The organism is Microbacterium sp. CFBP 8801 (assembly GCF_014839455.1).
Taxonomy (GTDB): domain Bacteria; phylum Actinomycetota; class Actinomycetes; order Actinomycetales; family Microbacteriaceae; genus Microbacterium.
In genome coordinates this window covers 247946-305083 of the sequence record NZ_JACYNU010000003.1, presented here as the reverse complement: position 1 = coordinate 305083, position 57138 = coordinate 247946, and the positions used below count along the sequence as shown (strand labels likewise).

The 57138-nt window shown below is 70.9% G+C and carries 49 protein-coding genes and 2 tRNA genes (1 of these 51 running past the window's edge); 16 read left to right on the top strand and 35 right to left on the bottom strand.

Going from position 1 to position 57138, the window contains the following annotated elements:
- The 8 genes in view from IFR11_RS06070 to IFR11_RS06035 are tightly spaced (at most 54 nt apart) and all read right to left on the bottom strand, a layout consistent with a single transcriptional unit that may run on beyond the window.
- On the bottom strand, window positions 1–1038 hold the 5' portion of the coding sequence (locus IFR11_RS06070) for a hydroxymethylglutaryl-CoA reductase, degradative (protein ID WP_191915564.1). 366 nt of this gene lie to the left of the window's left edge; the window shows 1038 of its 1404 coding nt (coding positions 1–1038); it begins with the start codon at window positions 1036–1038; the stop codon falls past the left edge of the window.
- The gene (locus IFR11_RS06065) at window positions 1031–2794 is read right to left on the bottom strand and encodes a helix-turn-helix domain-containing protein (RefSeq protein ID WP_055940611.1); all 1764 of its coding nucleotides are present in this window, start codon (window positions 2792–2794) and stop codon (window positions 1031–1033) included. The genes IFR11_RS06070 and IFR11_RS06065 overlap by 8 nt, the downstream gene beginning before the upstream one ends.
- An 8-nt stretch (window positions 2795–2802) precedes the next feature.
- Window positions 2803–3573 (bottom strand): ATP-binding cassette domain-containing protein, encoded by a 771-nt coding sequence (locus IFR11_RS06060; RefSeq protein WP_191915563.1) that lies wholly within the window; start codon window positions 3571–3573, stop codon window positions 2803–2805.
- Window positions 3570–5342: a dipeptide/oligopeptide/nickel ABC transporter permease/ATP-binding protein gene (locus IFR11_RS06055; RefSeq protein ID WP_191915562.1), complete on the bottom strand. Its 1773-nt coding sequence runs from the start codon at window positions 5340–5342 to the stop codon at window positions 3570–3572. The genes IFR11_RS06060 and IFR11_RS06055 overlap by 4 nt, the downstream gene beginning before the upstream one ends.
- Window positions 5343–5345: 3 nt before the next feature.
- On the bottom strand, window positions 5346–6389 hold the full coding sequence (locus IFR11_RS06050; RefSeq protein ID WP_191915561.1) for an ABC transporter permease: 1044 nt from the start codon (window positions 6387–6389) through the stop codon (window positions 5346–5348).
- A gap of 4 nt (window positions 6390–6393) precedes the next feature.
- The gene (locus IFR11_RS06045; RefSeq protein ID WP_191915560.1) at window positions 6394–7980 is read right to left on the bottom strand and encodes an ABC transporter substrate-binding protein; all 1587 of its coding nucleotides are present in this window, start codon (window positions 7978–7980) and stop codon (window positions 6394–6396) included.
- 54 nt (window positions 7981–8034) lie between these two features.
- Window positions 8035–9615 carry a hydantoinase/oxoprolinase family protein gene (locus tag IFR11_RS06040; RefSeq protein WP_055832998.1) on the bottom strand — a complete coding sequence of 527 codons (1581 nt, stop codon included), beginning with the start codon at window positions 9613–9615 and terminating at the stop codon, window positions 8035–8037.
- Complete coding sequence (locus IFR11_RS06035; RefSeq protein ID WP_055832995.1) at window positions 9612–10724, bottom strand: DUF917 domain-containing protein; 1113 nt, start codon at window positions 10722–10724, stop codon at window positions 9612–9614. The genes IFR11_RS06040 and IFR11_RS06035 overlap by 4 nt, the downstream gene beginning before the upstream one ends.
- A gap of 73 nt (window positions 10725–10797) precedes the next feature.
- Between IFR11_RS06035 and IFR11_RS16735 the strand changes: the two genes are divergently transcribed.
- The 3 genes from IFR11_RS16735 (at window position 10798) to IFR11_RS06020 (ending at window position 14008) form a co-directional block, all read left to right on the top strand.
- Window positions 10798–12282, top strand: a complete 1485-nt coding sequence (locus tag IFR11_RS16735) for a helix-turn-helix domain-containing protein (protein WP_191915559.1) — start codon at window positions 10798–10800, stop codon at window positions 12280–12282.
- A gap of 150 nt (window positions 12283–12432) precedes the next feature.
- Entirely contained in the window at window positions 12433–13059 is a 627-nt protein-coding gene (locus IFR11_RS06025; protein ID WP_156458899.1) for an MSMEG_1061 family FMN-dependent PPOX-type flavoprotein, read from the top strand.
- A gap of 22 nt (window positions 13060–13081) precedes the next feature.
- Entirely contained in the window at window positions 13082–14008 is a 927-nt protein-coding gene (locus IFR11_RS06020; RefSeq protein ID WP_191915558.1) for a PDR/VanB family oxidoreductase, read from the top strand.
- A gap of 140 nt (window positions 14009–14148) precedes the next feature.
- Here IFR11_RS06020 and IFR11_RS06015 read toward each other — a convergent pair whose 3' ends face one another.
- From IFR11_RS06015 to solA, 5 genes are read right to left on the bottom strand one after another with little or no spacing between them, the layout of a single operon-like run.
- Window positions 14149–15612, bottom strand: coding sequence for an amidohydrolase family protein (locus tag IFR11_RS06015; RefSeq protein ID WP_191915557.1), 1464 nt, complete (start codon window positions 15610–15612; stop codon window positions 14149–14151).
- Window positions 15609–16637 carry an ornithine cyclodeaminase gene (locus tag IFR11_RS06010; protein WP_070409230.1) on the bottom strand — a complete coding sequence of 343 codons (1029 nt, stop codon included), beginning with the start codon at window positions 16635–16637 and terminating at the stop codon, window positions 15609–15611. The genes IFR11_RS06015 and IFR11_RS06010 overlap by 4 nt, the downstream gene beginning before the upstream one ends.
- The gene (locus IFR11_RS06005) at window positions 16634–17278 is read right to left on the bottom strand and encodes an FMN-binding negative transcriptional regulator (protein ID WP_191915556.1); all 645 of its coding nucleotides are present in this window, start codon (window positions 17276–17278) and stop codon (window positions 16634–16636) included. Before IFR11_RS06005 ends, IFR11_RS06010 begins: the two co-directional genes overlap by 4 nt.
- On the bottom strand, window positions 17275–17724 hold the full coding sequence (locus tag IFR11_RS06000) for a cupin domain-containing protein (protein WP_191915555.1): 450 nt from the start codon (window positions 17722–17724) through the stop codon (window positions 17275–17277). The genes IFR11_RS06005 and IFR11_RS06000 overlap by 4 nt, the downstream gene beginning before the upstream one ends.
- Before the next feature lie 8 nt (window positions 17725–17732).
- Window positions 17733–18866 (bottom strand): N-methyl-L-tryptophan oxidase, encoded by a 1134-nt coding sequence (solA, locus tag IFR11_RS05995; protein WP_191915554.1) that lies wholly within the window; start codon window positions 18864–18866, stop codon window positions 17733–17735.
- Between the two features lie 138 nt (window positions 18867–19004).
- Here solA and IFR11_RS05990 point away from each other — a divergent pair, with 138 nt between their 5' ends.
- Together IFR11_RS05990 and IFR11_RS05985 are read left to right on the top strand one after the other, a co-directional pair.
- The gene (locus IFR11_RS05990; protein WP_191915553.1) at window positions 19005–20450 is read left to right on the top strand and encodes a helix-turn-helix domain-containing protein; all 1446 of its coding nucleotides are present in this window, start codon (window positions 19005–19007) and stop codon (window positions 20448–20450) included.
- A gap of 40 nt (window positions 20451–20490) precedes the next feature.
- Window positions 20491–21333 (top strand): alpha/beta fold hydrolase, encoded by an 843-nt coding sequence (locus IFR11_RS05985; protein ID WP_191915552.1) that lies wholly within the window; start codon window positions 20491–20493, stop codon window positions 21331–21333.
- Between the two features lie 59 nt (window positions 21334–21392).
- Here IFR11_RS05985 and IFR11_RS05980 read toward each other — a convergent pair whose 3' ends face one another.
- Complete coding sequence (locus tag IFR11_RS05980) at window positions 21393–22289, bottom strand: DUF808 domain-containing protein (protein ID WP_070409224.1); 897 nt, start codon at window positions 22287–22289, stop codon at window positions 21393–21395.
- A gap of 252 nt (window positions 22290–22541) precedes the next feature.
- Here IFR11_RS05980 and IFR11_RS05975 point away from each other — a divergent pair, with 252 nt between their 5' ends.
- Together IFR11_RS05975 and IFR11_RS05970 are read left to right on the top strand one after the other, a co-directional pair.
- On the top strand, window positions 22542–23132 hold the full coding sequence (locus IFR11_RS05975; RefSeq protein WP_191915551.1) for a molybdopterin-dependent oxidoreductase: 591 nt from the start codon (window positions 22542–22544) through the stop codon (window positions 23130–23132).
- Window positions 23129–23857 (top strand): FAD-binding oxidoreductase, encoded by a 729-nt coding sequence (locus IFR11_RS05970; protein ID WP_191915550.1) that lies wholly within the window; start codon window positions 23129–23131, stop codon window positions 23855–23857. The genes IFR11_RS05975 and IFR11_RS05970 overlap by 4 nt, the downstream gene beginning before the upstream one ends.
- A 63-nt stretch (window positions 23858–23920) precedes the next feature.
- On the opposite strand, the gene IFR11_RS05965 is transcribed toward IFR11_RS05970, so the two are convergent.
- The 4 genes from IFR11_RS05965 to IFR11_RS05950 form a co-directional block, all read right to left on the bottom strand.
- Window positions 23921–24009: transfer RNA gene (locus IFR11_RS05965), tRNA-Ser, on the bottom strand.
- A 95-nt stretch (window positions 24010–24104) separates the two neighbouring features.
- On the bottom strand, window positions 24105–25370 hold the full coding sequence (locus IFR11_RS05960) for an LCP family protein (RefSeq protein WP_055832953.1): 1266 nt from the start codon (window positions 25368–25370) through the stop codon (window positions 24105–24107).
- A 126-nt stretch (window positions 25371–25496) separates the two neighbouring features.
- The gene (locus IFR11_RS05955) at window positions 25497–25769 is read right to left on the bottom strand and encodes a type II toxin-antitoxin system RelE/ParE family toxin (RefSeq protein ID WP_191915549.1); all 273 of its coding nucleotides are present in this window, start codon (window positions 25767–25769) and stop codon (window positions 25497–25499) included.
- Entirely contained in the window at window positions 25766–26050 is a 285-nt protein-coding gene (locus tag IFR11_RS05950; RefSeq protein ID WP_082509747.1) for a type II toxin-antitoxin system Phd/YefM family antitoxin, read from the bottom strand. Before IFR11_RS05950 ends, IFR11_RS05955 begins: the two co-directional genes overlap by 4 nt.
- A 377-nt stretch (window positions 26051–26427) precedes the next feature.
- Between IFR11_RS05950 and IFR11_RS05945 the strand changes: the two genes are divergently transcribed.
- Complete coding sequence (locus IFR11_RS05945; protein WP_191915548.1) at window positions 26428–27540, top strand: hypothetical protein; 1113 nt, start codon at window positions 26428–26430, stop codon at window positions 27538–27540.
- Between the two features lie 126 nt (window positions 27541–27666).
- On the opposite strand, the gene IFR11_RS05940 is transcribed toward IFR11_RS05945, so the two are convergent.
- Entirely contained in the window at window positions 27667–28491 is an 825-nt protein-coding gene (locus IFR11_RS05940; protein ID WP_191915547.1) for a hypothetical protein, read from the bottom strand.
- 852 nt (window positions 28492–29343) lie between these two features.
- Between IFR11_RS05940 and IFR11_RS05935 the strand changes: the two genes are divergently transcribed.
- The gene (locus IFR11_RS05935) at window positions 29344–29682 is read left to right on the top strand and encodes a hypothetical protein (protein WP_191915546.1); all 339 of its coding nucleotides are present in this window, start codon (window positions 29344–29346) and stop codon (window positions 29680–29682) included.
- 1220 nt (window positions 29683–30902) lie between these two features.
- Here IFR11_RS05935 and IFR11_RS05930 read toward each other — a convergent pair.
- Window positions 30903–31235: a hypothetical protein gene (locus IFR11_RS05930; RefSeq protein ID WP_191915545.1), complete on the bottom strand. Its 333-nt coding sequence runs from the start codon at window positions 31233–31235 to the stop codon at window positions 30903–30905.
- 376 nt (window positions 31236–31611) lie between these two features.
- Window positions 31612–31699, bottom strand: a tRNA-Ser gene (locus tag IFR11_RS05925).
- Window positions 31700–31794: 95 nt separating this feature from the next.
- Here IFR11_RS05925 and IFR11_RS05920 point away from each other — a divergent pair.
- Window positions 31795–33045 carry a DUF2254 domain-containing protein gene (locus IFR11_RS05920; RefSeq protein WP_191915544.1) on the top strand — a complete coding sequence of 417 codons (1251 nt, stop codon included), beginning with the start codon at window positions 31795–31797 and terminating at the stop codon, window positions 33043–33045.
- A 59-nt stretch (window positions 33046–33104) separates the two neighbouring features.
- Here the strand turns inward: IFR11_RS05920 and IFR11_RS05915 are convergent, their stop codons facing one another.
- Window positions 33105–34004, bottom strand: coding sequence for an HAD-IIB family hydrolase (locus IFR11_RS05915; protein ID WP_191915543.1), 900 nt, complete (start codon window positions 34002–34004; stop codon window positions 33105–33107).
- Complete coding sequence (serS, locus tag IFR11_RS05910) at window positions 34001–35269, bottom strand: serine--tRNA ligase (protein ID WP_191915542.1); 1269 nt, start codon at window positions 35267–35269, stop codon at window positions 34001–34003. The genes IFR11_RS05915 and serS overlap by 4 nt, the downstream gene beginning before the upstream one ends.
- 177 nt (window positions 35270–35446) lie before the next feature.
- Between serS and IFR11_RS05905 the strand changes: the two genes are divergently transcribed.
- Complete coding sequence (locus IFR11_RS05905; protein WP_082516439.1) at window positions 35447–36736, top strand: diacylglycerol/lipid kinase family protein; 1290 nt, start codon at window positions 35447–35449, stop codon at window positions 36734–36736.
- Between the two features lie 212 nt (window positions 36737–36948).
- Complete coding sequence (locus IFR11_RS05900) at window positions 36949–38319, top strand: cryptochrome/photolyase family protein (RefSeq protein WP_191915541.1); 1371 nt, start codon at window positions 36949–36951, stop codon at window positions 38317–38319.
- 114 nt (window positions 38320–38433) lie between these two features.
- Here IFR11_RS05900 and IFR11_RS05895 read toward each other — a convergent pair whose 3' ends face one another.
- A complete protein-coding gene (locus IFR11_RS05895) occupies window positions 38434–38859 on the bottom strand; it encodes an Asp23/Gls24 family envelope stress response protein (protein ID WP_055832939.1) in 426 nt (141 codons plus the stop codon).
- Between the two features lie 112 nt (window positions 38860–38971).
- Complete coding sequence (locus IFR11_RS05890; RefSeq protein WP_244630600.1) at window positions 38972–39307, bottom strand: hypothetical protein; 336 nt, start codon at window positions 39305–39307, stop codon at window positions 38972–38974.
- Between the two features lie 95 nt (window positions 39308–39402).
- Between IFR11_RS05890 and IFR11_RS05885 the strand changes: the two genes are divergently transcribed.
- Window positions 39403–40461: an LLM class flavin-dependent oxidoreductase gene (locus IFR11_RS05885; protein ID WP_070409213.1), complete on the top strand. Its 1059-nt coding sequence runs from the start codon at window positions 39403–39405 to the stop codon at window positions 40459–40461.
- Window positions 40462–40536: 75 nt separating this feature from the next.
- Here the strand turns inward: IFR11_RS05885 and pheA are convergent, their stop codons facing one another.
- Complete coding sequence (gene pheA / locus IFR11_RS05880; protein WP_070409212.1) at window positions 40537–41490, bottom strand: prephenate dehydratase; 954 nt, start codon at window positions 41488–41490, stop codon at window positions 40537–40539.
- Between the two features lie 200 nt (window positions 41491–41690).
- Here pheA and IFR11_RS05875 point away from each other — a divergent pair, with 200 nt between their 5' ends.
- Window positions 41691–43919: a glycosyltransferase family 2 protein gene (locus IFR11_RS05875; RefSeq protein ID WP_191915540.1), complete on the top strand. Its 2229-nt coding sequence runs from the start codon at window positions 41691–41693 to the stop codon at window positions 43917–43919.
- On the top strand, window positions 43916–45475 hold the full coding sequence (locus IFR11_RS05870) for a carbohydrate-binding protein (protein ID WP_191915539.1): 1560 nt from the start codon (window positions 43916–43918) through the stop codon (window positions 45473–45475). Before IFR11_RS05875 ends, IFR11_RS05870 begins: the two co-directional genes overlap by 4 nt.
- Here IFR11_RS05870 and IFR11_RS05865 read toward each other — a convergent pair.
- The 3 genes from IFR11_RS05865 to IFR11_RS05855 form a co-directional block, all read right to left on the bottom strand.
- Complete coding sequence (locus IFR11_RS05865) at window positions 45447–47585, bottom strand: ATP-binding protein (protein WP_191915538.1); 2139 nt, start codon at window positions 47583–47585, stop codon at window positions 45447–45449. The genes IFR11_RS05870 and IFR11_RS05865 overlap by 29 nt on opposite strands.
- Window positions 47578–48231, bottom strand: coding sequence for a response regulator transcription factor (locus tag IFR11_RS05860; protein ID WP_191915537.1), 654 nt, complete (start codon window positions 48229–48231; stop codon window positions 47578–47580). Before IFR11_RS05860 ends, IFR11_RS05865 begins: the two co-directional genes overlap by 8 nt.
- Window positions 48232–48354: 123 nt before the next feature.
- Window positions 48355–49764, bottom strand: coding sequence for a lipocalin-like domain-containing protein (locus IFR11_RS05855; protein ID WP_191915536.1), 1410 nt, complete (start codon window positions 49762–49764; stop codon window positions 48355–48357).
- 196 nt (window positions 49765–49960) lie between these two features.
- Between IFR11_RS05855 and pgm the strand changes: the two genes are divergently transcribed.
- The gene (gene pgm, locus IFR11_RS05850; protein ID WP_191915535.1) at window positions 49961–51607 is read left to right on the top strand and encodes a phosphoglucomutase (alpha-D-glucose-1,6-bisphosphate-dependent); all 1647 of its coding nucleotides are present in this window, start codon (window positions 49961–49963) and stop codon (window positions 51605–51607) included.
- Between the two features lie 410 nt (window positions 51608–52017).
- Here pgm and IFR11_RS05845 read toward each other — a convergent pair whose 3' ends face one another.
- The 6 genes from IFR11_RS05845 to IFR11_RS05820 form a co-directional block, all read right to left on the bottom strand.
- Window positions 52018–53061, bottom strand: coding sequence for an NAD(P)-dependent alcohol dehydrogenase (locus tag IFR11_RS05845; protein WP_191915534.1), 1044 nt, complete (start codon window positions 53059–53061; stop codon window positions 52018–52020).
- A gap of 122 nt (window positions 53062–53183) precedes the next feature.
- The gene (locus IFR11_RS05840; protein ID WP_055940531.1) at window positions 53184–53807 is read right to left on the bottom strand and encodes a bifunctional 4-hydroxy-2-oxoglutarate aldolase/2-dehydro-3-deoxy-phosphogluconate aldolase; all 624 of its coding nucleotides are present in this window, start codon (window positions 53805–53807) and stop codon (window positions 53184–53186) included.
- A complete protein-coding gene (locus IFR11_RS05835) occupies window positions 53794–54732 on the bottom strand; it encodes a sugar kinase (RefSeq protein ID WP_191915533.1) in 939 nt (312 codons plus the stop codon). Before IFR11_RS05835 ends, IFR11_RS05840 begins: the two co-directional genes overlap by 14 nt.
- The gene (gene kduI, locus IFR11_RS05830) at window positions 54732–55577 is read right to left on the bottom strand and encodes a 5-dehydro-4-deoxy-D-glucuronate isomerase (RefSeq protein ID WP_191915532.1); all 846 of its coding nucleotides are present in this window, start codon (window positions 55575–55577) and stop codon (window positions 54732–54734) included. The genes IFR11_RS05835 and kduI overlap by 1 nt, the downstream gene beginning before the upstream one ends.
- 52 nt (window positions 55578–55629) lie before the next feature.
- Window positions 55630–56394 (bottom strand): 2-dehydro-3-deoxy-D-gluconate 5-dehydrogenase KduD, encoded by a 765-nt coding sequence (gene kduD / locus IFR11_RS05825; protein ID WP_055832921.1) that lies wholly within the window; start codon window positions 56392–56394, stop codon window positions 55630–55632.
- Window positions 56391–57138 (bottom strand): fumarylacetoacetate hydrolase family protein (locus tag IFR11_RS05820; RefSeq protein ID WP_191915531.1); only part of this gene is annotated, 748 nt, incomplete at its 5' end. The genes IFR11_RS05820 and kduD, both read right to left, overlap by 4 nt.

The following is a 57138-nucleotide window of genomic DNA, read 5'->3' as shown; positions in this document are numbered from 1 at the left end:
CTGCTCGAAGCTCGAGAGGGCGCGGTACGCGCCACTGCGAGCGGCGTGCGAATGGCATCCGGCCTCCACCGCCCGGGTGTCGTTGCCGGTGGCGAGCACGACCGCCGAGATGCCGTTCATGATGCCCTTGTTGTGCGTGGCGGCGCGGTACGCGTCGGCCTCGGCGAACGCGCTCGCCGCCACGATGTCGGCCACGACGCGCGGCCCGCCGAGCAGGTCGGCCGGGAAGACCGCGCGAGCGCGCGTGAGACGCAGCTCGGCCTTGTTGGTGAGGATGCGCAGCAGCGTGCGGGCTCCGGCGATCTCGGCGATCCGGGGGGCGAGGGCCTCGGCCATCGTGTTCACGGCGTTGGCGCCCATGGCGTCGCGCACGTCGACGTGCAGGTGCAGGATGACCTGCACCCCGGCGCGGGTGGCGAGGGTGCGCACCGACACGTCGACCGCTCCCCCGCCGAGCGAGACGAGCATGGGGTCCTGCGCGTCGGCCAGGGCGAGCAGCTCGTCGCGCGCCTCGAGCAGGCGCAGGCACGTCCCCTCGGGATCGACGGCGTCGAGCACCTGCACCTGGGCGATCATCACGTCGCCGGTGGACGAGGTGAAGAAACCGCCCGTCTCGCGGGCGATGCGCGCGGCGTTCGAGGCAGCCGCGACCACGGAGGGCTCTTCGGTGGCCATCGGCACGAGCCGGTCGACGCCGTCGACGCGGAAGTTCGTGGCGACTCCGACCGGGATGCCGATGAGCCCCACCACGTTCTCGACGAGGTGGTCGGCCTGCGACAACGACAGGCCGTCGCGGGGATCGAGGGCCGCGAGGTCGTCGGCCGACAGACCGGCGGCCTCGGCGACGCGCGCGCGTCGATCGAGCGGCTCGTGGTCGCGGAGGCCCGGGAGGCGGCTGTTCGTGGTCACGGGGGCTCCTTCGCGGGCGGGATGCCGCCGCGTCGACCGCGGCGTCCCTTCGACGCTAAATCGAGACCCGGTGGCGGCATATGGACCGCCGACACACCGGATGACTCCCCCACTGCGTCGATCACCCATCGCCGCGCGACCCCAGCCGCTCGCGCAGTTCGTCGAGGCGGACCGCCGTCGACAGGCGGAAGAAGCGCTCGTCGTCGCGCCACCCCTCGCCCAGCAGCGCGTCGAGCTTCTCGAGGCGCTGGAGGATCGTGTTCGTGTGGAAGGTGAGGGCCCGCGCCGTGCGCGTGGGGCTGGCGCCGTGGCGCACGAAGGCCCGCAGGGTCGCGAGCAGATCGCTGCCGCGGGACGCGTCGTGCCGCCGGACGGCGCCGAGCATCGTGTCGAGGAAGGCGTCGAGCACCCGCCGGTCGGCACCGATGGTCGCCGCGTACGGCAGCAGGTCGACGGCGGGGACCCGCGCGTCGTCGATACCCAGGGCCTGGGCGAGGGAGAGGGCGGAACGCACGTCGGCGGCCGCCCGCACGAGGGCTCCCGACTCGACGCGCACGGTCACGGCCAGCACCTCGGTGTCGACGAGGGAGCGCACCGCCTCGTACGAGGCGGGGTCGAGGGGATCGCCGTGGGCGGCCAGCACCAGGCCGTCGAGCTCACCGACGAGGGCGGCGGGCCCCAGCCGGCGGGCCACCACGCGGGCGATCTCGGGACGACGCTCCGCCGGCACGGCGAACGCCGTCACCGCCCCCACGGCCGTCTCGTCGATCCCCGCGCGCCGCGCGGCCGCCGCGACGTCGGCGCGACGCTGCGGCGAGGCCGTGACCAGATCGAGCAGCAGGTCGGAGCGCTGCCGGTGCCCGGCCTCGGCGACGGCCTCCTCCGACAGGGCGAGCAGCGCCGCCACCTGCCCCGCCCGCTCGACGGTGCGCAGGTCGACCTCGTCGAGCGATCGTGCCGGAGGGCCCACGACGATCGCCCCGAACACCCGACCGCCGGCGACGACGGCGCTGACGATCCCGGCATCCGGGAGCCGGATGGGTCTTCCCTCGGCGCGGCTGTCGTCGAGCGCGCGCTGCACCGCCGCCGTCGGGGTCGCCGCGTCGTCGGCCCCCGCGCGCACGCCCCCCGCGGCGTCGACGATCGTCACGGCCGCCTGCAACGCCGTCGACAGCGTGGCGGCCACGGGCGCCAGTCCGCCGCCGGCCAGCACCGCGTCGACGAGCTCGCGATGCACGCGGTTGGCGCGGTCGCGCGCGGCGACGTGCGCGGTCAGCTCGGCCACCGCCGCCTCGGCGCGCAGCGCCTGCGTGCGGGCATCGGCGAGCGCCGCCGCCGTCTGCAGCACCACCGACGCGTGGGCGGCGAGGGCGGCCAGCAGCGCGATGTCGTCGGGGGTGTAGGCGCGCTCGTGCCGTTCGGCGACGAAGAGCACCCCCAGCACGGCGGAGTCCGAGAGCAGGGGAACGCCCAGCAGCGACACGATCCCCTCGGCCTCGACCGCGGCGTCGATGCCCGAGGCGTGCCGCTCGGGGGCGACGGCGTCGTACCGCCGCACCGCCCGGGGCAGCCGGGTCTCGGCGATCGCGCTCACCAGGCCGCGCCCCGGAGGGACCTCGAGGTCGCGCAGTGCGCCCGTCACCGCCCCGCGGGTCGCGCGCACGCGCAGCGCCCCATCGACGCCGTCGAACTCCGACAGGTAGGCGACGTCGGCGGCGAGCAGCTCCTGCGCCCGCTCGACGAGACGCTCGAGAACGGCGTCGGCGTCGCGCATCGCGGCCAGCTCGCGCGCGCTGGCGTAGAGGGCCGCGAGCTCGCCGGCCCGGCGACGCAGTCCCTCGACCTCGCTGCCGACGGCGTCCGCGGACCGGTCGGGGTGGATCACGGGATCGCTCAGTCCGTCGTCATCCGCACGCCGAGCACCGGCACCGCGTCGAGCAGGTCGAGGGTGTACCTCTCGGTGGGCGCGGCCAGCAGCTGCTCGGTGGGGCCCGACTCGACGATGCGCCCGTGACGCATGACGGCGATCTCGTCGCTGACGTAGCGGACGACGGCCAGGTTGTGCGAGATGAAGAGCATCGACAGGCCGAAGCGCTCCTGCAGCTCGCGCAGCAGGTTGAGCACCGAGCCCTGCACCGACACGTCGAGGGCACTGGTCACCTCGTCGGCGATGAGCACGCTCGGCTCGCCCGCGAGAGCGCGGGCGATCGTGACGCGCTGCCGCTGGCCGCCCGAGAACGCGGCGGGCAGGTCGCCGGCGCGGTCGGGATCGAGGTGCACGAGCCCGAGCAGCTCCCGCACCCGCGCGACGCGGGCATCGCGCGAGAAGGACCTCCCGCTCGCGCGGAAGGCCTCGGCGATCGAATCGCCGATGCTCATGCGCGGATCCAGCGCCGAGAACGGGTCCTGGAACACGAGCTGCAGACGGCGACGCGCCTCGCGTGCGTCCATTCCCCGACCGGATGCCACGACCCCGCCGACGCGCACCTCTCCGGCGGCGGGCGGCACGAGGCCCACCGCGGCCGCGGCGATCGTGCTCTTGCCCGACCCCGATTCGCCCACGAGGCCCAGCGTCCGTCCCGCGGGGACGACGAGCGAGACGTCGTCGACGACAGTAACCCGGCCGTATCGGACGGACAGGCGGTCGATCTCGAGGGCGTTCACACCCCCACCTCCTCGGCGAGGGCAGCGGCGGCCAGTTCCGGCGGGATGACCGGAAGGGGGCGCGTGCGGTCGGACGTCATGTCGGGCAGGCACGCGATCAGCGCGCGCGAGTACGGGTGGGTGGCATCGTCGCGGATGCGCTGGGCGTCGAGCTCCTCGACGATCAGGCCGTCCTTCATGACGAGGACGCGATCGCAGAACGCCGAGACGAGCGCGATGTCGTGCGAGATGAAGACGATCGCCGCGCCCGTGTCGCGCTGTGCCCGGCGGAGCACGCCCATCACCTGTCGCTGGACGGTGACGTCGAGGGCGGTGGTGGGCTCATCGGCGATGATGAGCTTCGGTCGGCCGGTGAGGGCCTGACCGATCATCGCGCGCTGGCGCATCCCGCCGCTGAACTGGTGCGGGTACTGCGACAGGCGCCGCTTCGCGTCGGCGATCCCGACGGCCTCGAGCGCGGCGGCCGCGTGCGCGCGGGCATCGGCGCGCGACATCTTCAGGTGCACCTCGGGAACCTCGGTGAGCTGGCGGCCGATCGTCAGCGCGGGGTTCAACGAGGTGAGCGGGTCCTGGAACACCATGCCGAGCTCCACACCGAGCGTGGAACGATCGGCCGCGGTGAGCGGGCGCGTCATGTCGATGCCGTCGAAGGTGTGGGCGCTCGTCGTGATGCGCGCATCGGTGCCGAGCAGACCCGCGAGGGCCATGGCCGTGAGCGACTTGCCCGAGCCCGACTCGCCCACGATGCCCACGACCTCGCCCGGGAGGATGCGCAGCCCGACGCCGCGCACGCGCTCGACCTCGCCGCCGTCGGGGGTGGCGAACGCGATGCGCAGGTCGGCGATCTCGGCGACGGGTTCACCCGCCGTCGCCGCCGGTCGTGCGGGGGCGGCGCCGACCCCGGAGCGACGCAGCGGGGCCACCGCGCCGAGGGCACGTCGGGCCACGGCCGCTCGGCCCCCGCCGCGCGCGTCGCCGAGCGCCTCGCTGACGAAGGTGAACACCAGGCCCGCGAGCACCACGGCGATGCCGGGGCCGATGGCGGCGAGCGGGTTGACGTAGATGCGGGTGATGCCGTCCTGCAGCAGTCGCCCCCAGTCGTACTCGGGCGCCTGCACACCGAGACCCAGGAACGACAGCCCCGCGAACGACAGCAGCGTCACGCTGGCCGTGGCCGCGGCGTTGACGAACAGCGGGTTGGCGATGTTGGGCAGGATGTGGCGCACCAGAATGCCGAACGGCCCGACGCCGACGACGCGGGCGGCCCGCACGTAGTCGCGGCCCGAAACCGACGACGCCAGGTTGTAGACCAGACGCGCCATGAAGGGGATGCCCGAGATACCGATCGCGAGCATCGCCGTCACGGCGCTCGCGCCCCAGATGACGGTGAAGAACAGCACCATCAGCAGCCAGGGAAAGGCGAGGAGCACGTCGAGCAGGCCGGTGGCCAGTCGACGCGCGTGCCGCGGCAGGATCACGGCGATGAGGCCGTAGGCGATGCCGCCGACCGTGGAGACCACCGTGGCACCCAGGGTCAACAGCAGCGAGATGCGGGCGGCGACGAGCACGCGCGCGAAGATGTCGCGGCCGAGGTCGTCGGTGCCGAACGGGTGCGCGAGGCTCGGCGGCAGCAACCGCGCGGGGACGTTCGAGGTCTCGGCCGCGGCGAGGAAGAGCGTGGGTCCCGCGGTCGCGAGGAACAGGAACAGCAGCACGCCGACAAGAGCGGCGATGCCGGCCGGAGACAGCAGTCGTGAGCGCCAGGTCATGGGTCAGCCCTCCGTGATCGAGGACCGCGGGTCGACGGTCACCAGGATGAGATCGACGACGAGGTTCACGCCGAGGATGATGAGCGCGTAGACCACGACGAGCCCCTGCACGATCGGGTAGTCCTTCGCCCCGACCGCCGGGACCATGACCCCGCCCATCCCGGGGATCGCGAACACCGTCTCGATCAGCACGGTGCCGGCGATCATGCCGCTCAGCAGGAGCCCGCTCACCGTGAGCGAGGCGGTGATGATGTTCGGCAGCGCGTGGCGCAGGTAGACGAGCCGCCCCGGAAGACGCTTCGCCCGCGCGGTGGTCATGTAGGTCGCCCCCAGCACACCCGACATCTCGACCTGCACGATGCGGGCGAGGTAGGCGAGGGGCCCGAGGGCAAGCGCGAGCACCGGCAGCACGGCATCCTCGGGCTTCCCCCATCCGGCCGCGGGGAGCCATTTGAGCTGCACGGCGAAGAGGGCGATGAGCCCGACGGCGAGCAGGAAGCCGGGCACCGCGATGAGCATGCCCAACACGCCCGAGATGAGCGCGTCGGCGACCTTGCGACCCGGACGCTGCAGGGCGACGGCGGCGCCGATGCCGATCGGGACCGCGGCGACCAGGGCGAGCAGGAAGCTCAGCACCCCCAGGGTGACGGTCGCCGGGAAACGTTGACCGATGGTCTCGGAGACCGACCGGCCGGTGCGGATCGACTCCCCGAAGTCGCCGCGCAGCAGGTGCGCGACGTAGTCGAAGAACTGCTGCGGCAGCGGCTTGTCGAGACCGAGCTCGGCACGGGTGGCCGCGACCAGTTCGGGCGAGGCCTGGATGCCGAGGGCCGCCCGCACGGGATCGCCCGGCACGAGGTGGATGAGGAAGAACGACGCGACGACGACGACGACGAGCGAGACGAGCAGTCGCCCCAGTCGTCGCACGAGGAACGCCGCGCGAGGAGAGAGCCGCGGACCGCGGCCGCGCCCCTCCGCCCGCACCGCCAGGGCGGCGGTGGGGGCGCCGGCCAGGTCGGCGACGACGGGCGGAGGGGTGGCGGTCATGGGATCAGCCCTGCATCCGGATCGAGGTGGGGTTGAGGAAGTTCGGCTGCTCGAACGTCGCGCCGCTCATGTAATTCGGCAGGATGTTGTCGATCACCGGGAAGGTGTCGAAGCGCTCGATGAGCTCCTTCTCGGCCTGCTGCCACAGTCCGCACGCGGCGTCGGGGGTGGCGGTCTTGGCCTGGGTGGCCAGGGCGTTGTACTCGGGGTTGTCGACGAACATGAAGTTCAAGCCGCCCTGGTCGGGAGTCGCTCCGCCGAAGAAGAGGTCGAGCACGACGGGGCTTCCCGGCCCGATCTGCACCCACCCGGTGTCCCAGTCGAAGCTCGTGTAGAGCTGGTCGGACCAGGCCGCGGCGTCGTTGGCCGACAGCTCGGTGACCACGCCGAGCGAGTCCCACGTCTCTTTGACGAGTTCGGCGGCCGGAGCGTGCGAGGCGGTGGGGGCGTCGTAGATGAACTTCACGTTCAGCGGCTGTCCGTTCTTCTGACGGATGCCGTCGCTGCCGAGGGTCCAGCCGGCTTCGTCGAGCAGTTCGCCGGCGCGATCGAGGTCGGTGGCCGGCAGGCTCCAGCTGGGCGGGTCCTGCACGCACAGCAGCGGCGTCTTCATGACGAGCCCGCTGGAGGGCAGACCCGTGGCGCCGGCGATGACCGGGCCGACCTCGTCGCGATTGATCGCGGTCGAGAGGGCCTCGCGCACGAGCGGGTCGGAGAAGGGCCGGCCCTCGCGCTCGTTGAACAGGATCTGACCGACCGGGTTGCGCACGCCCGCGTAGGTGATGCCCGCTCCCTCGAGGCGGTCCTGGTCGGGGCCGGTGACCACGCCGGAGTTCAGCTCGCCCGAGAGCAGCAGGTTGGTCACGGTGCTCTGGTCGGACACGATGCGCGCCTCGATGGTCTCGGGCAGCCCCTCGGTCTCGTTCGTGACGCCGTACGGGCCCCACGTGTAGCCGTCGCGCTGGGTGAAGACGTACGCGTCGCCGGCGCGCGCCTCGCTCAGCTGGAACATGCCCGTGCCGTTCGTGGTGTCCGACAGCGAGGCGACGTCGGCCAGACCGGCGTCGCACACCATCATGATCGTGCCGAGGTTGACGGCCAGGAACGGGTCGTTGACCGTGCTGGTCACGGTGACGACGTTGCCCTCGGCCGTGGCCGACACGGCCTCGGTGATGACGGTGCCGTACGAGAAGGTCGCGTTGGCGGGATCGGCGTTGTAGTTGAGGTTGTCGGCGACGGTCTGCGCGGTGAATTCCGAGCCGTCGGCGCAGGTGATGCCGTCCTTCAGCGTGAACGTGGCCGAGGTGCCCTCGTCGGTCCAGCTCTCGGCGAGCCAGGGTTCGTACTCGCCGTCGGGGGTGACGTAGATGAGCGACTCGTAGGCGATGGTGACGACGTCGAAGGTGTCGGGCGAGACGGCCTTCATCGGGTCGAGGTCGCCCGGGTCGTCGCTGATCGCCTTGACGAACGTGCCGCCCGAGACGACCGAGCCCCCTCCCCCGGTGCTGTCGGAGGGCGCCGCGCACGACGCCAGTGTCAATGCGAGAAGGACGACCCCGGCCGCGGCCGGGGCGAGAGTGCTGCGTTTCATTGCCATGCTCCTTGATTCGGGGGAAGCGACGGTGGTGCAGGGGTGGTGCAGGTGTCAGCGCGCGGGGATGGGTGCGGCGAGATGGCTCAGGGGGCCGGCGGCTTTGACCGAGACCTTGAGGGTGGGGCGGGTCGTGTACGACAGCGACGTCTCGAGGACGTCGACGATCTCGACCGCGAGGGGATCGGCCCCCGCCTGGATGGCCTTCGCGATCGCCGCTTCCGAGGCGGCCGCGATCGCGGCATCCCGGTCTTCGGCGTCGGAGATCTGGTCGGCGCGGCCCCCGGCGAGCGAGATGGCCGCTCCGACGGCGTTGGCGACGTCGGCCCGGTCGGGGCGGAGCACGTCACCGGCCCCCGGCAGATCGTCGGGAACGAGTTGGGCGCCGCCGCCGACGACGATCAGCGGCAGGTCGACGCGGCCGAGCGACAGCCGTTCGACGGCCTCCTCGATGCGTTCGTGCGCGTGGGCGAGGGCGCGGGCCAGCATGTCGCGGTGACCCGCCGACAGCGGGGGGAGCGAACGACCCCGGATGCCGTGCCCCGCGGCCGCGGCGGCATCGGTGAGCGTCGGGGTGGAGCCGCCGAACAGCAGTCCCTCTTCGGCGATGCGGTACCCCACCGATCCCGGGCCGACGGCGCCGGTGCGGGGGTCGATGATCGTGCCCCCGCCGATGCCGAGGCTGAGGATGTCGGGCATGCGGAAGTTGGTGCGCACGCCGCCGATGTCGCGGGGCAGGGTCGATTCGCGGGGGAATCCGTCGACGAGCACGCCGAGGTCGCTCGTGGTGCCGCCGACGTCGACGACGATGGCGTTCTGGGCGCCCGAGAGGAAGGCGGCTCCGCGGAGGGAGTTCGCCGGCCCCGACCCGATGGTCAGCACCGGGTAGCGCACGGCGTAGTCGAGCGACATCAGGGTGCCGTCGTTCTGCGCGAAGAAGGTCGAGACGTCGAGACCCTCCTCGGCGACGACGTCGACGAGGGCGCGGGTCACCTCGCTCGCGACGCCGCGCAGGGCCGCGTTGAGCACCGTGGCGTTCTCGCGCTCGAGCAATCCGTCAGGACCGATGTCCTGGCTGAGGAACACCGGCACGTTCTCGCCGATGTGGTCGTGCACGAGCTGCTCGACGTCGCGCTCCTGCTCGGGAGAGGAGGGCGCGAAGATCCCGCACACCGCCACGCTGTCGAACCGCCCGTCGAGGCCGTCGAGGAACCGCCGGATACCGTCGCGATCGAGCGGCGAGATGGGCGTGCCGTCGACCATGTGCCCGCCGCCGAGCATGGCCGCCCCCGCCAGCACCTGGGTGCTGAGGTCGGTCGGCCAGCCCGTCAGCGGCGGCCACTCGGTGGCCGCGGGAGCCCCGAGCCGCACGAGCGCGACGCGGTCCAGGCCCCGACGGGCCACGATCGCGTTGGTCGCGTGGGTGGTGCCGAGCATGACGCGCGACACACGGTCGCGGTCCTCGGCGAGCTGCGCGAGCACGGCGGCGATACCGGCACGGATGCCGCCGATGACGTCGGCCGTGGTCGGCTGCTTCGTCCAGGCGATCACCGACCCCGTGGCATCCACGACGACCGCGTCGGTGTTGGTGCCGCCGACGTCGACGCCGATGGACAGGTCGCGAACGGCGATCATCGCGCGTCCTTCCGCTCGAAGGGGACGTAGGGCAGGTCGTAGCCGAAGGCGCGGGGGCCGGCGATCTCGAGGCCGCGCTCGGTGCGCCACAGGGGGTCGCACGCCCAGGCCAGCACCGACACGCGCTGGCCGTAACGCAGCATCTCGGTCGAGATGGCGTGACCGGTCTCGAGGTCGACGACGGTGATGAGGTCGGGCACGGTCGCCAGCACCTCGCCGTCTTCGAGCACCACGAGGTTCTCGTTGCGCAGCTCGACGCGCTGCAGGCGCCCGCGGTCGTCGCCGATCCCGGCGATCGTGATGGAGCCGCGCACGAACCCGCCCTCGGTGCGGCGCGAGACGTCGACGATCTTGCCCGAGATGAGCACGTCGGCATCGAGCTCGTCGGCGATGGCGGCCACCGGCTCGGCGGCCGAGAGCAGCGCGCGTCCGACGCGGATGGCCGTGCTGATCGTGCCCGGGATGACCGCTCCGCGGGCCGTCTCGGCGGTGAGCAGGTAGTGGGCGCCGAGGCAGATTCCCCCGGCGGCCACCGTGACGGCGCGGGCGTGCCGCTCGAGCCAGCCGAGGTCGACCGTGCGCAGGGTCACGACGTTGCCGACGACGTCGCTGAGCACCGCGAACTCGCACGGGACGCCGGCGACGTTGGTGGAGATCATGGTCGCCTCCGGGAACGCGCGGCCCATGCCGTCGGCATCCAGCAGGGCGACGCCCAGGCGAGCGGCCCATCCGGCGGGCGAGACGCCGTTGCTGCCCCCGATCTCGGCGGGCATGATCGCGGTGATCGTGCGCCCGGCGACGCGTTCGGCCTCGCGCAGCAGGGTCTCGACCTGCTGCACCGACGAGAGCATCTCGATGCCGACGGTCGGTGCGCCGATGCCGCTCATCATGATGACGGCGTCGTCGGGTCCGAGGTCGTCGAGGCTCAGCAGCCGCACCGGCCCGTGCTCGCGGATCGCGCGCTCGGTCGTCAGTTGCGAGGTGTAGACGGCGCCGCCGCCGCCCGTGCCGAAGATCGCCGCACCCGCGGCGAGCGCGGCGATGTCGTCGGCCGTGACGTGCTCGGGGGCGCGGGCCGCGGTCGGCGTGACGGGAGACGGAAGTGCCATGACACGACACTAAGCACCGTCCCCGCGGGCGACAATGTGGTGAGCCGACAGGGAATCGGCGTACATTGTGCTGGTGGCACAGCTCACCACTTCCGACCTTCTCGCTCAGACCGAACGCCTGGGCATCGCGCACGCCGCCGGCCCCGAGGGGGGAGCGACGATCGAACGCGTCGACGTGTCGACCCTCGCCGATCTGCCCGGCCTGACCGCGGGCACCTTGGCCGTCGTGGCCGGCGACGACCCGCCCGCGCCGTACCTCGTCGACGTGGCCCTGCGCCAGGCCAGCGCGCGCGGGCTGGCGGGCCTCGTCATGCCCGCGGGCTTCACGGCGACCGAGACCGCGACCGTGCTGGCGCTGCGCGGCGGCGTTCCCGTGCTCGTGTCGCTCGCGGCGCCCGCTCCCGACCTCGCCGTGGCGATCGACCGGGTGATCAGCGGGGGTGCGGCCGAGTCGATGACCCGCGCGGCCTTCGCGGTCGAGAAGGCGACGCAGGCCGCGGCTGCGGGCGAGGGAGACGCGGTGGCGGCGATCCTCGACGCCGCGGGCACCGCCCTGGGCGTGCGGGTGAGCCTGCGCGAAGACCTGGCGACCTCGTGGACCGACGCCGACGCCGTCTTCGCGGGCGAAGTGCCCATCGGCCGGCTGGTCGCCGAGACGTCGGATCCCGCCGCCACCGTCGCCCTGCCGGTCGTGGCCTCGCTCGTGTCGCGGGCCATGCAGCGGCACCTGCAGGACCGCTTCGCCCCGAACCAGTCGCGCGCCGACCTCATCGTCGAGTTGATCCTTGCCGAGGCCGGCCGCGTCGACGGGTTCGTCGCTCCGGCCGCACGCCTCGGTCTGCCCCTGCAGCTCTCGCACGCCGTGGCGTGGATGCGTCCGCAGCACCGCACCGACCCGGGGCTGCGCGCCCCGCGCTTCGTCGAGGCCGCGCTCGAGCTGTTCACCCTGCAGCTCATCGAGGACCGCCCCGAGCTGTGGCACATCGCCTTCCTGCAGGACGACGTCCTCGTCGTCAGCAGCGAGGACCACGGTGCGGGCGACCACCAGCGGCGCCTACGCGACGTCGTGTCGCGCGTGCAGGCCCAGGCACGCCGTCTCATCGGCGACGACTGGACGTACACGGTCGGTCTCGGCACCCCGCAGACCGGAGCCGCGGGTCTGCGTCAGTCGGCCGCCGAGGCGCGCGTCGCCGCCGACTCCGCCATCGCCGGCGGTCGACTGGATGCCATCGAGCTCACCGACGTGACCGGGCTCCGACGTCTGCTGCTCGACTTCTACGCCTCGCCGGTGAGCCGTAACCTGCTCGACGACATCCTCCACCCGCTCGACGTGCTGGGCCCCGAGAAGGCGACGACGGCCGTGCGCACGCTGCTGTCGTACCTCGGCCACCGTCATTCGCTCGCGCAGGCCGGGCGCGAGCTGAACCTGCACCCCAATGCGGTCGGCTATCGCATCCGACGCGCGCGCGAGCTGCTCGGGGTCGACCTCGACGACCCCGACACCCGCTTCGCGGTCGAGCTGGCGTGCCGCGTGCGCCTGCTGGGCTCGGGGCGCTGAGGAGGGCGTCGGGGCCTGATCGCGGCGCCGGCGTGGGGCGGTGGCCCTCCATCACCCCGGCGCCCGCTGTGCCGACGGCACACTTCGACCCGGTGATCCTGTGCCCGGGCGACGATGAGGTTCGGGGGACCCCGGGGTAGCGTCGGTGACATGCTCTCCACCGATTTCCGCGCGCTCGGGCTCGAGGACATCCGCGGCACGCTGGGCGAGCCGGAGGGCCCCTCGCTGCAGAAGATCACCGACCACCTCGATGAGAACTGCCTGCGCTTCCTGGCCCACTCGCCGTTCGCCACCCTCGCCACCGCCGATCGCGACGGAACGTGCGACTGCTCGCCGCGCGGCGACTACCCCGGTTTCGTGCGGGCGATCGACGACCGCACCGTCGTGCTTCCCGACCGCCTCGGCAACAAGATCGCCGACTCGATGCGCAACATCGTCGACAACGGCCACGCCGCCCTGCTGTGCTTCGTGCCGGGAATGAGCGAGACGCTGCGCATCAACGGCACCGCGTTCGTCACCGACGACCCCACCCTGCTGCGCTCCCTCGAGCAGGACCACACCGTGCCCGACCTCGCGATCGTGCTGCGCATCGAGCAGGTGTACCTGCACTGCGGGCGCGCTCTGCTGCGCGGCGGGATCTGGGACGCCGACATGCAGGACCTGGCCACGCAGGTGCCGACCTCGGGCCAGATCTGGGCGAGCACGTCGGGATGGGATGCCGCGGTCGGCGACGTCATCGACGAGGCGATGTCCGGCGCCTACCGGGCGTTGTACTGAGGTGCGCAGCCGCGAGGGACTGATGCCCCTGGTGGTCCGCCAGATCATCCGCCAGACGCCCGACATCGTGAGCATCCGCCTGCAGAACGTCGATGGATCCCCCCTCCCCGCCTGGAATCCCGGCGCCCATATCGACCTGCAGCTGATCACGCGCCACGAGCGGCAGTACTCGCTGTGCGGCGACCCCGCCGACACCGCGTCGTACCGCATCGCCGTGCGCCGCGAGGAACTGTCGCGCGGCGGCTCGCACTACATCCACGCGTTCCTGCGCGAGGGCAGCACCGTCTGGGTCCGCCCGCCCCGCAATCTGTTCGAGCTCGGCGAGACCCCCGCGTACCTGCTGCTGGCCGCCGGGATCGGTGTCACGCCGATCCTGTCGATGGCCCGTCACCTCGCCGCCCTCGACGCCGACTGGAGGATGATCGTCGTCGCCCGGGAGCGCGACGGCGTCGCCTTCGCCGACGAGATCGCCGCCCTCGGCGATCGCGCCACCGTCCACGTCAGCCGCGAGCGGGGGCGTCTCGACCTCGACGCGGTCGTCGGCGGGATCGCCCCCGGCACCGACGTCTACGCGTGCGGGCCGGCATCGTTCGTCGACGCGCTCTGGGCGCTGACCCCGATGCTGCCCGAGGGGTCCGGCATCCATCTCGAGCGTTTCGAGCCCCGGAAGCGGGAGTTCGGGCCGAACGAGGCCTTCACCGCCACCGCCGCCCGGTCCGGTGTGACCGTCGAGGTGCCCGCGACCCGGTCGCTGCTCGAGTCGCTCCAGGGCGCCGGGGTGCCGATGAACGGCTCCTGCCTGCGCGGGGTCTGCGGCTCGTGCGCCGTGCCCGTGCTGGATGGGGCGGTGGACCACCGCGATTCGCTGACGGTCGACGACGAGTCCCGCATCATCTACCCGTGCGTCTCGCGCGCTCGTGCGGGAGAGACGCTCGTCCTGAACGCCTGAACGCTCCGCGCGGGCGGGAACGCGTCGACCGGGCGCGGGGATCGCGCTCGCGCACGCGCCGGATCGTCGAGCGTCCGCACGCGACGGCCCCGGCGCGACGGCTGGCCCGCCGGGGCGGCCGGCCGCCCCCGACAGCCCGGTCACATCGCCCGGTGCGTGAACCGCCCGCCGAGAAGGGTCGCCGCCACGGTCATCTCGCGCAGGTCGTCGCGGTCGCACGCGAAGGGGTCGCGTTCGAGCACCACGAGGTCGGCCGGCTGCCCGACGGCGAGGGTGCTGCGGCTGCTCGCCGCCAGCGCGACGTCGAGCGGAAGGCGTTGTTCCGGATGCCAGGCCTCGCGGTCGCCGCGGCTGCGCGAGGTCGCCGACGCGATCGCGTGCCACGGGTCGAGCGGGGCGACGGGGGCGTCGGAGCCGAGGCGCAGGGCCGCGCCCGACCGATGCAGAGAGCCGAACGCGAAGGCCCGGTCGGTGCGTCCCGACCAGTGCAGGTCGGCGATGTCGCGGTCGTCCATCGCGTGCTCGGGCTGGACGCTGGCGATGAGGCCCGCCCGGCGGAATCGGGCGAAATCGCCGTCGCTCACGAGTTGCGCGTGCTCGATGATGCCGGGCATGCCGAGGGTCTCGAACACACCGATCACCTCGGCGTTCGCGCGGTCGCCGATGGCATGCACGGCGGGGAGGATGCCGCCCTGCTTCGCGCGTCGGAGCAGTCGGTGCAGCTCGTCGACCGAGACGCTCTGCACGCCGCACGCGTGGGCGTGCAGGGGGTCGGCACCGGGGTACGGGTCCCAGCACCACGCCGTGCGCGTGTTGAGGGAGCCGTCGACGACGACCTTCAGCCGGCCCATGGTGACGAGTCCGTCGGCGTCGAGCGGGTCGCCCGTCCGCAGGCCCGCGGCGATGGCCTGCTCGAGTCGGTCGGGCCACACCGAGGCGTCGACCCGCAGCGCACGCACGCCCGCGGCGACCCGCTCGGGCCACTCGAGGAAGTTCGGGACGTTCTCGTAGTCGACGATGCCGACCACACCGCGCCGGGCAGCGGCGTCGGCGACCTCGCCATATGCCTCGACCGGAATGGATGCCGCCTGCTGGAACCGCTGCAGGGCGGCGATCCATTCGAACTCGGCGGCGACGCCGCTGGCGTCGGGGCGGAGGCCGAGGCGTTCGGCCCCGCGGGAGTTCATCCACCCGGCGTGCAGGTCGCCGCTGACGAGCACCACCGGAACGTCGGGGAACGCGTCGTCGAGGAGTCGGAGTGTGGTCGGAGTGGTCCACAACCCGTCGCGGTAGCCGTAGCCGACGAGCACCCCGTCGGTGCGCGGCGCCCCGGCGACGAGCGCCCGACGCACGGCATCCACGACCTCATCGGGGCTGTGCGTGCCGGCGACGTCGACGCGGCGGCTCGAGATGACCCACTGCGAGAAGTGCACGTGGGCGTCCCAGAGGCCGGGACCGATCGCGCGGCCGTCGAGCTCGACGACCTCGCCCTCGGCCGGCGCGGAACCGGCCGGGACGATCGAGGCGATGAGGCCGTCGCGCACGACGACGTCGACGGGCTCGCCGCCGTACGGCCGGCCCGAGCGCAGGGTGAGCGCGCTCACAGAGCGGGCACCGGGGCGCCGACGAGGCCGAAGAGGTCCTTCGGATCGTCGGGGGCGGCCACGAGGTCGATCTCGAGCGCCAGTTCGGTGCCCGCGACGCTGTCGCGCAGGAACCGCAGCGCCGAGAAGTCCTCGATTGCGAAGCCGACCGAGTCGAAGACGGTCACCTGGTCGTCGGAGGTGCGCCCCGGCGCGCGGTCGGTGAGCACCTCCCAGAACTCCGTCACCGGGAAGTCGGCGGCGACCCGCTGGATCTCGCCCTCGATCCGGGTCTGCGGGGCGTACTCCACGAACACCGGTCCGCGCGACAGGATCGCGGGGTCGAGCTCGGTCTTACCGGGGCAGTCGCCGCCGATGGCGTTGATGTGCATTCCCGCTGTCACGTCGGCATCGCTGAGCACCGTCGCCGCCGCCTTGTCGGCGGTGCAGGTCGTGACGATGTCGGCGCCGCGAGCGGCCTCGGCCGCCGAGTCGCACACCTCGATGTCGAAGCCGAGCGGGGTGAGGTTGCGCACGAGCTTGGCGGTTGCCGCGGGGTCGACGTCGAACACGCGCAGACGATCCACGCCCAGCACACCGCGGAACGCGAGGGCCTGGAACTCCGCCTGACTCCCCGCGCCGATCATCGCCATGGTGCGCGGGTCGGGGCGGGCCAGTCGGCGCGCCACCATGGCCGAGGTCGCGGCGGTGCGCAACGCCGTGAGCAGCGTCATCTCCGACAGGAACACCGGGTAGCCGTTGTGCACGTCGGCGAGCACGCCGAACGCGGTGACGGTCTGGTACCCGCGGCCGGGGTTGAAGGGATGCCCGTTCACGTACTTGAAGGCGTACGTGTCGGGATCGCTGATGGGCATGAGCTCGATCACCCCGAACGGGGTGTGGCTGGCCATGCGCTCGACCTTGTCGAACGACGACCAGCGACGGTAGTCGGCCTCGAGGTACGCGACCATGTCGGTCATGAGCCGTTCGGCTCCGTTCGTCGCGACCCAGCGCACCATGGCATCCACGCCTACGAATCCGGTCATCGTTCTTCTCGTTCCTCTCGTTGGCGGATGGCATCCATCCGACCGGCCAGGGCCGGGTTCTCATAGGGGCCGGGAGCGCGCAGCGCCGCGACGATGCGGTCGACGACCGCGGCGGGCTTGTCCTGGCTGAGCTTCTGCTTCGCCTCGAACCGTGCGACGGGTAGGCGGAACCCGACCGTCCCGTGCACGATCCGCTCGGCGTACGCGGTGTTCTCGAGGCTCCGGTGCATCAGGAAGCGGTTCGGCAAGGGCGCCTCGAAGTGCGTGACGAGCCAGTCGAGCACCGCGAGGTTCTCGTCGTCGCTCAGCAGCTCGGGCGTGCCGTACAGGTGCGCGACGACGAAGTTCCAGGTCGGCACGGCCGGCGACACGTCGTACCAGCCGGGCGAGACGTACCCGCTCGGTCCCGACACCACCACCATCACCTCGTGCGCGCCGAGCTCGTGCAGCGCCTCATCGGGGCGCCCCACGTGGCTCACGATCGAGAACCCGTCGCCCGCGTCGTCGACGAGCACCGGATAGTGGGATGCCACGAGCCCCCGCCCGGGCACATGACTCACCAGCGTGGCCCAGGGGTTCTCGCGCACCAGCTCGCGCACCGCGTCGAGGTCGGTCAGGGCGTAGTCGGGGGCGTGTCTCACGGCGTCTCCTCCGGGGCGGTGGTCGGCGGGGCGGTGGTCGGCGGGGCGGCGGGCGGCGCGGTCGTCGACCGGGCGGTCGTCGGCGGGCCGAAGATCAGCACGAGCTCGGCCGGGGCGTCCGAGGCATTGCGCACGCCGTGCACCATGCCCGCCGGGGCGTACGCGCCATCTCCCGCCCTGAGCACCCGGTCGACCCCGTCGGCGGTGAAGACGATCTCGCCCGCGGTGACCACGTACATCTCGTCGCTGCTGTCGGCCGAGCAGCTGTCGGCGGCGCCGGTGAGGTGGCGGTGCGCGCCCTCCGAGGCACCGGGGGCCAGGTGGTAGAGCATCACCTGGGCGCCGAGGGCCGTGGCATCCGGGAAGTACCACTCGATGCCCACGCGCCCCTCCCCCTCGTAGAGGGTCCAATCGTGGTGGCCGTCTCCGCGGCGCTGAATCTGCACGGGGGTCCTCACATCGCCGGGGCGACGGTCGCGTCGACCGCGAACGCCGACAGGTCGTCGGTGGTGTCGCCGCCCATCGCGAGCTCGGCCAGCGCCAGACCGATCGCCGGGGTGAACTTGAACGCGTGGCCGGCGCCCAGCGCCACGATGATGTCGGGCTGCTCGACGAGGGGGCCGATGATGAAGCGACGGTCGGGGGTCAGCGCGTACTGGCAGGTGACGGTGCGCAGCACCGGGCCGCTCGCGGGGATCGTCGCCGAGAGGAACGCCGCCAGCTCGGCAGTGCGCTCCTCCGACGGGACGAACGTGCGCTCCGCCGGTGACATGTGCACCTCCGAGACGTCGCGCGCCGCCTTGATGGTGGGCTCGCCGTAGGTCGGGAAACCGTAGAAGCACTGCTCGTCCTCCCAGATCCAGACGGGGAACCGGTCGCGCTCGAACGCCTCGGGCTCGGGCGGGGCGAAGTAGCTCACCTGCTCCTGCATGACCTCGAGCGGGATCCGGATGCCGAGCGGCTCGAGCAGCGTGTTCGTCCAGGCGTCGGCGGCCACGACGACGCGGCGAGCGCGCACCTCGCCGGACGAGGTCGAGACGATCACGCCGTCGCCGTCGGGGATGAGGCGGTCGACCCGCGTGCGGTCCCGCAGGTCGGCTCCCCGCACCCGAGCGTGCATCTGCAGCGTCGCGACCGTGCGGGCGGCGTGGGCGATTCCCGAGTCGGGCGTGTAGACGGTGGTGACACCGGCGGGCACCGAGAACTGCGGCCACCGCTCGTGCACCTCGTCGGGGCCGAGCAGGTCGAACGGCACGTCGTTGTCGGTCAGGCTCCGCGCGAAGTCGGCGGCGTCGTACGGGCCGCCGTCGGGGATGAAGACGACGCCGCCGGTGATGCTCAGCAGCCGCTCCCCCGTGGCCGCCTCGAGCGCCGCCCACTCGCGGTACGCCGCCTGCGCGAAGCGCACGTACGCGGCCGAGCCGTACGAGGTGCGCACGATGCGCGAGGTGTCGTGCGAGGCGCCGCGCACGTGCCCGAGCTCGAACTGCTCGAAGGCGACCGTGCGCGCGCCCCGACCGGCCAGGTGGTACGCGGCGGCGCTGCCGAGGGCTCCGAGACCGACGACGGCGACGTCGAACTGCTCCATGGCGGGTCCTTTCGAGGGGCCGGTCGGGTGCCCGGCGAATGTCAGCCATTATTCGAACCCCGCGCGGCGGGGCTGTTACGGTCACCGTGAGATGCAAAACGCCACGGTCGAGATTGCGATCGCGGCGGGAGGGATGCCATGAGCGCGAGGATCGAGCACGCGATCGCCGCCCTGCGCGCGGTCGCGGCGCGCCCCGACCCCACCCGGCCGCTTCCGCTGTCGTCGATCGCCCGCGGCGCACGCGCGAGCCTCAGCACCGTGTCGAGACTGTGCGCGGAGCTCGCCGACCTCGGCCTGCTCGCCCGGGCCGACGACTACGGCAGCTACCGCGTCGGATCCCGCGCCCTCGCCCTGTCGGGTCGGGCGTCCGCGGCGCTCGCCCCGGTCGTGAGGTTCGAGCTGCACCGCATCGCGCAGGAGACCACCGAGACGGTCGTCCTCGCGGCCCCCGAGACGGGCGGGGCACGCGTGCTCGCGACCGTCGGTTCGGGGTGGACTCTGCACGTGCCCGTGACCCTCGGCGAACTCGTCACCGACGAGCGTCGCGCCCTCGTGCGGGCCACGCGCGGCGGCGATGGCCTCGTCGAGTCGCAGCTCGGCCGAGCGGTCGAGATCGCCGTCCGGCTCACGACACCCGACGGGCGGACGGTGGCCGCCCTCGCGGTGAGCCTCCCGGTCTATCGCGCCGCCCGCGCCCGCCCCCGCGTGCGCCGCGTCCTCGGCGATGCGCGGCGCGCGTTCGAGCAGGCCCTGACTGAGGCGCACGTCGGGCCCGTCCGCGGGGACGCCGCCGCCGTCGAGCCGACCCGCGCCCTCGAGGCGGCGACGCGCGTGCTCGAACACCTCGCCGACGGCCCCGACTCCGTGGCGGGCATCGCGGCCGCCGCGCGACTCCGCCCCGACCGCGCGCGTCGAGTGGTCGACGCCCTCGTCCGCGCGGGAACGGTCGCGCACGACGCCGAGTCCGACCGCCTGCATCTCGACCTCGCCCTGCACGCCTGGCATCGCGCAGCGACCGAGCCCCTCCTCGCGCGCACCGGCCCCGCCCGTGCCGCCGCGACCGCGGCCCGCGCCGAGGCCTGCGTCTTCGTCACCGCGCTCAAGGGCATGCGCAGCTTCACCCTGGTCGAGCACATCGAACCCCTCGCCGAGGGCCTGATCATGGCGCCCTGGCTGGGTCGGCCGCATCCGCTCGTCGGCTCCGACGGAGGACCCACCCTCGCGATGGACTTCACCCTCGATCAGCTGGGCGCGCTCTTCCCCCGCCGCCACGGGGCCGCCGAGTACGCCCAGTTCACCGGACGCGTCGAGCGCGTGCGCGCCGACGGGGTGCTGACCATGGAGTCCATCGACGAGTTCGGCATCACCTCGATCTCCGCACCCGTGCGCGACGCCGCGGGCCTGGTCGCCGCCGCCGCCTGCATCGTCGGCGCGACCGAGAACGTCAAACCGCGCCTCGCCGGCCTCGAGGCCGCGGCCCGCGCCCTCGCCGCGGAGCTCTCCGCCGACCTGCACGCCCCGGGCTCGGCATCCATTCCCGCCCTCGCCCCGATGGGCGTTGCGCCCATACCGCCGCGTCGCTGACGCGGCTATCGTCGCTCGCACCCCGAACGAAGGACCCCGGATGCCGTTCACCCCCGACCCCGCGATCTTCTACGACACCGCCGGTGACGCCGACGACCCGACGGTGGTGTTGATCGCCGGCGGCGGCGCGCAGCTCATCGCCTGGCACGTCGACCTGGTCGCCCGACTGGTCGAGCGGGGTCTGCACGTCGTGCGCATGGACAACCGCGACGTGGGGCTCTCGGCCCGTTTCGGCGGACCCGGCGACATCGACGGCGGGTACGGCCTCGAAGAGATGGGCGACGACGTCGTGCGCGTGCTCGACGACCTCGGCCTCGACGCGGCGCACCTCGTCGGGCACTCGATGGGCGGGATGATGGCGCAGATGGCCGCGATCCGGCATCCCGAGAGGGTCCGGAGCCTGGGTCTGCTGTCGACCATCCCGGGGCGCGATGCCCGCTACGTGCTCCACGACGAGAGGCCCGAGCTCATGCGGGCTCCGCTGCGATACTCGCGCGCCGAGATCACCGCCGGGGCCGCCGCCTTCGCCTCCGCGACCGCGGGCGAGCGCTACCCGCTCGACGTCGAATGGAACGCGTGGGCGGCGGGCGAGGCGTTCGACCGCGGGTACTTCCCCGAGGGCTTCTCGCGGCAGTGGTCGGCGTTGCTGCGCGCGCCCGAGCGGCTCGAGGCCCTCCGCGCCCTCGACGTTCCCGCCCTGGTCTTCCACGGCCGCGACGACGACGTGCTGCACTGGAACGCAGCGGTCGACATGGCCGCGGCGCTTCGCGGCGCCGAGCTGCAGGTGCACCCCGGCATGGGGCACTTCATCGCCCCCGAGCTCTGGCCCGAGCTGATCGGCGGGATTGTCCGCGCCGTCACCGCCGGCGAGTCCCGCGCGTAGCCGTCGCTGCCGCGGCACGCGCGCGGCGAACCGCGCAAGCGTGCGACCGCCGGGGCGGGTCAGTGGGCGGCGTCGGCGGGGGCGTCGCGCTTCACCAGGCGCGTGACCCCGGTCATGATGCCGACGATGATGAGCCCCAGGATCAGGCCGAACACCGCCGACATCGCGGTCTCGACGATCCAGACGATCACGGGGCCGGCGGCCTCGATCGCGTGGGTCACGAGGTGCACGACCTCGTACGGTCCGGCCCACAGCGTCTCGGAGAGGTTCTGCAGCACCAGGTGCCCACCGACCCACAGCATCGCGACCGTGCCGATGACGCTGATCACGCGGAACACCGCGGGCATGGATGCCACGATCCGCACGCCGAAGCGACGCACCCCGCGTGAGGCGCTCTTCATCAGCCGCAGGCCGATGTCGTCGACCTTCACCAGCAGGGCGACCGCGCCGTAGACGACCACCGTCATGGCCAGGCCGATGACCAGCAGGGCGCCCAGCGTCATCCAGATGCCGAAGCCGGGGTCGAGGCTCGACAGCGCGATCAGCATGATCTCGGTGCTGAGGATGAGGTCGGTGCGCACCGCACCCAGAACGAGCTTCTTCTCGTCGCGGGGACCGTCGTCGTCGTGTGCGCCGTGATGCACGCCGAACCACTCGAGCACCTTCTCGGCGCCCTCGAAGCACAGGAACCCGCCGCCGATGATGAGCAGGTAGGGAAGCACCCACGGCGCGAACGCGGTGAGCAGCAGCGCGATCGGGATGATGATCACGTACTTGTTGATGATGCTGCCGAGAGCGATCTTCCACACCACGGGCAGTTCGCGCGCGGGGGTGAGACCCTGCACGTACTGCGGCGTGACGGCGGCGTCGTCGATGACGACTCCCGCGGTCTTCGCGCTGGCGCGCATGGCGGCGCTGAGGATGTCATCGACGACGGCGAGCAGACCGACCGACATGTACGTTTCTCCCGGGGGTACGAGGGTGCGGGCGCGAACGGCCCACAGCCCCGAGGTTAGCGGGCGCGAGACGGTCCCCCGCCGTGTGGCCGGTTCGCGAACGTCCGCGGCCGCGCGTCGAGACCGGCCGTCCGATCCCCGTGCGCACGGCTTCGCCCCGGGCCCGACCTGCCGCGACACCCGGCATCGCGACCCTGTCGGCCGGGGGGCGGCCCTGGCTAGGGTGAGCAGACGCGACCAGCAGGGAGTCCCATGTCGTTCATCACCCGCGGTTTCTCGGGCCGGCGCCGCGAGCGCGATCCTCGGCTGCCCCCGGGGCAGACACTCGGGGCCGACTGGCCCGTGCTCTCGGCGGGGCCCACGCCGACCGTCGCCGACGACGCGTGGGAGTTCGTGATCGGCACCGAGAACGGCGTGCACCGCTGGACCCGAGCCGAGCTCGAAGCCCTCGGGGTCGAAGACGTCACCGTCGACATCCACTGCGTCACGCACTGGACGAAGCTCGACATGGCGTGGCGGGGCGTCTCGCTCGACCGCGTCTTCGCCGAGGTCGAGACCGCGCACCGCTTCGCGATGGTGCACTCGTTCGGCGGGTACACCACCAATGTGGCGCTCGACGATCTGCTCGGCGGAAAGAGCTGGATCGCGTTCGAGGCCGAGGGCGCACCCCTCACCGCCGAGCACGGCGGCCCCGCCCGGCTGCTCGTGCCCCACCTGTACTTCTGGAAGAGCGCGAAGTGGGTGCAGGGCCTGGTCACCATGCCCCGCGACTCGCCGGGCTTCTGGGAGCAGAACGGCTACCACCCGCACGGCGATCCCTGGCGCGAGGAACGGTACGAGTGAACCGCCGCCCCGCCTGGCACGTCGCGACCGTCGTCGAGAGTCGAGCCGAGACGACCACGGCCCGCCGCCTCGAACTCGAGGTGCCCACGTGGCCGGGCAACGACGCGGGGGCGCACGTCGATGTGCGCCTCACCGCACCCGACGGCTACCAGGCGTCGCGCTCCTACTCGCTCGCCTCGTCGGGAGACGGGACGCGCGTGACGCTCGCCGTCGATGAGATCCCCGACGGCGAGGTGTCGCCCTTCCTCGTGCACGATCTGCGCGTCGGCGACCGCATCGAGCTGCACGGCCCGCTGGGGGCGTTCTTCGTGTGGCGTCCCTCCGACGACCCGGCCCCCGTGCAGCTGATCGCGGGCGGGTCGGGGGTGGTGCCGCTGTACGCGATGGCCGCGGCGCACGCGCGAAGCGGCGAAACCACCCCGCTGCGACTGCTGTACTCGGTGCGTTCGCCGGGCGACGTGTTCTTCCGCCCCGAGCTCGAGGCGCTCGCCGATCGCGGCTTACCCCTCGACCTGGTCTACACGCGCACCGCCCCGCCGGGAGTCTCGGCACCGCCGGGACGCCTCACCGCCGAGGGTCTGCGACGAGCCGTCTTCCCCGCCGCCCAGCGGCCCCGGGTCTACGTCTGCGGGCCCACGCCGTTCGTCGAGGCCGTCGCCGGCTGGCTCGTCGACGACGGTCACGCTCCCGCGGCGGTGCGCACCGAGAGGTTCGGGGGCGCCTGACGGCCGTGCTCCGCGACGACGCCGGGGAATGCGAAAAGCCCCGGCGAACCGGGGCTTTTTCGGCGGAGACGGAGGGATTTGAACCCTCGGTCCCCTTACGGGGACTCCACCTTAGCAGGGTGGTGCACTAGGCCTGACTATGCGACGTCTCCAGGTGATCGACGCCTTGCGGCACGAACACACCGGTCCATACTAACCGGTCGCCGCCCGGCATCCGAACCACGATCCGGATGCCGGGCGGCGGGGGTCAGCGCACGTTGCCGTTCGAGCAGGTGGCCTGCGCGGCGGTCTGCCCGGCGATGCCCGAGGGCAGCACGATCGCCTCCGACGTCGGCGCCGGGGTCGGCTCGGTCCCGTCGGTGGGCGCGGGGGCTGCGGTCTCGGTCGGAGCCGGAGCGCCGTTCTCGTCGACCACCACCCCGTCGCCGTCGCTGAGGTTGCCCGAGAGCTGCAGCGGCTGGTTCGCCGCGAGCGCGGCCCACAGCGTGTCGGCGTCTTCACGGTCGGGGACCACGCGGTTCGCGTCGGACGGGTCGGTGTAGGTGGGGTACTGCACGAAGACGATCTCGTTGAACGGCACGTCCTTCACGGCCGAGGCGATCTGCACCAGCGTGAGGGGGTTGGTCAGCGAGGTCGACGGGTCGACGTTGCGCAGCGCGGTCGAGGCGAGCTTGTACAGCGTCGCCGGGTTCGACAGCACCTCCTGGCTCTTCAGTTTGTTGGCGAGACGCGACATGTACTGCTGCTGGTTCGAGATACGCCCGAGGTCGCCGCCGTCGCCGACACCGTGGCGGGTGCGCAGGAACTGCAGGGCGTCGAGGCCGACGACCGTGCGCGTTCCGGCGGGCCAGTCGATGCCGGTGTAGGGGTCTTTGATGCCGTTCGCGATGCAGACGTCGACGCCGCCGATCGCGTCGGTGATGTTGATGACGCCGCCGAAGCTGACCTTCGCGGCGAACGGGATCTCGAGGCCGCTCAGCTGCGAGATCGTCTCGACGACGCACGAGAGCCCGCCGTACGAGAACGCACTGTTGATCTGCTGCTTGCTCATGGCCGAGTTCTCGTAGCCGTCTTTGTCGGTGCACGCCGGGATCGGCACCATCAGGTCGCGGGGGAACGAGATGACGGTCACGCGACGAGGGGCGTCGGAGATGTGCACCAGCATGTTGACGTCGTTGAGGCTGCCCTCGGCGTCGTCGCCCGTGCACCGATCCCCGAAGAGCTGGGCGAACTCGGGCTCGCACTCATCGGTGCCGATGAGCAGCATGTTCACCCCGCCCTTCAACTCCCCGATGTCCGGCGGCACGGCCGGCTGGTTCTTCAGCTCGACCGCGTCGGCGGTGAAGCTGCGGGTCAGGTCGATCGCGGCGTAGGCCAGGACGGCACCGCCCGACACCAGCAGCACGGCGAGCACGATGGCGAGGCCGCGGAACAGTTGCGCCAGCGGCCCCGGCGACGTCAGCCGGCCGTGGCGCGCGATGGTCTTCTGACCGCGCGGTGTGGTCTTGCTCACTCGGGTCCTCTCGAACGGATGCCACCGGCCCGGCAGCACGTCGACTCCGCCGCAGGGCAGGAGGTCGCAGTAATACTAGGGACGCGCGGCTGAGAATGCCGTGACTGTCGCGAGGCGCCAGGCACATCACCCGCGATAGGCATCACGGCGGTGCGCGATCGACACCATTTCGATCACCAACTGCTGGTCGACGATCAGGTAAATGACTCGATACTCGCCACGGCGAGCGGAGTACAGCGGCGCGAGCGGCTCTCGCAGCGGCTTGCCCACTCGCCGCGGGTTCTGGCGCAAAGCGCCCGCGATGAACTCGAATGCCGCAGCGGCGACCTTCTCGGGCAGGTCGTGTTCGAGCGCGCGCCGGGCGGCCCGCGTGAAGACGACGTCGTACTCCGGGTTCACGAAGACAGGCGTCCGCGCCGGATCATCGCCGCCCGAACGTCTTCGAGAGAAGACGTCTCTCCGGAGGCGAGATCTGCGAGACCCTCACGCACCGCCGCAACCTCATCCGGGCGGCTGAGAATGTCGACCGTCTCGAGGAGAGCGTCGTAGTCATCAGCGCTGAGCAGCACTGCGACACGGTCACCGTTCCGGGTGACGTCGAAGCGCTCGTGCGTCGTGACGGCCGACTCGACCAGCTTCGACAGGTTTGCCCGGGCGTCGGCGAGAGAGAGGGTGGTCATGTACAGAATTCTAGCGCCTCTGCGTGAGCGATCCGCGAGAAGAACCCCGCCCAGGCTTTCGCTGGGGCGGGGTTCGAACAACGCACATCTGGCGGAACCTGCGCGATGGCTTTCGAACCCCTCGTGGGAAACCCAGCGGTTACTTCAGTGGGTGGCCGCGCGCGATCGTTCCAACATCTAGCCCCGGATCGCGAAACAGACATCTGATTGATACGACTCGTGACGTTCCGCTGTTCAAATTCGGGGTAGGTGCCCGTGTTCACAACGGATCGTCGACGCGCGATGTGCCACCATCTGCGCGGGGGCGTCGCCTGCGCAGCAAGACCAGGTTTGACTCGCCATGGTCCAGGGCAAATGGCGACCGCTAGCATCGGAGCGTGGATCGTAAAATCGCGGCTGACTACGACAAACTGTCCGGAGTCCTCGGGCCGATGGGCATCAAAATTGAGGGCCTCATTCGGGATCTCGTCTCATCGGTCGGCCTGACAATCGTGAGCGTGAATCACCGTGTGAAGAGTAATGTGAGTGCAACGAAAAAGATCGATGGCAGCTCCGGCAAGTACGGCACCTACGGTGATCTCCACGATATGCTCGGCGTCCGAGTCGTTACCTACCTAGCTAGCGATGTCGACACTGTTGTTGATGTCCTTCGAGCGAACTTCGACGTCGACGAAGAGCGGTCGCTCGACAAGTTGACTGGTTTGGATCCGGATCGATTCGGCTACCTGTCCTATCACCTGGTAGCAAAGCTCGACGATGTACGGGCCGGGTTCGCCGAGTGGGCTCCATACAGAGACGTGTACTTCGAGATTCAGATCAGATCGATCTTGCAACACGCCTGGGCCGAGATCGAGCACGACCTGGGATATAAGTCCACCTCCGGCATCCCGGCACAGCTGAAGCGACGGTTCGCGAGGCTGGCCGGGCTTCTAGAAACGGCCGATTCTGAGTTTGACGCGGTTAGCCGCGAGGTGGCAGACCATGTAGAACGTGTCCGCGAGGCAATCGACCAAGGCGGTGACGTCCCCGTCGATCGTGACTCAATCTTGGCGCTTGTACTGACCGACGGTGGCATTGTCGGGAGAGCGGACCGAGCAATTGCCGCAGGGATTGGAGCTACCATCGCCCCTGCGACCGGTTCGTACGCTGACAGTCGCGCGGACGAGCTCACCGGAGTCGGCTTCACATCGACTGGCCAGGTCGCGAGCGCGCTCGCAGCGGAAGAGACACAACTCGTCGACTTCGCAGTCAAGTGGTTCCTAGACGACGCAGCCCAGGACGGCCAAGAACCCTTCCCCTACACAACGCTTCCTGCGGGTGTGAGCCTCTTCTACCTGTACCTGCACAGAACTCTCCAGCAAGAGGGTGGCGAGTGGAGCCTTGAGCTTGGCGGCATGGATGATCCGCAGACACGCGAAATCTTCAAGCACATACATGACTCCGCATTTCAGACTCGACCAGTGAGGTCCAGACGGCGCGGTGACTCATAAAGATCGACCTCACAGTGCTCAAGGACGATCAACCCTCCCGCCACGCAGGCTGAGGCTGAGGCTGAGGCTCCCTGACTCACTCTGGAGATGCACTTGCGATTGGACCTATGGGTTCCATGGTGAGGTTCACCTTGCAGGCGGCAGATGATCGTCATCGAACAGACTTCTATCTGTCCTCGAAACCCACCCTAAGTCAACCGATTCGGGCGCTAACGCAGCCAACCAATCCTCCCTAGATCGAGCCTGAATAAAGCTCGACGAACGCGCCTTCTCCATCAAGACGTCCGCATAGATTTGAACAGCGACGTTACCGAGAGAGTTGGTGACACTGACCTCATCCGGCGCATCGAACTGCCAGTCAGGCATTTTTTCCGCAAGTACATGATCCGTTGTGGCGCCTCGAGGTACAGGATTTTGACCACGACCGAGGGGACCGTAAAGCACGATGTGCAGAAGCTCGTATTTTGGGATAGACACGGTCGCCCACTCGTACGGTGGAAACTGCTGCGGATGCGCCAACATCGCTCGGAAGAGGCGAGCTTGGGACAGTTCCCGCGCCACCCCCTCATCAAGGTCGTACTGTTCGGTCGCCCAGCCCAAAAACCGAGCATTGTCCGAAAAGTTCACACCAAAAACAGAGTGGTTCCGCGCGACAAACCCGGACAAACTTGACATTGCTGAGTAAAATTCATCGAAAAATGCTTTAGTTGCCCGAAAGAGCATTCGCTGGTGGCCAGTTAAGGGAGCGTAGTAATCTGTTGAGTCGTCTCTTGCGGGCGGGACCTGGTCCCGGATGATGTCCAGTGCATCACGACTCGACATTAGGTGGCGAAACCCTTCTAGCGAGGTCGCCGTGGCGACTCGCTCGAAGCGGTTCATAGGGATGAGGTCGAGCTTGATTCGCCACGTATCGACGAGTCGATGGTTTAGGACACGTTTGATAGCTGTCATGATCCGGCTGCCCCCTCGCGTTTTCCGCGAAGGCCCTGACCCCCGCTCACCCGCCCGCGAATCAGCCCGGCCTACGTGGCTTGGGTCACGCAGGCACGAAACGCGAGGGCGGTGTTGATCTCGACCGGCGCCCGGCCCTACGGAGAACCTACAGGTCACCACCCGCCGCAAGCATCCCCCTGATTGCGCGCACAGCGCTCAAGATCGAGCAGCGAGCCCAACGAGACACGGGGATGCTCCAACAGATATTGAGCCCCCAGGAGCAGGCCAGGCCAGCGAGCAGAATCGAAGTGCCGCATTCGCCGAAATTTTCGAACTCGGCGTCAGGATAGGATGACTCGCTGGCGTGCATGCGAAAGGGAGCGGGCTTGGAGCGTTCTCTGGATCTCGTGCGCTCGCCGAAACTAAGCCCGGTGGGTCCGAAGTGGTACAGGTACTACGCGGGCTTCGATCCCGGGTTCGTGTCCGACGTCTGTGACGCGCTGGGTGTCCAAGAGGGTGCCGCTGTTCTCGACCCATGGATGGGTTCAGGCACAACTCTCGGCGTCGCAGCTACTAGAGGCATCGAGGTCGCCGGCATCGACCTCAACCCAGCGACGGTGGTGGTGGCGAAGGGTCGGCTGCTCGCTACAGACACGCTGACGAGCCTCGAGCCGCTCGGTGCAGGCGCTATCTCTAACGAGCCGATCGCCCCACGCCGCTGCCCATGCGTAGCTGACCGCGGACGGCCCGACCACGGAGGGTGTGGCCAGACTCAACCGCGCGGTCGCAGGGTCGACGCTTTGGGATGATGAATCTGCTCTTGCAACATTGTCCGTGGGACCGCTGAGACCAATACGGAGGAATGGCACGATGGAGCGCAGCGAGAAAGCGCGGGTGCGGGCGTATATCGGCCAGCACCTCGACGTGTCTGGTACCAGACTGTCGGATTATCAGGCTCAGTGCCTAGTTGATTTTATCGATACTTACGATCGGTACCGTGGGAAGTCGTTCAAGAAGGAGGCCTCTAGCCCAGGATTTGGGTCGGACGGGCGATACGTGCGGGTCGAAACCATCGTCGACACCTTTATCGATCCCATCGGCATTCGCCGGGAAACACACCATAGCTACGACGACGGACACGAACGCCGTTTCGTTGAGGACATCACGAGTGCGCGGGGGATCTTCGATTGGCTGTTCGAGCACCGTTGATAGGCGCGGCCGGTTAGGGCAGCAATTTCAACGCCGGTCGTGGCTCAGCCGATAGGCCGGACCGTGCTGGCTCCGGCCAGGCTGGAAAACTCTCCTCGCTCCCCCCGAATGCGAGAACTGTTTGCTCGGCGAGATCGCAAGCGGCCTGTATAAAACCCTCAGCGCCCATCACGCGCATGGAATGCCCGCCTCGCTTGAGTTGCCACAGGGCGCCTGAAATGTTCGATACATTCCGCGGATCCTGTCCATGGTTCAAAAGGTCTCGAAGGCTTTTCATGTCACCCAGGTACGCCTTGAGGGCCTGCGTACCGTTGTAAGCGACCCAGCGCGAACGCTTCCCGGCGAGGGGCACTTGCGTGCGCGTCCGAACACCCCACTCGTTCGTGAAGAGCTTGACTCCGTGTCTCTCCCCTGCTTGCCGCAATTTGTCGGGGTTTAAGGGCAACGGTCGTGTGCTGGCGGGATCGCGCAAGACATCGTTAAAGAACGCCTCCAGAGCGGCGTAACTCATCGTGAATATTGCCCATCGAAGGGCATGTTGCTTTTTCGAGCCCCCGAGTCGACGCCCGTCTACCCCTTGCAGGCTTTCAATGTCCCGGTGCAGTGTCAACAGCAGCGTTGCGTTGAGCAGCCCGCCAGAAAGATCTTGGCTGGCGTCGAGTACCTCTCGAAGACGAGGGTGACTTGGCATGACTCGACGCTACCGAAGCTCCACACCGTGCGGAAATCCGGCGCGGGTCGATGGCTATATGGTTAGCGACAGCGGCCTCGCTGTGGTTGGTCGTCGACGTAGAGAGCGGGCGGATAGGTTCGTCTGTAACTGCGAGGCTAGGACGCCCTCGCCTCGGAGTGACGCCGTCACAGCGTCCGAGTCATCTCCGCCCCCGGCAGGCCCGGCCGCGGACCGCGCGGACACCCAATAGTCTGAGACGTTGTGCTTAGCGATCAAAGCGGCGACCTTTTAGCCGTTCTTCACAGTCCGCCCTCCCGGTCGTCGGGATTGCGCACTCTACGACGAGTAGAGCTAACCAAGCACGCCCTGCGCTGTGGGAACTCTCGAGTTGCGAACTTGTGTGAGATTCCGCTAGACGACGTGGCTGCCGTTCGTAGTGTTGACCCGAGAGTCTGGGTTACTTCGCGCGAACAAATCCTCCGAGCACTGGAGGAACGGGGCGTGAGGAACGAACTGGTGACAGGTCAAGTTGTCACCGATTCGTTCCTCACGCCCCTTTTACCGACAGCTTCACTTCACGTCGGAACGCATCGAGGCGATCCGACGAGTCGTCCGTGAGGAACTCGCAAACAGCCAGGCCGATGCGCGCTTCACTCTCGATGAAGCGCGCCGACGATACCGGACACTGAAGAACGAACAGTCCGCGCTCATGAAAGCTCACTACGCCGGAGCTGTTCCACTCGACATCCTCAAGAGCAAGATGAACCGGATCACCCGCGAGGTAGACGCCACCGAGCATCAGATTGCCAGCTCCGAGCAGGCGCTCGAACAACTGGACGAGCAACTTGATCGAGCACTCGAAGTGGCGCGGCTCTGCCACGAGCAGTATGTCAACGCCGTCCCTGCAGAGCGCCGACTACTCAACCAGGGCTTGTTTCAGAAGCTCTTCATCGGTCAGGACGGTTCAGTCGAGGACGGCGAGATCCAGGAGCTCTTCGCGGGGCTGCTGTCGAATGATGCAACGCTCGCCTCTGAGGAACGAGAGCGCGCCGTGATTCCAGTCCCGTTGCAGCAGGAAGCGGATCTGGCAGCCACCGGGACGGACGGAGCACTCGTGCCGGTCCGGGAGTGGGGGAATCGACCCGAGCGTCGCTGGAGCCCGTCCGCAGTGCTCCTCAGCTTCCAACGGGATGAAGGCATTCAAGGAAGAACCCCGCCCAAACTTTCATTTGGGCGGGGTTCGAATAAGCACCATCTGGCGGAGGGTGTGGGATTCGAACCCACGGGACATCTCTGCCCACTGGTTTTCAAGACCAGGTCCATCGGCCGCTCGGACAACCCTCCCGGTCGTTCGAGTCTACCGAGCGTGTGCACCCGGGCGTGCTCCCCCGGCGTCCATCCCCCGTCGCCCGCGGCGAACGCTGGATATCGTCGACCGCATGGCGATGACGATCCGCGGCTCCCTGGCATCCTTCTTCCTCCGTCTCGGGCGGCAGGTCTGGGTGCGCGCGGCGATCTTCACGCTGACCGCCGTCGTCGTCGCCCTCGCCGCGAACGTCCTCGGGCCGCTGCTTCCCTTCGAGTTCGGCATCGACCTCGCGCAGAACTCGGTCGGATCGCTGCTGCAGATCATCGCCACGGCGATGCTGACCGTCAGCACCTTCTCGGTCACGGCGATGGTCACCGCGTTCTCGGCGGCCACGACCACGGCGACGCCCCGCTCGACGCCCCTGCTCATCGCCGACCCGACGTCGCAGAACGCCGTCTCGACGTTCATCGGGGCGTTCACCTTCTCGCTCGTGGGCATCGTCGCGCTGTCGACCGGCTACTACCTGCCGCAGGGGCGCACGATCCTCTTCGTCGCCACGCTCGTCGTCATCGGCATCGTCGTGTTCACCCTGCTGCGGTGGATCTCGCACCTGTCGACGTTCGGGCGCATGTCCGATGTCATCGACCGCGTCGAACGGGCCGCCACCACCTCGCTCGAGCTCCACGCTGCCGCCCCCACCCTCGGCGCGCGGCCGGCGGTCGCCGTGCCCCCGGATGCCGTACACGTCCACGCCGAGAAGGTCGGCTACGTCACGCACGTCGACGTCGCCGCGCTCGACCGCCTCGCCCGTCGGCACGGACTCGACGTCCACGTACGCGCGACACCCGGTCGCATCGCCGACGCCCGGGTTCCGCTCGCGTCCGTGACCGGCGCCGTCGACGATGCCGTGCGCACCGGCCTTCGTCGTGCGTTCCGCATCGAGAACCACCGCACGTTCGAGCAGGACCCCCGATTCGGTGTGATCGCCCTGACCGAGATCGGCAGCCGCGCCCTGTCGGCTGCGACGAACGACCCGGGCACGGCGATCGAGGTCATCGCCTCGCTGCAGCGGGTGTTCGCCCGAGCGCTGGCGGCCGAACCCGACGCCGACGTGGCGTACGAGCGGGTCTGGGTCCCCGCCCCGATGCTCACCGATCTCGTCGACGACGCCTTCCGTCCGCTGGCGCGCGACGGCGCGGCCGACGTCGAGGTGCAGGTGCGCCTGCAGAAATGCCTCGCCTCGCTCGCGGCATCCGCTCCCGCGCGCGCCGGAGTGTTCCGCGATGCCGCCCGCGCGGCGTTCGCTCGCAGCCGGCGCGATCTCGACCCGGCCGACACGCGGATGCTGCGCGCGGCCGTGCGGGAGGCGTGGGGGCGCTGAGCCCCGGGGCGTGGAGCGACCGGACCCGTCGACGGGCTCGGGAACCTCCGAGGCGGGATCTAGAGCGCGCGGAGGATCGCGGCGACGCCGCCCTCGCTCACCGACAGGCCCACCTCACCGGCCGCGGCGTGCACCTCGGGCGGCCCCTGGTGCATCGCGATCGCCCGGCCGCCGTTGCGCACGGCCCACTGCATCATCTCGATGTCGTTGCGTCCGTCGCCCATGACGAGGACCCGTGCGGCCGGGATGTCGAGCCACCCGCGCACCAACTCGAGGGCGGTGGACTTGTCGACGCCCTGGGGCGCGATGTCGAGCCACGCCGTCCAGCCGATCGCGTACGAGACCTGGGTGAGGCCGATGCGCTCGACGAGCTCGAGGAAATCCTGATCGGTCTGCTCGGGGGCGACGACGACGACGCGGCACACGGGCTGGTTCGACAGCTCGGCGAAACTCACCTTGTTGGCGCCCTGCAGGTTCCAGTCGTCGAGGTAGTCGGTGAACAATCGCGAGCCGTCGGGGAGTTCGACCAGGAAGTGGGCGCCCGAGAGGTGCTCGCCCAGGAGCGTGAGCACCTGGGTCGGGTCGAACGTCTCGACGTGCGCGCGTTCGTACACCGCGGCGTTGCCGTCGCCGACGCGTCGCATGACGATGGCGCCGTTCGAGCACACCGCGTACTCGGGCTGGATGCCGAGGCGCTCCATGATCGGGTGGGTGCTGTCCCAGCTGCGCCCGGTGGCGAGCATGACCTCGTGGCCCGCCGCGTGCGCGCCGGCGACGGCCTCGACCACGCCGGGGCTGAGGGTGTCGTCTTCGAGCAGCACGGTGCCGTCGATGTCGAGGGCGATGAGCATGCGCCCGACGGGTGCGTCGTCGGCGATGCGCTCGACGACGTCGACCGCCTCGTGCTGCGCGGCGATCTCGACGTCGCCGGTCTCGGGCAGGGCGGCCTCGCGACTCACGCGACCGGCTCCATGACCTCGAGCCCGCCGAGGTACGGGCGCAGGACCTCGGGGACCGTGACCGATCCGTCGGCCCGCTGGTGAGTCTCGAGAAGGGCGACGATCCAGCGGGTGGTCGCGAGCGTGCCGTTCAACGTCGCCACGGGCTGCGTCTTGCCCCCGCCCTCGGGCCGGAAGCGGGTCTCGAGACGACGGGCCTGGTACGTGGTGCAGTTCGACGTGCTCGTCAGCTCGCGGTAGGAGTCCTGCGTGGGGACCCAGGCCTCGATGTCGAACTTGCGCGCGGCGCTGGAGCCGAGGTCTCCCGCGGCCACGTCGATGACGCGGTACGAGAGGCCGAGGTCCTGCAGCATGCCCTCTTGCATCGCGACGAGGCGGTCGTGCTCGGCCTCGGAGTCGGCGGGGTCGGTGTAGACGAACATCTCGAGCTTGTTGAACTGGTGCACGCGGATGATGCCGCGGGTGTCCTTGCCGTACGAACCCGCCTCGCTGCGGTAGCAGGTGGACCAGCCCGCGTAGCGCTTGGCGCCCCGCTCGAGGTCGAGGATCTCGTCCATGTGGTACCCGGCGAGGGGGACCTCGCTCGTGCCGACGAGGTACAGGTCTTCCTTGGGCAGGTGGTACACCTCGTCGGCGTGCTGGCCCAGGAACCCCGTGCCGCGCATGACCTCGGGGCGCACGAGCGTCGGCGGGATCATCGGGGTGAAGCCCGCCTGCAGCGCCCGGTCGAGGGCGAGGGTCATGAGCGCCAGCTCGAGACGCGCGCCGATGCCGGTGAGGAAGTAGAAGCGACTGCCCGACACCTTGGTGCCGCGTTCCATGTCGATCGCGCCGAGCTTCTCGCCGAGCGCGAGGTGGTCGAGCGGTTCGAAGTCGTACGTGGGGATCTCGCCGTGGGTGCGCAGCGTGACGAAGTTCTCTTCGCCGCCGGCGGGCACCCCGTCGAGCACGATGTTCTCGATGCGCGCGAGGGCCGCGTCGGCCGCCGCCTCGGCCTCGCCCGCCGCGTGCTGCGCCGCCTTGACCTGCTCGCTGAGCTGCTTGGCCTCGGCCACCAAGGCGGCCTTCTCGTCTTTCGGCGCCTGCGCGACGCGCTTGCCGTGCGCGTTCTGCGCGGCGCGCAGTTCTTCGAAGGCGGTGATGGCGGCGCGGCGGTCGCGGTCGGCGGCGAGGGCGTCGTCCACCGAATCCGGCGACTCCCCGCGGGCGATCTGGGAGCGCTTCACGAGCTCGGGATCTTCACGCAGCAGAGTCAGGTCGATCACGCGTCCATCCTATGGTCGGCATCCCCCGGGGATCCGCCCCGACCTCGACCGTAAACGGCAGGCGGTCGGCCGCGGAACGGCGCGTGCACGCCCCGTGACGCATGGGCCATCGGCATCCCCCCGTCAAGCCCGGTCCCGCAGCCGGGTCGCGGCCCACCGCGGTCCTAGGGTGGACCCATGGCCGCCCCTGACGAGCCGCGTGACGACGCGGAGTCCCCCGAGACCGTCCCCGCCGATGCCCCCGCCGAGGTGAAGGCGGATGCCGCTGCGGCCGAAGGTTCGAGCGACGACTTCCACGCCGCGCGACTCGGCGACGACGTCGACGACCACGTCCACAAGGACGCTCCCGACCCGAAGGACGCCGCGGAGCCCGACGACGTCATCCACCAGCCCGAGGATGTTCAGCCGGACACCTCGGACGAGAGCTCCGGCGAGGCCCAGCGCGTCTCGGCGGACGGCGACGAGGCACCCATCGACGCCGAGCCCACCGCGAAGAAGCGCGCCGCGCTGATCTACAACCCCACCAAGGTCGAGCCTGAGCAGCTGCGTGCGCGCGTGGCCGAGATGGCCGCCGCGGCGGGCTGGGCCGAGCCTCTGTTCTACGAGACGACCGTCGACGACCTCGGCGACGACTCGACGCGCGCCGCCCTCGAAGAGAAAGTGGATGCCGTTGTCGTAGCCGGCGGCGACGGCACGGTTCGCGCGGTCGCCGAGGCGCTGACCTCCTCGGGCGTCCCCCTCACGATCGTGCCGAGCGGCACGGGGAACCTCCTCGCCCGCAACCTGAACCTTCCGCTGAGCGACACCGACGCGATGATCCGCGCCACGTTCGAAGGCGACATCCTCCCCATCGACACCGGACTCGCCCGCATCCGCCGGGCCGACGGCGAGATCGAGGAGCACGGGTTCTCGGTCATGGCTGGCATCGGCCTGGACGCCGCAATGATCCAGAACACGCGCGACGACCTGAAGAAGCAGGTCGGCTGGGTCGCGTACGTCGACGGAGCGGCGCGGTCGCTCGTCTCGGCGAAGCCCTTCCGCGTCATGTACCAGCTCAACGGACACCGCCTGCACTCGGCGAAGGTGCAGAGCGTGCTGTTCGCGAACTGCGGCGCCCTGCAGGGCGGCGTGGCGCTGATCCCCGACGCCTCCGTCGCCGACGGCCGACTCGACGTGGCCGTCCTCCAGCCGAGCGGCGTGCTGGGCTGGTTGGGTGTCTGGCGGAGCATCGTGTGGGACAACTCCGTCCTGCGCAAGTTCCGCGCGGGGCGCCGCGTGCTCGAACGCCGCAAGGACACCTCTGTGCGCTACCTGCGCGGCACGGGCATCGAGTTGGCGACGTCCCCCGCACAGCCGATCGAACTGGACGGCGACGAGTTCGGCGAGGCGACACGCATCTACACGCGCATCATCGCCGGAGGTCTCTCCGTGGCGCTGCCGAAGGGGCACGACGTCTCGACGCTCTGACGCGCGCGCCGCGCGCGGCCCCTCGTCGAGAACGCACCCGTTCGTCGAGGACGCACGCGTTCGGCGACCGGCGGATGCGGTCTCGACAAACGTGTGCGGTTTCGTCGGGCGCGGGCGGGCCGAGGCGGGCGGCGGCGGCGGCGGCGGCGGCGGCGGCGGCGGGCGAGTGTCAAGCCCGGACACACGGATGCCGTGGCGGATACCGTCGAACAATGGCAACGCCCTCGATCGTCTGGTTCCGCGACGACCTCCGGCTCACCGACAACCCGGCGCTGCGCGCGGCCCTCGACCGCGAGGAACCGATCGTGGCGCTCTACGTGTTCGACGAGGAGTCCGACGGGGTCCGCGAGATCGGCGGAGCCGCCCGCTGGTGGCTGCACGGGTCGCTGACCTCGCTCGGTGAGCGCCTGGCGGAACGCGGCTCCCAGCTCGTGCTGCGCCGCGGCCGCGCGGCGGAGGTGGTCCCCGCCGTCGTCGACGAAGTGGGCGCCGGCGCGGTGTTCTGGAACCGCCGCTACGGCGGCGTCGAGCGCGAGATCGACGCGGGCATCAAAGAGGCCCTGCGCGATAGCGGGGTCACCGTCGCGTCGTTCGCCGCGAACCTCCTCTACGAGCCGTGGACGGTGCGCACGCAGGCCGACAAGCCCTACGGCGTCTACACGCCCTTCGCCCGCGCCGTGCAGAAGCTGCCGGCCCCGCGCCCGCCGATGGCCGAGGCGCGCAAAGTCCCCGGCTTCGACGGGCGCGTCGACGGGGACGACCTCGGCGCCTGGTCGCTGCTGCCGACCACGCCCGACTGGGCCGGCGGCCTGCGCGAGACGTGGGAACCGGGCGAGCCCGCGGCGAAGGCGCGACTGAGGGAGTTCCTCGAAGACGACCTCGGCGGGTACTCGCAGTACCGCGACGAATTCGCGGGCGGGGCGACGTCGAACCTCTCACCGCGACTGCGCTGGGGCGAGCTGAGCCCGTACCAGGTGTGGCACGACACCGTTCAGCACCGTGGATCGGGCGAACACGCGAAGAGCGCGAGCGGATTCCTCTCGGAGGTCGTGTGGCGGGAGTTCGCCTGGCACGTGACCTTCTACGCCCCCGACATCGCGACCAAGAACTGGCGTCGCGAGTACGACGCCTTCCCGTGGCCCCCGCTCGATCGGTCGCACCTCGAGGCCTGGCAGCAGGGTCGCACCGGGGTCGCCGTCGTCGACGCGGGCATGCGCCAGCTGTGGAAGACCGGGGTCATGCACAACCGCGTGCGCATGGTCACGGCGTCGTTCCTCATCAAGAACCTGCTGATCGACTGGCGTGAGGGCGAGCAGTGGTTCTGGGATTGCCTGGTCGACGCGGATGCCGCGAGCAACCCGTTCAACTGGCAGTGGGTCGCGGGGTCCGGCGCCGACGCCGCACCGTACTTCCGCGTGTTCAATCCCGACACGCAGCGCAAGAAGTTCGACAAGCACGACCAGTACGTGCGCGAGTGGGCGCCGGAGTATCTCGGTGAGAATCCGCCGGAGCCCATGGTCGACCTCGGCGAGACCCGGCGTCGCGCGCTCGACGCCTACGCCGAGACCCGGCACGGGCACTGACGCGGGCGGGCCGGCCGTCCCCGGGCGTCGGCACCGTCGCGATGCGCCGGGTGTCGGCATCCGGGCACGCGAAAGGGGCGCCACCTCTCGGTGACGCCCCTTCGAAAGCGATCGTCAGTTGACGCGGGTGTCGTCGACCTGCTCCTCGTCGTCTTCGCCCGGGATGAAGACGTCGACCACGGTCACGTTGATCTCGGCGACCTTCATGCCGACGAGCTCCGTGATGGCCTGCGAGACGGCGGCACGCACGTTCGACGCGACGCGCTGGAGCTGCTCGGGGTAGTCCACCTGGATCGAGATGTCGGCGGCGACCTCGGTCTCGCCCACCTCGACGCTCACGCCCTGCGCGTGGTCCTTGGCACCGACGGCCTGGCGGATGTTGCCGATGACGCGAGCCGCGCCACCGCCGAGGGCGTGGACGCCCGGAACCTCAGCCGCGGCGATACCGGCGACCTTGGCGACGACGGCGTCGACGATGACCGTGGAGCCGCCGTCCTTCTTGGCAGTGGTGGGGGTGGCGGTGGTGATGGTGTCAGCCATGAGCGCTTCCTTCCGTCGTCTCCGGGACCGTCTGTCCCGCGATGTCATAAAGGAGACGTAGCGGGCGACCGATTCGTCACGACTTTCTTCCTGAGAGAAAGCTGAGCACCGCTCACACGTCGAAGAAGCCGCCGAACGGGTCGGAATCACCGGTGTCGCGGGGGGCGTCCTGCACGGTCTCGACGGCGAACAGAACGCGCGTATGGGCCGTGCAGAGCACGCTCATCCGGCGGTTGCCCACCACGACGAAGCTCTCGAATCGCCCTCCGCTGTGGACGGCGCTCTCGATGCGTTGCTGCAGATCCGCCAGGTCCTGCCCCTGTGCGAGGGAGAAGGTCGCGTCGTCGACGACGATCTGAGCGCGCACCATCGTGTGCGCGTCGGTGTCCTGCACGTCATCCGTCTGCGGGCCGTCGAGCGGCGTCCCCGCGGAGTGCGATTCGCTCATAGCGGGACGCTACGCACGATGAACGGGATCACGGACGGGGGTTGCGGCTCTTCTCGAGACGGAATAGCGGGCGGCCCACGGAGGTTGTCGTCGAGGTGACCGACGCGATCCCCTCCCTCTCTGTTCTCGACCTCGTGCCCGTGCGGCACGGGCAGACCAGCGCGCAGGCGGTGAGCGCCGCCCTCGACCTCGTCGAGCGCGCCGACCGCCTCGGATACACCCGCTACTGGTTCGCCGAACACCACAACATGCCCGCCGTGGCCTCGACCACTCCCCCCGTGCTGATCGCCGCCGCCGCGGCGCGCACGTCGCGCATCCGCGTGGGCTCGGGGGGCGTCATGCTGCCGAACCACTCCCCGCTCATCGTCGCCGAGCAGTTCGCCGCCCTCGAGGCCCTCGCCCCGGGACGCATCGACCTGGGCATCGGGCGCGCCCCCGGCAGCGACCCCGTCATCACGCAGTTGCTGAACCGGTCGGGCACGACGAGCGACGTCTCGCGCTTTCCCGACCACGTGACCGACATCATCGCGCTCACCTCCCCCGAGGGCGCCACCGTGCGATTCACCTCGGGCACCGAGTATCAGGTGAAGGCGACACCCGCGGCATCCGGGATGCCGCAGGTGTGGCTGCTGGGCTCCAGCGACTACTCCGCGCAGCTCGCCGCCAGCTTCGGCCTGCCCTACGTGTTCGCGAACCACTTCTCGGGCGAAGGGCTCGAGCACGCGCTGCGGTTGTACCGCGACCAGTTCCGGCCCAACGACTCGGGCGAGGGCCCGCGCACGTTCGTCACCGCTAACGTCGTCGCCGCCCCCACCGCCGAAGAGGCCGAGGAGCGCGCGCTGCCGCAGCTGCGCATGATGGCGCGACTGCGCACCAACCGTCCGCTCGTGCCGCTCGAGACCGTGGAGCAGGCCAAGGCCGATCCCTTCGACGCGATGGCGGAGTCGATCATGGCGTCCACCCGGCAGAAGTGGTTCGTCGGCACCGGCCCCGAGGTGCAGGGACAGCTGGCTGCCTTCGCCGCGCAGTACGGGGTCGACGAGATCATGGTCTCGCCCGTCGCCGGCGCCTACGACAGTGAGGCTCTCGACTCGGTCGAGGGTCGCGCGCAGACCCTGGAGCTGATCGCCGAGAAGGCGGCCGTCGCGGCCTGACCCGGGGCGGGCTGCCGCGCGGCGATACGTCGCGGCGGGGCGGCAGCGATCTCGGCGGGTGGCGTGCCGCGCGCGTCAGGCCTCGGGCTCGCCGCTCAGCAGGCCGCGCAGCCAGTCGCGCGCCTCGACGAACACGTCGTCGCTGTAGCGCTGCGGGTACCGCACGATGGCGCGGTCGGCGCGCGCGTACGAGCCCAGGAAGATGACCTTGGGGCTGAAGCGGCGAAGACCCAGCAGCGCGTCGGCCATGCGCTCGTCGAGCACATGCCCGTCGGCGTCGATGACGAAGCGGTAGCGGCCGAGGGCGTCGCCGATGGGACGGGATGCCAGAAGGCTCAGGTTGATGCCCCGGGTGGCGAACTGCTCGAGCAGCTCGAGCAGGGCGCCGGGGTGGTCCTCGGGGAGCTCGACGATGAGCGACGTCTTGTCGGCGCCCGTCGGCGGAGCCGGGGCGACCGTGCGGCTGACGAGCACGAAGCGGGTCACCGCGTTGGGGTTGTCGCCGATGTTCTCGGCGAGGACCGTGAGGTCGTGGTGGGCGACGACGCCGGGGGCGGCGATCGCCGTGTCGGCGCCGCTCGTGCCGTCGAGCACGCCGAGGGCGCTGGCGACGTTGCTCTCGGCGGGCAGGTGCGCGTGGGCGGGGACGTTGTCGCTGAGCCAGCCGAGGCACTGCCCGTACGCGACGGGGTGGGCGGCGATGAGCGAGACGTCGGCGAGGGTCGCACCGGGCTTGCCCACGAGCACGAAGTTCACCGGCACGAGGTACTCGCCGACGATGCGCAGGCCCGGCACGGTGGCCAGGGCGTCCTGCGCGGTGGACACGCCCCCGTCGACCGAGTTCTCGATGGCGATCATCGCGGCATCCGATCGTCCCTCGACGACGTCGGCCAGCGCCTCGCCGACGTTGCGCACCGGCCGCCAGATCTGGTCGCGCGCTTCGGGGACCTGGGCGAGCGCCGCCTCGGTGAAGGTTCCCGCGGGACCCAGGTAGCTGTAGGTGCGTCGGGCCGGATCGGGAGTGCTCACGGGGACTCAGCCTAGATGCTCGACTCTCCGGCGGGCAGTCGAGGCCCTCGAGCGCCGCAGAACCCCCGATACCGGTGGTCGAACCCGCCGCTCGCGCCGCGCGAATGCGCCAGAGTCGCCCGTACGGCGTCCATCCCGCGCGGCTGGCGCCCGTCCGGTGCGACCCGACGCACCGGATGCCAGGGAGAGAGACACCCGTCATGCGCCACACCTCCACCGACCCCCGCGTCCCCCGGCGGCAGGGCGGCACCGACCGCGATCGTCGTCCGCAGCCGGTGCTCCATCCGCGGCCCTCGCCCGCTCGGATCGCCCGTGCCCGCCTGGCGCTGGTCGCCTGCATCGTGCTGTGGGTGCTCTACCTGGCCACGGTCGTGGTCGCGCTGTCACGCGGCGGCGCGCTCGTCGACGCCGAGCAGCTGGTGACGACGACGGTGTTCCTCGTCTCGGTGACGTTCCTGACGCTGTCGGCGTGCATGTACCTCCTCGCCCGCTCGGGTGCCCTTCCGCGCCTGGCCGCCCACCGTCGGGTGCGGCGCATCGACCTCGACGAGCACTTCTGCGGACGCGAACCGCGGTTGACGGCCCTCCTGCCGTCGCGGTCCGAGGATCCGGCGCTGGTGCGCATGGGGCTGTGGTCGGTCGCGCTGCAGGAGTTCCCGCGGCTGAACGTCGTGCTCCTGCTCGACGACGACGTCGATCCCGTCGGTGAGGCGGCGCGACTCGATCTCGAGGGGTGCCGCGCCCTCACCGACGAACTGACGAGCGCGTTGCTGCCGGTCTTCACCCGGGTGGATGCCGCCGCCGCCCGCGCCCGCGAGGGATCTCTCTCGTCGGCCGAGGTGACCGAGCTCGCGATGCGCGAGCACGCCGCCTGCGCCCAGTGGCTGCGCGCGCAGGCCGACGCCGCACCCACCCGCACGCACGTCGAGGTCTTCTTCGCCGAGGAGGTGCTGCGACGACTCGCCGACGACCTCGATGCGACGGCGGCGGCGCTGCGGGAGGCCGCCGACAACGGCGCCGCTCCACTCGAGCGCGAACGCGCGCTGCAGGTGCTCGAGCGTCTCGTGCGCGTCTTCCGCGTCGAGGCGAGCACGTTCGAGAGGCGCCGCTACGCCTCGCTCTCGCACGCGGCGAACAAGGCGATGAACCTCAACTCCTACCTCGGACTCATCGGCGGCCGTTACCGCGAGACGGTGATCGCGGGTCAGCTCGTGCTGGAGGATGCCGGCGACGGACCCGCCGATCTCGAGGTCGCCGCGTGCGACTTCGTGCTCACCCTCGACGCCGACTCGATGCTGCTCCCGGGCTACTGCGCGCACCTCGTGCACCTGCTCGAGCAGCCCGAGAACGCCCGGATCGCCGTCGCGCAGACGCCGTACAGCGCCTACCGGGGTGCGCCGACTCGGCTGGAACGCCTCGCCGGTGCGACCACCGATCTGCAGCACATCGTGCACCAGGGGCTGACCGCCTTCGACGCCACGTTCTGGGTCGGGGCCAACGCGGTGCTGCGGTGGGAGGCGGTGCAGCAACTCCGACGGGTGAGCGTCGACGACGGCATCCCGGTGGTGCGCTTCATCTCGGATCGCACCGCGATCGAGGACACGGAGTCCTCGATCGATCTGGCCGCGCACGGCTGGTCCCTGGTGAACTACCCCGAGCGCTTGAGCTACAGCGCCACCCCGCCCGACTTCGGCACCCTCGTCATCCAGCGCCGTCGGTGGGCCGACGGGGGTCTGCTCATCCTGCCGAGACTCCGCGCCCTCATCCAGCAGCGCCGCCGCGAGGGGCGCCCGCTGACGCTCGCCGAGCGGCTGCTGCGCACCAACTACCTCGGCTCCGTGGCCTGGGTGACGCTGGGCCTGTTCGCCGTGCTGACGCTGTACCCGATGAACGGTCAGCTGGTGACACTGCTGCTGCTGCTCATCGCCGTGCCGTACTTCGCCGAGATGGCATCCGACCTGCACGCGCTCGGCTACCGTCGCCGCGACGTCGTGGCGATCTACGGCCTCAATCTGCTGCTGCTGCCGGTCAATCTGGCCGGCAGCATCGGCTCGGTCGCGCAGGCGCTCAGCGGCCGCAAGGCGCGCTTCGCCCGGACGCCGAAGGTGGCCGCGCGCACCCGCGTCCCGGCGCTGTACCTGACCGCCCCGCTCGTGGTCGCGGCCGCGGCCGCCGCGATCGGGGTGCGCGCGGCGTACGTCGACGCGTGGGGGACGACGGTGTTCGCCGCCTTCACCACCCTGTCGATCGTCTGGGCGCTGCTGCGGCTGGTGGGTGTTCGAAACGCCGTGTCCGATCTGTGGTTCGCCTGGATGGACTGGATCTGGGTCGCCCCTCCCGCACAGACGCCGGACGCCTCGGTCACTGCCGAGCGCTGGACCGCCGTGCTCGACGACGGTCCCCGTGAGCTGGCGGGGGCCGCCTCGTGAGCCCCGTGATCGCTCGGTCGCGGTCGCGCTTCGCGGGTCGGCGCCTGTCGTTCGCACGGCTCGTGGTCAGCGCGGTCATCGCGGTGGCCCTCAGCGGCGGTGTCGCGGCCGTGGCCGTGCTGCCGACGCTCCCGCCCCCCGTGGACGGCACGCCGACGGCCGACCGGTGGTTCGTCGGCTATTACGACGTGACGCTCGACTCGGGCGATCAGCTCGCGCGGAGCGCGATGTCCGAGGGCCCGGGCGGCGTGGTGCTCGCCTTCGTGGTGGCGGCGGGCGACGACGACTGCACGCCGACATGGGGGAAGGCGTACAGCCTGGACGACGCGGCGGAGCGCTTCCAGCTCGACCGTCGCGTGGAGCGCGTGCGCCGCGAGGGGCGCCCCCTGGCCGTGTCGTTCGGGGGTGCGGCGAACTCCGAGCTCGCCCTGGCGTGCGACTCCGTCTCGGCGCTGGTCGACGCGTACCGCGAGGTGATGGATCGTTACGGGGCCGACGTGATGGATCTCGACATCGAGGGCGACGCCCTCGACGACGCGGCGGCGACCGCGCGACGCAACGCCGCAGTCGCCCAGCTGCAGCAGGAGCGCACCGCAGCCGGGCGCCCGCTCGATGTGTGGCTCACCCTCCCGGTGGCTCCGGACGGTCTCACCGACCGGGGGCTGACGCAGATCACCGAGATGCTGAACGCGGGGGTGACCCTGGCCGGCGTGAACGCCATGACCATGGACTTCAACGCCGACGACCGCAGCGTGTCGACCTCCGACCTGGCCATCGGAGCCCTCCGGCAGACGGCCGCGCAGGTCGCCGACGTCTGGCGCGGCGCGGGGCGGGACCTGCCCCCGGGCGGCGCCTGGGCGCTGCTGGGCGCCACCCCGATGATCGGTCAGAGCGACATCGAGCACGAGGTGTTCACGCTCGACGACGCGCGGGCTCTCGAGGCTTTCACCACCGAGGTGGGCGTCGCCCGCATGTCGCTGTGGTCGCTGAACCGCGACCGCACCTGCGGCAGCAACTACCCCCGCCCGAGAGTCGTGTCGACGTCGTGCAGCGGGGTGGAGCAGGCGGGCGAGAGCTTCGCCGGCATCCTCGGGGCGGATCGCGACGGCACCCCCGCGGGCCGAACGGCTCCGCAGGAGGACTGGCCGATGATCGCCGACGACGCGGACACGAGCCCCTTCCCGGTGTGGTCGTCGCAGTCGTTCTACTCGGCCGGCGTCTTCGTCGTCTGGCACGGCTCGGTGTACGTCGCCAAGTGGTGGAACGAAGACGGGGCGGTCCCCGACGACCCGACCCTGGATGCCGCCGCCTCGGCCTGGACGTATGTCGGCCCCGTCCTGGCCGACGACGTGCCCTTCGCCCTCCCCGAGCTGCCCGCGGGCACCTACCCCGACTGGAACGTCGACGCGCTCTACAACCAGGGCGACCGCGTGCTGTACGACGGCAGCGGGTACGAGGCGCGCTGGTGGTCGCGCGGCCAGCGTCCCGACCGTTCGGTCCTCGACCGCGACTACTCGCCGTGGAAGCTCATCGAGGCACCGGCGGAGGCACCGTGAGCGCACCGTCGAACAGCGACACGCGCCCGTCGACGGCGATGCTGGCCTGCATGGCACGGTGGGGCGGGTGAAGCCGGCCCACCACGTCGTGCCGGGCTTCGCCGACGGCCGCCGCCATCCACGCGAGGACCGCGACCAGCGCGTCCTCGTCGACGGCCTCGCCGCTGTCGTCTAGCAGCACCACGTCGACCCCGCGACCGCGCGCCGCGCCCACCGCGGAGCGCAGCGGCTCTCGCGACAGGCCTCCGGCGCGCAGTTCGTCGCGCAGGCGGCCCTCCCAGGCCGCGTACTCGCGGCGCTGGGCTGCGGAGGCGGGACTCCCCGCACCGATCCGCTCCATCAGCGGCACCACCGTTCGCACGAGCTCGTCGGTGCGCCGACCCAGCTCGGCGCGCGCCGCCCGTGACCAGCTCTCGCTCTCGGCGGCGATCACGGCCTCTCGGTGCAGCGCCGCGATCCGCCGCCGCATCCGCGCCACGACAAGGAGCATGGCGACGGCGACGATCACGATGACCGTGGGGCGGGCCGCCAGCTGCACCGTCTGTCCGACGAGTGCGCCGTCCAGGATGCCGCGCGCGGCGACGACGATCGCGATGAGCACCGCTCCCGCCATCGCGGTTCCCGTGCGTCCACGCAGAGCCAGCACGACGAGGAAGAAGGCCAGGGCGACCACGGGCCAGAGCGGACCGTAAGAGAACGGCGCGGTCGACACCGCGACGACGGTGCCCCCGACGACGAGGGCGGTGATGGCGGCAGCGCGCGGCCACGCCGGCGCCGCACGCCGCGCGCTCCACACCAGCGAGGCCGTGAGCAGCACGACCGCCAGCAGAGCCGCCTGCCGCGGCCACGACTCGGGGGCGGAGAGCGCGGCGGCGACCGCGCAGAGAACCTGCAGCGCGACGAAGCCGGCGGCGAGCAAGGCGACGGCGCGCCCGCGCGGACGGCCGCTCGCGTCGGCATCCATCTCGGGTCCGGGATCGGGCCGGTACCTCAGCACCACCCGGGTGCCCGTCCCGTGACCCGACTGCACCTCGGCGCCGCCACCGCTCACGCGCGCCATGCGCCCGACGATGCTGTGTCGGATGCCGAGTCGGTCGTCGGCGATGTCGGACACCTCGAAGCCCGCACCCTCATCGGCGACGACCACCTCGATCATCGCGGAGCGCACCGTCAGGGTCACCGAACGGGGAGCTTCCTCTGCGTGCCGGACGGCGTTGGCGAGCGCCTGCCGACACGCCCCCACGATCGCCTCACGCACGGGATCGGACACGTGCAGCGGGCTGTCCACGCGCGCGGTGAAGCGCGCATCGTGACGCCGCGCCTCCCGCGCGAGGGCGGCCTCCAGTGGCCAGGAGTCCTCGGATTCCTCGTGCGCCAGACGCGTCACCATGAGCGCCGCACGACGGGCCTGCGCGGCGAGGCGATCGAGGGGGCCCGCCACGGTCGAGGCGGCCAGAGCAAGCGTCGCCAACACCTCGTCGTGCACGAGCGCTGCGGTCCGGGTGCGCGCGGCCAGCCGACCGCGCTCCGCCGACTCGCGCTCGCCGGCCTCCCGGCGCGCGGCAGCCGCGGCATCCAGACCGCGTCCGGCCGAGAGCACGAACCCCCCGAGGGCGCAGATCACCGCCGCCGTGAGCACGGCATGGGCGTCGTTGACGACGCCGTCGAGGTCGAACCCGCCGAAACGCAGACGATAGATGACCCCGGCGACCGCCGCCAGCACCACGGTCACCCAGCCCAGCCCCGGGCCTGCGGCGACGAGGGCCGCGGCGACCCCGGCACTGGAGGCGGTGAGCAGCCAGGGCATGCGCTCGACGTGCCCCGCCTCCGCGGCCACCGGGAACAGCGCCACCACGGCCAGGTACGACACCACGGCCGCTCCGGCCCCCACCCGCAGCGCGCGCTCGCGGAGGATGGGAGCCGCGAGCGCGAGCGCGACCGTCAGCGCCGCCGACCACCACCCGAGCGCGTGGTACCAGAGCGGGAGGCCGCCTTGCTCGCCGCTCGCGAGGAAGGCGACGGTCACCACGGCCACCGCCGTCACCAGGAACCCGGAGGCCCCGGCGATCACCCGGCGGGCGGCGAGCGAACCCGCGTCGAGGTCACCCACGGCGGGGGCGGGGGACGTAGCCGTCTTCCACCCCGCGCTGGTAGAGCTCGACCTTGGTCGCCGCCGGGCGACCCACCAGCTGGTAGACGGCGCGGATGCGTCGCAGGTGATCGTTGACGGTGTTCTCGGAGATGAACAGCTGCGCCGCCACGTCGCGGGCGCCGAGGCCGGACGCGTAGAGACCGAGCACCTGGCGCTCCCGCTCCGTCAGGGGCGCGGCGTCGAGCAGCGGGTCGGTGTCGAGCGCCGACGCCCACTCGGTGGTGGCGACGTGCTCGCCGTGCGCGGCGGCGGCGATCGCCGCGAGGAGGGCCGGCGACGGGGCGGACTTGCGCACGATGCCGCACACATCGCTGCGCGAGGCCGCGCGCACGAGGAAGGGGTCCTCCCCCGAGGTGAGCACGAGCACGTGAGCGCCCCAGCGGCGGATCGCCGCGACGTTCTCGCCCGGCGAGGAGTCGTCGCGAAGGCTCAGGTCGAGTAGAACCAGCTCCACGTCGCACGCGCGTGAGACGAGACGCGAGACGGTCGGTTCGTGGCGGACGAAACGTAGGCCCCCGGCCCCGGCGAGCAGTCCCTGCATCGCGAGGGCGACCAGTTCGTGGTCATCGACGACCGCCACGCGCGAGACGTCCCCTTCACCCATGGCACGAGTATGTCTCACCCGGGCACCGGCGACGCGGCATCCTTTAAAAGCGGTGCACGGGGACGATGAACGGTCGCGGCCCGAGTCGGGGTGGGCCCGGCCTGGGCCGGACCCGCGGAGCGCCTAGAAGGCCTGCTCGATCCAGGCGTCTCCCGCAACGCTCTCGCCGAGGAAGGTGCCCGTCGGTTCGGCGGTTCCCTCGTAGATGGGCGCGCCGCTCGCCGAGAACTCCTGGTCCTGAAGCCGCGTCGAAATCAGCATGTCGGAGTCGAACGACGGGATCTGCACCCGGAACTGCTGCGCGTAGCTGTTGCCCGTCGAGGGGCTCGTCCACAGCTCGCCGACCGGGGTCATCGTGCTGGCGACGTAGTAGATCTCACCGTTCGGGTCCTGGATGGTGGCGAAAGCGTCGACCGAGACGCCGATCTCGGGCTTGTACCCCTCGCCGATCATGCCGGCGGTCGAGAGCGTGTACCCGTTCTCGAGCTGGATGTCCTGCAGGAGCCACCGGACGCGGGTGTCGGCCGAGTTGCCACCGAAGAACCCGTACTCGTGGTCCATCCAGGTGGTGCCGGTCACCTCGAAGGTCTCGCCCCCGAAGGTGATGGTGCCGGTCGCCTTCAGCCGGGTGAACGAGAAGTAGTAGTTGTCCTTCTTCAAGCTCTGGCTCGTCGCGCTGGGCTCCACTCCCGTTCCGAAGACGAACATCGGTCGGCCCTGCTGCGAGAACGTGAGGTCGAACTCGACCTCGTCCAGCGTCTTGGCGTCCTGGAGGACGGCCGTGACCGAGATGTCGCGCGTCGGGTCGGCCTGGGGCGCCGTCATGACGACGGAATGACGCACGGCCACCGCGGTGGCTCCCGAACCACCGCCGCCGACGAGGGTCACGGTCGGAGTGGTCGTGTACCCCGACCCGGGCTTCAGCAGGATGATCTGGGTCACTCCGCCCTTGTCGTCGAGGATCGCGACGGCGGAGGCCCCGGTGCCGTCACCCTCGAAGTGGACGGAGGGCGCCTCGGTGTAGCCGGAGCCCGTGTTCGTGACGCTGAACCCGCCGACCAGCCATGACGGGTCGCCCAGTCGCGCGTACCACGGCTTCGACGGGTCGCCCTCGGCCCAGGAGTTGACGTCGAACACCCCGATCGGCGAGGGTCCGTAGACCTGCGTGCGCTCGTAGTGGCGGCCCCCCTCGACGTCGCTGAGCGAGATCTGCGACATCCCGAAGTGCTGGCCGGTGAAGGAGGCGGCGTTGATGTCGAAGCCGAACACGCGATCGCCCGCCCGAAGGGTGCCGATGTGCCACCACCACTCGGTCGGAGCCCCCGCGTGCCGGTACATGTCCTTCGGCAGGCTGAGGACGACGTTCTCTTCGGGGACGGGAGCGGGCTTCGTCGTGCCCTTCCACAGCGGGTTCTCGGGAACGGGGACCGACGGCGCGGTCACTCCGCTCGGTTTCCCCTTCACGATCGCCACGATCGCCGCCACGACAAGTCCGACCCCGACGAAGCGGGCCCCCCACGACATACGTCTCATGGTCGGAGTGTAGTGACGACGGGTGTCCCGTGGGGGGCCGGTCTGTGGCGGCGCGATTCGACCGCCCCCTCACCGTCGAACGGGCCCGGCGGCGAGCGTCGTGCGCACGACCGGAAGCGGTGCACCGAGCAAGGGATTCCCGCAGAATTGCGTCACGGCGTGTGCGCATGTCGGACGCAGCGGGCAGACTGGGCGCATGAGCAGTCGCGCAGGGAAGCCCGCAGAGGCATCCGATCTCATCGACATCGACGAACTGATCGCGGCGTATTACGACCGCAAACCGGATGCCGCGGTGCCCGAGCAGCGCGTCGCCTTCGGCACCAGTGGTCACCGGGGCTCGTCGCTGAGCACCAGCTTCAACGAAGACCACATCCTCGCCACCACCCAGGCGATCGTCGACTACCGCGCGGCGCAGGGCATCACGGGGCCCCTGTTCCTCGGCCGCGACACCCACGGACTGTCGCTGCCCGCCGAGCGCAGCGCCATCGAGGTGCTCGTCGCCAACGGCGTCGACGTGCGCGTCGATTCCCGCGACGCGTGGGTGCCGACACCGGCTCTCAGCCACGCGATCCTCGCCTACAACACGGGCCGCGCGGCCGACGACCCGGGCCGCGCCGACGGCATCGTCGTGACCCCGTCGCACAACCCTCCGCGCGACGGCGGCTTCAAGTACAACCCGCCGCACGGCGGCCCCGCCGACACCGACGCCACCGGCTGGATCGCCGACCGTGCGAACGAGCTGATCGCCGCGGGCCTGTCGGGCGTACAGCGCACTCGCCACGCCGACATCGACCTCGAGAACCTCGGCCAGTACGACTTCCGCGACGCGTACGTGCGGGATCTGGCATCCATCATCGACATCGACGCCATCAAGAGCGCCGGCGTCCGCATGGGCGCTGACCCGCTGGGCGGGGCCTCGGTGGAGTACTGGGCGCTCATCGCCGAGGTGTACGGCCTCGACCTCACCGTCGTGAACCCCGAGGTCGACCCGACCTGGAAGTTCATGACGCTCGACTGGGACGAGAAGATCCGCATGGATCCCTCGTCGCCCTCGGCCATGGCCTCGCTCGTCGCCGCGCGCGCCGACTACGACATCCTCACGGGCAACGACGCCGATGCCGACCGCCACGGCATCGTGACGCCCGACGCGGGACTGATGAACCCCAACCACTACCTCGCCGTCGCGATCGACTACCTGTTCTCGCACCGTCCGGGCTGGCCCGCCGACGCCGCGATCGGCAAGACGCTCGTGTCGTCGATGATCATCGACAAGGTCGCCGCATCGCTCGGCAAGACGCTGCTCGAGGTGCCCGTGGGCTTCAAGTGGTTCGTGCCGGGGCTGCTCGACGGCTCCGTCGCCTTCGGCGGCGAGGAGTCGGCCGGGGCGTCGTTCCTGCGCAAAGACGGCACGGTCTGGACCACCGACAAAGACGGCATCCTGCTGTGCCTCCTCGCCGCCGAGATCCTCGCCGTCACCGGCAAGACGCCGTCGCAGCGGTACGCCGAGCTCGAGGCCGAGTTCGGCGCCTCGGCCTACCAGCGTGTCGATGCTCCCGCGACGCCCGCGCAGAAGTCGACGCTGTCGAAGCTGTCACCCGATGCCGTGAGCGCCACCGAGCTGGCCGGCGAGCCGATCGTCGCCAAGCTCTCGCACGCTCCGGGCAACGGCGCGGCGATCGGCGGCCTCAAGGTGCAGACCGAGTCGGCCTGGTTCGCCGCGCGCCCCTCGGGCACCGAAGACGTCTACAAGCTGTACGCGGAGTCGCTGCGCGGCGAGGACCACCTGCGCGAGGTGCAGGAAGAGGCCCGCGCGGTCGTGTCCGCCGCTCTCGGCCAGGCCTGACGCGCGAGAAAGCGGCGTCGCCCTTCGGGGCGGCGCCGCTTTCTCGTGCTGCTCGCGGGCCGGGGCGCGTCGCGGGCCGGGGTGCGCGGGTCGGGTGCGCGTCGCGGGTCGGGGTTGCGCCCGGGCCGGGGCGCGTCGCCGGCCGGGGTTATGGCATCCATAAACGCTATTTCTGCGCATAAACACGACGCCTGCGCGTTCATGCGCAGGAAGAGCGTTTATGCGCGGGGGGCCGGGGCCCGCGCGGGTGGCCGGGGCCCACGCGCGGGTGGCCCGGGCTCGCGCGCGGGTGGCCGGGGCCCGCACGCCGGAGGGCGGGGCGAACAAAGGCGTCTGCCACGCAGGCGTGCCCGCGACGGGATGCCGCGGCCCCGGCGCTCCGCGGAGCGTCGGGGCCGGGGCGATCGGGATCAGGACGCGAAGGTCGCCGCGTCGATGACGAAGCGGTAGCGCACGTCGCTCTTCAGCACGCGCTCGTAGGCCTCGTTGATCTGGTCGGCCGAGATGACCTCGACCTCGGGGGCGATGCCGTTCTCGGCGCAGAAGTCGAGCATCTCCTGGGTCTCGCGGATGCCGCCGATCGACGAGCCGGCGAACGAGCGACGGTTCGTGAACAGGGTGAAGACCTGGATGGGCAGCGGCTCCGGCGGGGCGCCGACGTTGACCATCGTGCCGTTGAGCGTGAGCAGCCCGAGGTACTTCTTCAGTTCGAGCGGAGCGCTGACGGTGTTGACGATGAGGTCGAAGGTGTTCTTCAGCGTCGTGAAGGTCTCTTCGTCCTTGGTCGCGTAGTAGTGGTCGGCGCCCATCTTGAGGCCGTCGTCTTTCTTGCTCAGCGTCTGCGACAGCACGGTGACCTCGGCGCCCATGGCGTGGGCGATCTTGACGGCCATGTGGCCGAGACCGCCGAGGCCGACGATGGCGACCTTCTTGCCGGGGCCGGCGTTCCAGTGGTTCAGCGGCGAGTAGGTCGTGATGCCGGCGCACAGCAGCGGGGCGGCCTTGTCGTAGGGGATCGACTCGGGGACGCGCAGCACGAAGTGCTCGTCGACGACGATCTTCTCGCTGTAGCCGCCCTGCGTGATCGAGCCGTCGACGTCCTTACCGGCGTAGGTGCCGATGTTGCCCTTCTCGCAGTACTGCTCCTCGCCTGCGAGGCAGTTGTCGCACTCGCGGCACGAGTTGACCATGCAGCCGACGCCGACGCGGTCGCCGACCTTGTGCGAGGTGACGTCGGAGCCGATCTCGGCGACCGTTCCGACGATCTCGTGGCCCACCGTCAGGGGGTAGGGCACGTCGCCCCACTCGCCGCGGATGGTGTGGATGTCGGAGTGGCAGATGCCGGCGTAGGCGATGTCGATCAGGACGTCCTTCGGGCCGACGTCACGGCGCTCGATGGTCGTGGGCTCGAGGGGCGAAGTCGCGGATGACGCCGCGTAGGCGTTGACGTGCATGGGTCTCCTCAGGAGGGGTCGATGCGGATGCATCCATCCTCCCCCGGGCACGCCGAGGTCGGCGCGGGCTTGCACGGATGTGCGCGAGGTGCCACGACTCACGCGCGGGGGTGGGGCGGGGGCTAGGACGGGCGGGTGAGCAGGGTGGCGAGGCGCGGGAGCTGCGCGGGGTCTTCGAGCGCCGATCCGACCGCGGCGACGCGCACCCCGGCATCCAGGAACTCGGCCGCGTTGCCGGCGTCGAGTCCCCCGGTGGCCACGAACCGCACGTCGGGAAAGGGCCCGCGGATCACGCGGAACCACGCCGGACCCAGCCACGAGGCGGGGAACGCCTTGAGCCAGCGAAGCCCCAGCGATACCGCGAGCTGCACCTCGCTAGGCGTCGCCACTCCCGGCAGGATCGGGATGCCATGCGCCCGCGCCGCGGCCACCACCGCCGGGTCGAGGCCCGGTGAGACGAGGTACGCCGCGCCCGCGGCCTGGGCGACGGGCACCTGCGCCGGGTCGACGATCGTGCCGGCGCACACGCGCAGCCCGCGCTCGGCCGCGGCGGCGCACACCGCCCGCAGCGCCTCTTCGTCGGCGGGGGTCTGCAGGGGCACCTCGACGGCGTCGATGCCGAGGTCCCACGCGGTGGCCGCCACCGCGAGCGACCGCTCGCGGCCCATGCCGCGCAGGATCGCCATGAGCGGGGCGCCGGCGAACCGGGCGTCGAAGAAGGCGGTGGTGTCGTCAGCGGGAAGCATGGTCGCTCCGATCGAGAGGGCGAAGGGGGGATGCCGGCAGGGCGGCCGTGTCGTGCAGGGAGTCGCCGAGGGTGCGCAGGGTCAGTGCCGCGCGTTCGTGCCCCGCGGCGAGCCGGTCGGCGACCCCGAGCCCGCGGGAGCGGGCGGCGAGGTACCCGCCGGCGAAGGCGTCTCCGGCCCCCACCGCGTCGAGCACCTCGACCCGCAGCGCCGGGACGAACGTGCGCGCCTCGCCGTGGAAGGCCGTGGCGCCGACGTCGCCGTCTTTTACGACGAGTTCCGCGACGCCGTCGAGAAGCGCCCGCACGTCGCTGTCGCGCGGGGTCGCCCACAGCGTCTCGGCCTCGTCGCGGCCGACGAAGACGACGTCGGCGGCCGTTGCGAGGTCGGCGAGGACGGGGCCCGCGTCCGCCGCCGACCACAGCGCCGCGCGGTGGTTCACGTCGAAGCTCACCGTGACCCCGATCGCACGCGCCCGCGCCATCGCCGCGACGAGGAACGCCCGGGCGGACGACGACAGGGCGGCGGTGATGCCCGAGACGTGCAGCACGTCGACCCCGTCGAGGGCCAGGTCGTCGGCATCGTCCTCGGCGAGGGCCGAGGCCGCCGACCCGCGGCGGTAGTACCGCACGCCCCGGCCCGGGTCCTTCACGTACAGACCGGTGGGGCGGTCGGGGTCGCGGACGACCGACGCCGCGTCGACGCCCCGAGCGGCGACCTGCCGCAGCACGCGATCGCCGAGGGCGTCGGCGCCGAGACGACTGTGCCAGCGCGCCGTCATCCCGAGGGCGGCGGCGTGGGCGGCGACGTTCGATTCCGCCCCGCCCGCGTCGACGAGGAAGGCCGCGGCATCGACGACCCCTCCCCCGTCGGAGGGCGCGAGCATCGCCATCGTCTCGCCGACGGCGAGCAGCACCCCCGTCATCAGCGCAGGTCGGTGATGGGCGCGGCATCCATGTCGTCGAAGGCCTGGTTCTCGCCCGCCATCGCCCACACGAACGAGTACGCCGCCGTGCCGACCCCCGAGTGCAGCGACCAGCTCGGCGAGATGACGGCCTGGCGGTCGCCCACGATGAGGTGACGGGTCTCTTCGCGCTCGCCCATCAGGTGCACGACGCGGGCGTCGGCGGGCACGTCGAAGTAGAGGTAGCACTCGGTGCGCCGGTCGTGCGTGTGGGCCGGCATCGTGTTCCACATCGAGCCCGGGTGCAGCTGGGTCACGCCCATGACGATCTGGCAGCTCTGCACGCCGTTCTCGTGGATGTACTGGTTCAGCGTGCGGCGATTGCTCGTGACCTGGTCGCCGAGCTCGCGCACCGTTCCCTCACCGGGCGACACCAGCGCCGCGGGGTAGCTCGTGTGCGCGGGCGCCGAGAAGAGATAGAACTGCGCCCCGTCGGCGTCGGTGCCCGCGTCGGCGAACACGACGTCGCGGATGCCGCGTCCCAGGTACAGGCACGCACCGGTGACGAGCTCGTACACCTCGCCGTCGGCGGTGACGGTGCCGGCCCCGCCGACGTTGACGATGCCCACCTCGCGGTGCTCGAGGAAGTACTCGCTGCGGATCTCGGGATAACCGGTGAGGGGCAGCGGAGCGCCCGCCGGCACGGCACCGCCCAGCACGATGCGGTCGTGGTGCGTGTAGGTCAACCGCACCTCGCCGGCGACGAAGAGGTCGTCGATGAGGAAACGATCGCGCAGGTCGGCGGTGTCCATGCCGGGGATCTGCGCGGGGTGGGTCGCGTAGCGCTGGGGGATGGAGGCGGTCATGCGATTCTCCTGGGGTTCGGGGTCGGGAAAGCGAGGGGCGGAGCGGGCGGTGTCAGCGCACGAGCCAGCCGCCGTCGACGGGGATCACCGTGCCGGTGACGTAGGCGGCGGCGTCGGAGGCGAGGAACACGAACGCGCCCTGCAGGTCGCCCGGGGTCCCCCAGCGTCCGGCGGGGATGCGCGCGAGGATCGAGGCCTCGCGGTCGGCGTCGGCGCGGATGGGGGCGGTGTTGTCGGTCGCCATGTATCCCGGGGCGATCGCGTTGACGGTGACCCCCGAGGCCGCCCACTCGTTGGCGAGCGCTTTGGTGAGTCCCGCGACGGCGTGCTTGGAGGCCGCGTAGCCGGGCACGAGGATGCCGCCCTGGAACGACAGCATCGAGGCGACGTTGACGATGCGCCCCCACCCCTGCGCGATCATGCGACGGCCGGCGGCCTGCGAGAGGTGGAACACGGCGTCGAGGTTGACGGCGAGCACGTCGTCCCAGTCGGCGGCGCCGTGCTCGGCGGCGGGGGCGCGGCGGATGGTGCCGGCGTTGTTGACGAGGATGTCGACGCGACCGAGGACGTCGGCCGCCTCGTCGATCGCCGCGGCGAGCTCGTCGCGGGTGGCCGAGACGAAGTCGCGGTGCACGGTGTGCACGCGCCGACCGAGCCCGCGAGCGAGTTCCGCGGTGTGCTCGGCGTCGCCGCGGTCGATGAGCACGAGGTCGGCGCCCGCCTCGGCGAGGGCGAGGGCCGCACCCTGACCGAGGCCGCGGCTCGAGCCGGTGACGACGGCGACGCGGCCGTCGAGGCGGAAGGTGTCGAGGATCATGCGGGTGCTCCCGAGGGTGAGGTGAAGACGGTGGTCAGCTCGCCGATCCCCGCGACGCGCACGGTCACGGCGTCGCCGGGGGCGAGCGGTCGGTGCGCGGCTTGCGCGGCGGCCAGCTTCTGCGGCGTGCCGGTCGAGACGACGTCGCCGGGCTCGAGCGTCAGCACCTGGCTGAGGTAGTGCACGACGAAGGCGACCGAGAAGATCGTCGTCGCCGTCGACTGCGACACGGTGACCCGGCCGTCTCGCAGGACCTCGACGACGAGGTCCTGCGGATCGATCTCGTCGGCGGTGACCATCCAGGGCCCCAGCGGCGCGAACCCGTCGAAGCACTTGCCCAGCGCCCACTGGCTCTGTCGACGCTGCCACGACCGGTCGGACACGTCGTTGAGCAGGGTGTAGCCCGCGACGTACGACAGGGCGTCGTCGAGCGATACCCCGTGCGCCCGTCGGCCGATGACGACGGCGATCTCCCCCTCGTAGTCGACGTCGTCGGCCACGGCGGGGATCACGACGGCATCGGCCGGACCGCCCAGCGTGTTCGCCGTCTTCACGAACACGTCGGGCGTGGCCGGGTCGTCGGCGGTGGGGTCGACCCCGTCGGGCACATGCCCGCGGTAGTTGTACCCCAGGCACAGCAGCGAGCGCGGCACCACCGGCGCGCGCAGCGCCGAGGGGTCGAGCGGCGGCAGGGTCTCGGCATCCGCGGTGGCGACGAGATCCCGAATGCCGTCGAGCTCGGCG

Excerpts from the sequence above, each read along its gene's own strand:
- IFR11_RS06055 (WP_191915562.1), bottom strand. The coding sequence starts at position 5,342 with ATGACCTGGCGCTCACGACTGCTGTCTCCGGCCGGCATCGCCGCTCTT.
- IFR11_RS06050 (WP_191915561.1), bottom strand. The coding sequence starts at position 6,389 with ATGACCGCCACCCCTCCGCCCGTCGTCGCCGACCTGGCCGGCGCCCCC.
- IFR11_RS06045 (WP_191915560.1), bottom strand. The coding sequence starts at position 7,980 with ATGAAACGCAGCACTCTCGCCCCGGCCGCGGCCGGGGTCGTCCTTCTC.
- IFR11_RS06040 (WP_055832998.1), bottom strand. The coding sequence starts at position 9,615 with ATGATCGCCGTTCGCGACCTGTCCATCGGCGTCGACGTCGGCGGCACC.
- IFR11_RS06035 (WP_055832995.1), bottom strand. The coding sequence starts at position 10,724 with ATGGCACTTCCGTCTCCCGTCACGCCGACCGCGGCCCGCGCCCCCGAG.
- IFR11_RS06025 (WP_156458899.1), top strand. The coding sequence starts at position 12,433 with ATGCTCTCCACCGATTTCCGCGCGCTCGGGCTCGAGGACATCCGCGGC.
- IFR11_RS06020 (WP_191915558.1), top strand. The coding sequence starts at position 13,082 with ATGCCCCTGGTGGTCCGCCAGATCATCCGCCAGACGCCCGACATCGTG.
- IFR11_RS06010 (WP_070409230.1), bottom strand. The coding sequence starts at position 16,637 with ATGACCGGATTCGTAGGCGTGGATGCCATGGTGCGCTGGGTCGCGACG.
- solA (WP_191915554.1), bottom strand. The coding sequence starts at position 18,866 with ATGGAGCAGTTCGACGTCGCCGTCGTCGGTCTCGGAGCCCTCGGCAGC.
- IFR11_RS05990 (WP_191915553.1), top strand. The coding sequence starts at position 19,005 with ATGAGCGCGAGGATCGAGCACGCGATCGCCGCCCTGCGCGCGGTCGCG.
- IFR11_RS05985 (WP_191915552.1), top strand. The coding sequence starts at position 20,491 with ATGCCGTTCACCCCCGACCCCGCGATCTTCTACGACACCGCCGGTGAC.
- IFR11_RS05980 (WP_070409224.1), bottom strand. The coding sequence starts at position 22,289 with ATGTCGGTCGGTCTGCTCGCCGTCGTCGATGACATCCTCAGCGCCGCC.
- IFR11_RS05975 (WP_191915551.1), top strand. The coding sequence starts at position 22,542 with ATGTCGTTCATCACCCGCGGTTTCTCGGGCCGGCGCCGCGAGCGCGAT.
- IFR11_RS05950 (WP_082509747.1), bottom strand. The coding sequence starts at position 26,050 with ATGACCACCCTCTCTCTCGCCGACGCCCGGGCAAACCTGTCGAAGCTG.
- IFR11_RS05940 (WP_191915547.1), bottom strand. The coding sequence starts at position 28,491 with ATGACAGCTATCAAACGTGTCCTAAACCATCGACTCGTCGATACGTGG.
- IFR11_RS05935 (WP_191915546.1), top strand. The coding sequence starts at position 29,344 with ATGGAGCGCAGCGAGAAAGCGCGGGTGCGGGCGTATATCGGCCAGCAC.
- IFR11_RS05920 (WP_191915544.1), top strand. The coding sequence starts at position 31,795 with ATGGCGATGACGATCCGCGGCTCCCTGGCATCCTTCTTCCTCCGTCTC.
- IFR11_RS05905 (WP_082516439.1), top strand. The coding sequence starts at position 35,447 with ATGGCCGCCCCTGACGAGCCGCGTGACGACGCGGAGTCCCCCGAGACC.
- IFR11_RS05900 (WP_191915541.1), top strand. The coding sequence starts at position 36,949 with ATGGCAACGCCCTCGATCGTCTGGTTCCGCGACGACCTCCGGCTCACC.
- IFR11_RS05895 (WP_055832939.1), bottom strand. The coding sequence starts at position 38,859 with ATGGCTGACACCATCACCACCGCCACCCCCACCACTGCCAAGAAGGAC.
- IFR11_RS05890 (WP_244630600.1), bottom strand. The coding sequence starts at position 39,307 with ATGAGCGAATCGCACTCCGCGGGGACGCCGCTCGACGGCCCGCAGACG.
- IFR11_RS05875 (WP_191915540.1), top strand. The coding sequence starts at position 41,691 with ATGCGCCACACCTCCACCGACCCCCGCGTCCCCCGGCGGCAGGGCGGC.
- IFR11_RS05860 (WP_191915537.1), bottom strand. The coding sequence starts at position 48,231 with ATGGGTGAAGGGGACGTCTCGCGCGTGGCGGTCGTCGATGACCACGAA.
- IFR11_RS05855 (WP_191915536.1), bottom strand. The coding sequence starts at position 49,764 with ATGAGACGTATGTCGTGGGGGGCCCGCTTCGTCGGGGTCGGACTTGTC.
- pgm (WP_191915535.1), top strand. The coding sequence starts at position 49,961 with ATGAGCAGTCGCGCAGGGAAGCCCGCAGAGGCATCCGATCTCATCGAC.
- IFR11_RS05845 (WP_191915534.1), bottom strand. The coding sequence starts at position 53,061 with ATGCACGTCAACGCCTACGCGGCGTCATCCGCGACTTCGCCCCTCGAG.
- IFR11_RS05840 (WP_055940531.1), bottom strand. The coding sequence starts at position 53,807 with ATGCTTCCCGCTGACGACACCACCGCCTTCTTCGACGCCCGGTTCGCC.
- IFR11_RS05835 (WP_191915533.1), bottom strand. The coding sequence starts at position 54,732 with ATGACGGGGGTGCTGCTCGCCGTCGGCGAGACGATGGCGATGCTCGCG.
- kduI (WP_191915532.1), bottom strand. The coding sequence starts at position 55,577 with ATGACCGCCTCCATCCCCCAGCGCTACGCGACCCACCCCGCGCAGATC.
- kduD (WP_055832921.1), bottom strand. The coding sequence starts at position 56,394 with ATGATCCTCGACACCTTCCGCCTCGACGGCCGCGTCGCCGTCGTCACC.